Genomic DNA, 57671 nt, shown 5'->3' with positions numbered 1-57671 from the left:
CCACGTCCGGCCCCCTCCCTTGGGTCTAAGCGCCAGATATCGGTGCGCCGCGCGTCTCAGCTACGGAGCCGTTCGAGATATCAACAGGCGATCGGCATGACGAACACAGGCTAACCATCGGGGATTCCGTGGGCAATGGCCGGGGACCAGCCGGGCACCGGCGGGTGCGCCCTGGGCACCATGGGGGCATGCGACTGGACTTCCAGCTGGTGCTGCTGCGCCGCATGGCCGACCACAACCCGGACCTGGTCGAGGACGCCCGGAGCACGCTGGGCGCCTCGATCGCGGAGATGCGGGAGGCGAACAAGCGCTGGCAGGCGATGGCCCGCTCACCGCGGTCCCGCTCCGCCGCGGCACGGTACCGCTCGGTGCTCGGCCCGCCGGAGTGGGAGACCAAACGCACCGTCGGCGACCTGGAGTGCGCGGCCTGGCAGTGGCCGCTGCCCCTGTGGCCCACCCTCCGCTTCGAGGCCATGGTCGCCCCCGGCGGGACGGTCTGGAACGCATGGCTGGTCCGCGCCCCGGACGCGCCCGCCCCGAGACTGGAGACCTTCGAGGACCTCACCCCCTGGTCCTGCACGGTCGACGAGGCCGCCCGCGCCTTCGCCCCGGCCCGGCCCCTGGAGGGCACGGCGCCCACCCGCTGGGGCCTCGCCTTCAAGGTGCCCGACGGCCGTCAGGTGGTCGCCGAGTTCACCTGGGGCCTGCTCCAGCGCACCGCCGTCATCGACGAGCCGCGCTGAGGATCGCCGCCGCCACCGCGGCCACCGAACCGGGGTGCAGGAACAGGAACAGGTTCGGTTCGACCAGTTCCAGCTCCATCACCTGCGGCTGCCCGCCCTCGCCGTCGACCAGGTCCACCCGGGCGTAGAGCAGCTCGGGCGCCTCCGGTACGGCGGCCAGCGCGCGCTCGGCCACGGCGAGTTCGGCCGGGGCCGGGGTCCACGGCTCCAGATCCGGATGGGCGACCTTGGCGGCGTCGTACGCCGTGCCCGGCGTGAGCACGGCCCGCTTGCGGCTGGCGTGCAGCAGCCGCCCGCCGACGAACTGCAGCGCCCGCTCGCCGCTGACGTCGATGCCGGAGACGTACGGCTGGACCATCGCGGTCAGCCCCTCCTCGTGCATCCGGGCGAGATGCCGCAGGGCCGTCTCGTGCTCGGCGGGCGTGTAGCGGGCGGCGAACCGGGCGCCGGCGCCGAAGACGGGCTTGACGACGAAGTCGCGGTCGGCGGGGAGGGCGGGGCCGGCCGGGTCGCCGGGGGCGAGATACCGCGTCGGCACGACCGGCACCCCGGCCGCCGCGAGGTCGCCGAGATACCGCTTGTCGGTGTTCCACCGCACCACCTGCGCCGGGTTCGCGATCCGGGTCGCCGTCCCCACCTTTTCCACCCACGCCACGAACTCGTCGGCGCGCCAGGTGTAGTCCCAGGTGGAGCGGATGACGACCAGGTCGTACCCGCCCCACTCCGCCTCCGGGTCGTCCCACGGGCGGGCGACGGCCTCGGCCCCCGCCTCGGCCAGCGCCCGCAGCAGCACCGGCAGGTCCCGGTCCCTGCTCGGTTCCGCGCCGGGGTCGTAGGTGGCGAGGGCTATGCGAGGCACGGTGGAGCTCCCTTGGCTGACGGCGGCTGCGTTCCCCGGGCAGGCTAACGGGAACGCTGTTGACCTTCACCTTCGGTGAAGCCCCAGCATCGGTGGCGGACGTCGAGGAACGGGAGGGGGAGCAGGTATGGAGTGGCTGACCATCGGGGCCTTCGCGAAGGCCTGCCGGCTGTCGCCGAAGGCGCTGCGGCTGTACGACGGGCTGGACCTGCTGAAGCCGGCCCGGGTCGACCCGGAGACCGGCTACCGGTACTACGCCGACGCGCAGCTGGAACGCGCCCGGCTGGTGGCCTGGCTGCGGCGGCTCGGCATGCCGCTGGCGCGGATCCGCGAGGTGTGCGCGCTGCCCGCCGGCCAGGCCGCCCGGGAGGTGCGGGCGTACTGGGCCCGTATCGAGGCGGAGACCGCCGTACGGCGGGACCTGGCCGCGTTCCTCGTCGACCATCTGTCCGGAGAGTCGAGAAGGGACACGACGAAGATGCTGGAACTGCGTTATGCCGCCCATTCGGACCGGGGTCGGGTCCGGCCGTCCAACCAGGACACCGCGTACGCGGGGCACCGGCTGCTGGCCGTCGCCGACGGGTGCGGGCCGGCCGGGGCCTCGGCCAGTGCCGCCGCCGTGGCGGCGCTGCGGCCCCTGGAGGACGCGGAGCTTTCGGCGGGCAACGTGCTGAATCTCCTGGAGGACGCGGTGCGTTCGGCAGGCGAGGCCGTGCGGCGGGTGGCCCAGGGCAGTACGGAGGTCGGTACGACGCTCACCGCGCTGCTGTGGACCGGGTCCCGGCTGGCCCTCGTGCACATCGGGGACTCGCGGGCGTATCTGCTGCGCGACGGGGAGCTGTTCCGGATCACGCACGACCACAGTGTGGTGCAGACGCTGATCGACGAGGGCCGGCTGACGCCGGAGGAGGCCGAGAGCCATCCGCAGCGGATGCTGCTGGCGAAGGCCCTGCCGGGCGACAGCGCCGACACCCCGGACCTGAAGCTCCACGAGGTCCGGGCCGGCGACCGGTACCTGGTCTGCTCGGACGGGCTGACCAGGGCGGTCCGCGACGAGCGGATCACGGAGCTGCTGGGCCGGGGCGAGCCGGCGGACGCGGTACGGGCACTGACCGAGGCGGCCGACGCGGCGGGCGGCGCCGACAACGCGAGCGCGGCAGTGGCCGACGTCGTACCGCCCCCCGGCCCACCTGCCTCGGCCGGTTAGGCGGTATGGCCCCGTTCCGCTCCGCTCGGTAGAAAGTCCGTCATGACGCTGCACGGCACCGACGCCCACGCCGGTCTCCCCGGTCTTCCTCCGCTCGTCCGGCGGGCCCTCGGTGCCGCCCGGGCCCAGGCGTTTCCCTACTCCTGTCGGCCCGAGCAGGGGCGGCTGCTCCAGGTGCTGGCCGGTGGGGTCCAGGGGCGGATCGGGGAGACCGGGACCGGGGTGGGGGTCGGGCTCGCGTGGCTCGCCTCCGGGGCCCGGGCCGGGGTGCGGCTGTTCAGTGTGGAGCGGGAGGCGGAGCGGGCACGGGCGGCCGCCGGGGTGTTCCGCGACCGGCCCGAGGTCACGGTGGCGTGCGGGGACTGGCGGGACATCTCGGCGTACGGGCCGTTCGAGCTGCTCGTGCTCGACGGCGGCGGGCAGGGGAAGGTACCCGGGGACCCGGCCGCCGATGTCGAGCGGCTGCTGGTGCCCGGCGGAACCGTCGTCGTCGACGACTTCACCCCCTGCGACCAGTGGCCGCCCCGGTTCGGCGGGGGCGTCGACCGGGCGCGGTTGCGCTGGCTGGAGCATCCGGCGTTGCGGGCGCTGGAGGTGCGGCTCGCGTCCGATCTGTGCGCGGTCGTCGGGACGCTGCGGCCGTGACCGTACGGCACTGTGATCAAGGTCGTGGTGCGCGGTGCGAGTGAGGTGGTCTGGGAGGGCGGCGGCTGGTGTAGGAAGGGACTGTCGAGGTTCCGAAACGGTGAGGAGTCGTCGCGTGTCGTTTCTGTTTCCGGCCCTGGCGGACGGTCCGGGCGAGCGCAGCGGGGCGGGGGTCCCCCCGGACGAGGTCCGGGGAAGGGTCGCCCTGCGGTTCGGCGCGCGGTCGTTGACCTACGGGCAGCTCGCCGCCGCGGCCGGCGCCCTGGCCCTGCGGGTCGGGGACGCCGAGCGGGTCGCGGTGTGGGCGACCCCGGACCTGGAGACGGCCGTCGCCGTCGTCGGCACCCTGCTCGCCGGCCGGGCGGCCGTACCGCTCAACCCGAAGTCGGGCGACAGGGAACTCGCGCACATCCTCGCCGACAGCGCACCGGCCGCCGTGCTGGCCGCGCCCGGCGCCGAGCTCCCGGCCGGGCTCGCCGGCCTGCCGCGGATCGACGTCGACACGCAGGCCGCGGGCCCGCTGCCCGAGGACCGCTCCGCCGAGTCCGACCCGGCGCTCGTCGTCTACACCTCCGGCACCACCGGCCCGCCCAAGGGCGCCGTCATCCCGCGCCGGGCGCTGGCCGCGACGCTGGACGCGCTGGCCGACGCCTGGCAGTGGACCGGGGAGGACGTCCTCGTCCACGGCCTCCCGCTCTTCCACGTGCACGGGCTCGTGCTGGGCGTCCTCGGGCCGCTGCGGCGCGGCGGCGCCGTCCGGCACCTCGGGCGGTTCGACACCGCCGGGGTCGCCCGCGAGCTGAACGACGGCGCCACCATGTTCTTCGGCGTCCCGACCATGTACCACCGCATCGCCGAGGCGCTGCCCGGCGACGCGGACCTGGCGAAGGCGCTCGGCCGGGCCCGGCTGCTGGTCTCCGGCTCGGCGGCGCTGCCCGTCCACGACCACGAGCGGATCGCGGCGGCGACCGGACGGCGGGTCGTCGAGCGGTACGGCATGACGGAGACCCTGATGAACACCAGCGTGCGCGCGGACGGGCAGGCCCGGGCGGGGACCGTGGGCGTGCCGCTGCCGGGGGTGGAGCTGCGGCTGGTGGAGGAGGACGGGACGGCCATCGCGCGGTACGACGGGGAGACCGTCGGGGAGATCCAGGTGCGCGGCCCGAACCTGTTCACCGAGTACCTCAACCGGCCGGACGCCACCGCCGCCGCCTTCACCGCCGACGGCTGGTTCCGCACCGGTGACATGGCGGTGCGCGAGCCGGACGGCTACGTGCGGATCGTCGGGCGCAAGGCCACCGACCTGATCAAGAGCGGGGGCTACAAGATCGGCGCCGGGGAGATCGAGAACGCGCTGCTGGAACATCCGGGGGTGCGGGAGGCCGCCGTCACCGGGGAGCCGGACGCGGACCTGGGCGAGCGGATCGTCGCCTGGATCGTCCCGGCCGACCCGCAGTCGCCGCCGCCCGCCGAGGAGTTGGCGGACCATGTCGCCGGGCGGCTCGCCCCGCACAAGCGCCCCCGCGTCGTCCACTACCTGGACGCCCTCCCCCGCAACGACATGGGGAAGATCATGAAGCGGGCCCTCGGTGCCTGAGCCGACGCCCGAGCGGCTCTCCGCCCGCCAGGTCCTCGACCTCGTCACCGACCCCGGCACCTTCGCCGAACTCCCGCACCCGGCACGGCAGTCGCCGCCCGACGGCCCGCTCGCCTGGCAGGGGTACGAGGCCTCGCGCGCCCGCGCCGCCGGGCGCACCGGCGAGGAGGAGTCCGTCGTCGTCGGCACCGCGCGCGTCGAGGGCACGGCAGCCGTGCTGATCGCGTTCGAGTTCGGCTTCCTCGGCGGCTCGCTGGGCGAGCGGACCGGGGACCGGCTGGAGGCGGCCTACGTCCATGCCCGCGCGCACCGGCTCCCGGTCGTGCCGCTGGTCGCCACCGGCGGCAGCCGGATGCAGGAGGGCATGCTCGCCCTGTCCCAGCTCCAGCGCGTGGCCCGCCAGTCGGCGCTCACCCGGGAGGCGGGGCTGGCGCAGATCGCGGTCCTGCGCGACCCGACGACCGGCGGCGGCTGGGCCACCCTGGGCGCCGGCGCCGACGTGATCCTGGCCCTGCCCGGTGCCCAGGTCGGCTTCGCCGGCTCCCGGGTCCGCCCGCCGGACGCCGACCCGGCCGCGTACACGGCCGAGGCGCAGCTCGCGGCGGGGTCGGTGGACGCCGTGGTGCCCATGAGCGGGCTCAAGAGCCGGCTCGGGCTGTGGCTGCGGCTGCTGACCTCCCCGGCCGCGACCCCCGCCGACCCGCCGGCCGCCCTCGGCGGCACCGGCCTGCCCGCCACCGGCGGGGAGGCCGTCCGGCGCGCCCGGGCCCCGCAACGCCCCCGCGCCCAGGCCTACTTGGACGCCTACTTCACCCGCCGGGTCGCCCTCGTCGGCGACCGGTGCGGCGGTGCGGATCCGGACGGGATGCTGTGCGGGTTCGGCGAGCGGGACGGCCGTACCGTCGCCTTCGCCGCGCAGACCGGGACGGCGACCCGGCCCGCCGGGTACCGGACCGCCGCGCGCCTGATACGGCTCGCGGACCGGCTCGACATCCCCGTGCTGACCCTCGTCGACACCCCGGGCGCCGCCAATGACGCGGACGCGGAACGGCAGGGGGCGGGCGCGGCGATCGCGGAGCTGTTCGGGGAGGTGGCGGCGGCCCGGATGCCGATCACCACCCTCGTCATCGGGGAGGGCGGCTCGGGCGGGGCGCTGGCGCTGGCCGCGCCCGGCAACACCTGGGCCACCCCGGACAGCTACTTCTCCGTCATCGCCCCGGAACTGGCGGCGGCGATCCTGAAACGCCCGCCGGAGGAGGTCGAGCCCACCGCCGACCAGTTGCGCATCCGGCCCCAGGACCTGGTGGAGCTGGGAGTGGTCCGGGGCATCGTGGGCCGCTCCCCGGACGGCCTCGCCGCGCCCGCGCCGACCGGCTGACCCGGGCACCCCGCCGACGGGCTCCGGCCGCCACCGGACCATCCACCTGCCCTGCCGCCACTCCGCCCCTTCGTCCGGCCCGCCCGTCCCCCCTGCTCGCCCCTTCGTCCGGCCCGCCTGTCCCCCCTGCTCGCCCCTGCTCCCGGCCCTCCCGGTCCCTCTTGCCCACCCGCCCCTGCCCTGCGGGCCGCCGTCGGCCGCGTCGAAGCGGTGTCACCAGGCCGGTGGCGCAGAGGTGTTGGGCGGGTGCGGGCCGGGCGGGATTCCGTCGGGAGGGCGGGACAGGGGCCGTCGTCTTCGGTGACAATGGACGGGTTACGGGGTCGAGGACACGGGGGCGCCATGGCGAGGATGATGGAGTTCAAGACCGAGGACGGCGCTGTCGTCGTCGTGGAGTCGGCCGACGGCGGCCCCGGCAGCCGGCCGGTGTCCCGCGACGGCGGGGCGGGACCGGTCACGCAGGCCACCCGTTCCTTCGAGGGCGCCCTGGACGGGGTGCGGGCGGCGGCCCAGTCCGCGCTGCGGGTCTTCCGGGACGGGACCCTGCGACCGGACTCGGTGGAGCTGGAGTTCGGTGTGAAGCTGACGGCGGAGGCGGGCGCCGTGATCGCCAAGGGCGCGGCCGAGGGGCAGCTGGTGGTACGGCTGAGCTGGGCCTCCGGGGCTGCCGACGCGACATGAGCCGCGCTGCCTGGCACGCCCGGATCGAGTGCGGGGGCACGGTGGCCGGGGCCGGCTTCCTCGTCGGCCCCCGCACCGTGCTGACCTGCGCCCATGTCGTCCAGAACCGGGACCGGGCGGCGCTTACGGTCAGCTTTCCGAACCGCCGGGACCTCGGCGAGCTGACCGCCGCGGTGGCCGTGCACGGCGGCTGGGCGGGCGGCTGGACCGACCCCGGCGACCTCGCCGTCCTCGAATTGACCCGTGACGTGCCCCTGCAACCGGCCCGGTTCGCGCCGCCCGGATCCGAGCAGGGCGGCGCGGACCTGGAGGCGTACGGCTTCCCGGACGGGTACGAGGAGGGAGTGCTCGCCCGCTACCGTGCCGTGTCCCGGACGCTGATCGCCGACGAGTGGCTGCAGTTGGAGGCCGCCTCGGCGCACGGCCAGCCGATCGCGCAGGGCTTCAGCGGGGCGGCGGTGACCCTGGCGGACGGCCGGGTGGTCGGGATGGTCACGCAGGCCGCGGACCAGCCGGAGGTCCGGGTCGGGCGCATGCTGCCGACGGAGGTCATGGCCCGCTACTGGTACGACCTGGGCGCGCTGGTCCCGGCGCCCGCGACCGACACCCCGGCCGCTTCGGGGCGGCTGCACGCGCTGGTGCGGCGGGCCGAGGCCGCGGCCCTGGACTGCCGTCCCGAGCGGCTCTACCGGGACGCGGTGGGCCCCTTCGGCCCGGAGCCGCCCGCGGACGGGTTCGCCTCGCTGCGGGAGGCCGCGGCGTATGTGCAGTGGCAGGTGGACGACCCGGAGGCGGTGCCGAGGTTCGCCGACCGGCTGGCGGGGCTGCTGGATCCCCGGCCGCCGGCGCCCGCGCCGGACTCCGGCTGGGCTCCCATCGTGGTGGAGCTGGAGCACAGCGGCGAGGGCCGGGAGCAGGTCACGGTGCAGGTGTCGGCGTACCGGGAGGGGCAGCGCCGACGGGTGGCGGTGCAGCGGCTGCCGCGGGGCGAGGTACGGGCCTACGTCCAGCAGCGCGTGGACGACGCGTTCGCCCTGCTCGCACCCGACGCCGAGGCACTGCTCACCTTCGTGCTGCCCCGCGACTGGCTGAACGAACCGGTCGCGCACTGGGCGTGCGGCCCCGAGGACGCCACCCCGCTCGGCTGCGCACACCCGCTGGTCGTGGCCGACCTCTCCCGGCACCGCAGCGCGCGGTTGCGCCACCGGCTGGCCCACAAGTGGCGGGCGCTGGCGGGAAGTCCAGGCCCCACGGTGCTGCACCGGGTCGACTGCGGCAGCCCCGAGCGACCCCTCGGCCTGCGCAAACGGCTGCGGGACGAGGACGCCGGCCTGGCGGGTTTCGGCGCACCGCCCGACACCGCCCCGGACCGCTTCGAGGCCGGCCTGAACGTGCCGGTGCCCGTCCTGCTGTGGCCGCGCACCGGCTGCGCCACCACCGGCCATCCCGGCCCGTGCCCGGGAAGCGCCTTCCTGGACGCCCTGAGCCCGTACCTCGACGGCGTCCCGCCGGCCGAACTCCCCCGCCACATCTGGCGGTTGCGGGAGGAGGCCGCGGCCGACGCCGATCCCGACGGCCACTGGGCGCGGGACGTGCAGCTCCTGTGGGACGACCCGCGCTGCTACCCCGAACCGCCGGCCAGCCTGCACACTCCCGTCGCCTAGCCCGCCGCTTCCACTCACGGAGAAGGACCCCCATGCCCCTGTGGCCCGTCTACACCGGTACGAAGGAGCCGCACGACGGCATCACCGAGCTGCCCGCGCCGCCGCCCTGGCGCGCCTTCGACGGCGGCCCGGAACTGGCGACCCCGGCCGACACCGACGACACCTCGGCCACCTCCCCCGACCGCACCCACCGCGCCGCCACCTACCAGGCGACACCGCGCACGGTCCAGCTGGTCAACGCGGCCCTCTACCTGCGCCGTCCCCTCCTGGTCACCGGCCCGCCCGGTACCGGCAAGTCCTCGCTCGCCTACGCGGTGGCCCGGGAGCTGAGGCTGGGCCCGGTCCTGCGCTGGAACATCACCAGCCGCAGCACCCTCCACGACGGCCTCTACCAGTACGACCCGCTCTCCCGGCTCTACGCGGCCCGTCAGGCCGCCACCGCCCCCGGCCCCGGCCCCGGCCCCGGCGCCCCGATGCCCGAGTCCGGTATCGAGGACCACCTGCGCCTCGGCCCCCTCGGCACCGCCCTGCTGCCCTACGGCCGGCCCCGGGCCCTGCTCATCGACGAGATCGACAAGAGCGACCTCGACCTGCCGAACGACCTCCTCAACGTGCTGGAGGAGGGCCAGTACGAGATCCCGGAGCTGGTCCGCGCCGCCCGCCACGCCCCCACCGCCGAGGTGATGGTCGACGGCACCGACGAACGCGTCCCCGTGGAGCGCGGCCGGGTGCGCTGCCGGTCCTTCCCGTTCGTCGTCCTCACCAGCAACGGCGAACGCGAGTTCCCGCCGGCCTTCCTGCGCCGCTGTGTGACCCTCCGGCTCCGCCAGCCCGACGACCAGCAGCTCGCCGGCATCGTCCGCGCCCACCTCGGCGAGCCCGACGCCTACGCCCAGTCGCTGATCACCCGGTTCCTGTCCCGGGTCGGCGGCGGCGACCTCGCCACCGACCAGCTGCTCAACGCGATCTACCTGGCCCGGTCCTCCGACCTGGGCGCCGAGTCGCTGGACGAACTCGCGGAACAGCTGATGCCGTACCTCGGCGAGGCCGCCCGGACCGATGCCTTCTGACCGCTCCGCGCCCCTCGCCCGCCTCGCCGACGTCCTGGCGCGGGCGGGTGCCGGCGTGCGTCCGACGCCCCGGGAGCTGGCCGAACTGCTGTGGCTGGCAGGGCAGATGCGGCGGGAGGAGGAGCCGCCGGGCCCGTCGCGGGAGGTGGCCGGTCCAGTGCGGCCGCCGCGCCGGGAACCGGCCGCCCCGCCGCCCCCGCCCACCGGCGACCAGGCGGAGCCGCCACCGGCTCCCCCTGCCCAGGGGCCCGCTCGCACCCCGCTCCACCTGCCCGCTCCGGCCCCCTCCCCCGGCCCGCACACCTCCCTGCTCGCGCCCGCGCCGCCCATGCTGCGCCACCCGCTGGCCCTGCAACGCTCCCTGCGCCCGCTCAAACGCCGTACGGACGCGCCCGCCGGCCACCGTCTCGACGAACACGCCACCGCCGACCGCATCGCCCGCCTCGGCGCGGCCCCGCAGTGGTGGCTCCCGGTCCTGCACCCGGCCCAGGAGCGCTGGCTGCGTCTGAACCTGGTGTACGACGAGGGCCCGACCATGCCGGTCTGGCGCCCGCTGCTGCGCGAACTGCACACGGCGCTCGCCCAGTCGGGGGTGTTCCGGACGGTGGCGGTGTACCGGGCCGGTGCGGACGGTACGGTGCGCGGCGGTGCGGGTCTGCCCGCTGACGGACGCACCGTCACGCTCCTGGTCAGCGACTGCATGGGCCCGCAGTGGCGGCCGGGTGAGGCGCGCACGCGGTGGTACGGCACGCTGCGGCGGTGGGCGCGGCAGATGCCGCTGGCGGTGGTCCAGCCGCTGCCCGAACACCTGTGGCGGGACACGGCGTTGCCGGCCACGCCCGGTCTGCTGTCGTCCCCGTTCCCGGCGGCCCCGGCATCGGCGCTCACCTTCACGCCGTACGAGGAGGAGGTGCCCGAGGGGGCATCGGGGTCCTCGGGGGCCTCGGGAACGCCGGTCCTGCCGGTCCTGGAGGTCGGACCGCGGTGGCTGGCGAACTGGGCGGGGCTGGTGGCGTCGTCGGGCGGGGCCCGGTTCCCGGGCGCGGCGGCGCGGCTGGACGCCCCCGTACCGGAGGACGCGCGCACCGACCTGTCCCGGCTGGCCGCCGAGGACCTGGTCCTGCGTTTCCGGGCGAGCGCGTCCCCGGAGGCGTTCCGGCTGGCCGGTCATCTGGCGCTCGGGCGCCCCGATCTGCCGGTGATGCGGCTGGTGCAGCGGGCGGTGGAGCCGGAGCCGCGGCCGCAGCACCTGGCGGAGGTGATCCTGAGCGGGGTGCTGACGGCGGTGCCGGGGCCGCCGGGCTCGTACGCGTTCCGGCCGGGGACGCGGGAGCTGCTGCTGCGGAGCCTGCCGCGGGCGGCGCGCGGCAGCACGGGGGAACTGCTGGCCCGGGTGGGCGGGTTGATCGAGGAGCGGGCGGGGGCGGCACCCGGGGAGTTCCGGGCGGTGGCGCCGGGGGACGGCGGGGCTCCCGCGGCCGCCGGTAACTCCCCCGCCGGGGAGGGCGAGGCGTTCGCGACGGTGCGGGCGGAGAGTGTGCGGCAGCTGGCGGGGAGCGGTGGCGCCGGGACGGCCCCGTTTCCACGGCAGGTCGGCGGGCGGTACCGGCTGGTACGGAGGTTCCTGCCGAACGGGTCGATGTGGCTGGCGAAGGACACGGAGACGGGAGGGTCGGTGGTGCTGCGGCTGCACCGGCCGTTCGCCGACCCGGCACGGCGGCCCGCGTTCCTCCGCGACGCCGAGCGGCTGCGGGCGGCCGGGCACCGCAACCTCGTCGGGGTCAGCGACTTCGGCATCGAGGGTGAGAGGGCCTACCTCGTCATGGAGCACCTGGCCGGAACTCCTCTCAACGCCCTTGCCGCGCCGCATGGTTACCGGCTTCCCGGCCCTCTCCTGGTGTCGGTCGGGAGCCAGCTCGCACAGGCCGTGGGCGCCCTCCACGACGTGGGGCTCACCCACGGCGCTCTCACCATGTCCCAGGTCATGCTGCTGCCCGACGGCACCGTCAAGCTGGGCGGGTTCGCCGCGGGCCGGACATCGGGCGCGCCGGGGCGGGCGCAGGACCTGTCGGCGCTGTGCGAGGTGATGCTGCTCCTGGCCGCGGGTACCTCGCGTCTGACGCCGCCCTTCGCACCGGACGAGCTCCGTCACCTGCCGGAGTCGCTGCGCGAGCGGTACGCGCGGGCCCTCACGCTGCTCGTGTCCCCGTCCCCGTCGCGGGGGTCCGGCCTGGAACAGCTGGCCGACGGCGAGCTGCTGCTGCGCGCCCAGGAGGAGTACGACTGGCAGCGCTTCTACCACGTCCTCGGCCCGCTGACCACCGAACTCGCCGCCGGTACCTCGGACTTCGGTCCGGCGGAGAGAGCCGCGCTGGCCATGCTGCTGCTGCGGCACGGCCGCGAGGTGACCCGCGACGCCCTGCGGAGGGGGCTGTGGAGCCCTGGCGAGGAGCCGGCGGACGCGACGCGGGCGGTGGACCGGATCGCGTCCCGGCTGCGCGAGGCCCTGGGCCCCGGCGTCCTGGCCACGCTGCCCGACGGCTACGCACTGCACACCAGCGCCGACTACCTGGATCTTGTCCACTGCGAAGGCCTGGAGAGTGCGGCCACCTCGCTGGCCGCCCAGGGCAATCTCCGGGGCGCGCGGGCCCGTCTGGGCACGGCCCTGGGGCTGTGGCGCGGCGCGGGCCCCCTCGCGGACGTCCCCGGCCCCGCCGCCCGCACCGCGCGCTCCCGGCTCCAGCAGCTCCGGCTCGCCCTGCACCGCCAGGTCGCCGAACTCGACCTGGATCTCGGCGAGTACGAACGGGCCGCCCTGCAACTCACGGACCTGCTGCGGACGTACCCCTCCCGGGAGGACCTGCTCCGGCTGCTGCTGATCGCACTACAGCGTCTGGGCCGTACCGACGAGGCCCTGGACGTCTACGAGGAGTACGAGCTGGCCGGCGGCAGCGATCCCGAACTCCGCTCCATCGGGCACGAGTTGCGCGCGGAGCGCGACGAGCCGGGGGACGCGGCCGAGTACGAGCCGCCGGCACCGGAGGCCCGGTCGCACGACGAACCGGTGGGCTCCTTCCCCACCGAGGAGTCACTGCCGTCCGTTCTCGCGCTGGAGGAGGAGTCGGCCGAATCGCTCGAGACTCCGCTGCCGCAGAACGTGGTGCCGGAGAGTCTGTTCGCGGTGGCGGATCCGATCGGTGACTTCGCGGACGAGTACGACGACGGTGACGAGGGCTACGAGGGCGACCCCGACGACGGTTCCGAGGAGGCTCCCGGGGACGGCGAGGAGCCGCCGCCGACCTACCGGACCTTCGTCACGTACGAGTTGGCGGATCCGCCCCGGGACGCGGACTCCGTGGCGGCGCTCGGCCGGGCGGTCACCCGGCTGCTGGCGGCGGGCGGGCTGGACGCGGCCCAGTACGACCTGTCCGCGCGGGAAACCGGCTACTTCGTGGTGACGGCGCCGGACGTGTCGGTGCTCGCGCTGCTCTCCGCCACGTGGCTGCGGCTGCGGGACGAACTGGTGCTGCTGGGCGCCGACCGCAGATGGCTGGTGACGTTCTCGTGCCGCCACGCGGACGGCCGGGTCGAGGCACCGGATCCGGCCGCCGTCCGTCAGGCGCTGGACGCCTCGGGCGACCGGCGGGCCGTCGTCGCCGTGCCGCAGACACTGCGCGACGAGTGGGACGACGACCCGGGCTTCGCCGACCGGCTGTCGCCACTGCGACGCGGGTCCGCGGCGGGCTGGTACTGGCCCGCGCTGCTGCCGCGGGTGGCCCATGACCGCACCGTCGATCCGCCGGCGGTCTTCGGCCCCTGCCCGCTGCCCGCCGGGAACCTGTTCCCCAAGCCGTCGGGAGAGACCAGGACCGTCGTGTACCAGGGTCCTCGCCGCGAGGACCTCAGCCTCACCCGCGGTCCCGAGGCCACCGGCTACTACGAGGTGGATCTCACCGAGCGCCGGCTCGCGCTGGACGTGTCCGCCGGCACGTTCCGTGCGGTCGGCGAAGCACGGTGGCGCATCACCGACGTGCTCTGCGTACTGGCCCTCGGCATCCTGCAGACCGTGCCCGAGGCCGTCGAGAACGCCGTGCGGGGGCGGTTGCTCCTGCTGTCGGAGAACCGTCCGCGCACCCACCCGGACCAGGCCCGGGCCGAGCTGGGTGACGGGCCGGGAGAGAACACCCCGCGCGGCGTCGCCGTCCGCTGGGACCTGACCCTCACCACGACCCGCGACTCCTAGGGCCCGCTGCCGGAAGCCGCCCGTACCCGCCGTAACGGCGAAACCCCCCATTCAGCCGCGCCCCGCCCGGCCCCTCCCCGCAGGCGCGCCGCTCCGATCCCCCGGAGGATGCGAAACAGGCCGCCGACCGGCGGTGCCACCCCACACGGCCCGCGCACTCGGGAGGACCTGCCATGACCGTCAGTCTGGAGCAGTTGCGCCGCTGCCATTTCGCCGTCGATCTGGGGGCCTCCCGCACCCGGGTGTACGTGAAGGGCATGGGCCTGGTCGTCGACCAGCCTTCCGTCGTCGCCGAGAACACCCGTTCCGGAGCACTGATCGCCGTCGGCGAGTTCGCGGAGAGGATGACGGGCCGTACCCCCGACTACATCCGCGTCGTGCGCCCCGTCTCCGGCGGCACGGTCGTCGACATCGAGATGGCCCAGCGCATGCTGCGCCACCTGCTCGGCGACAAGATCCGCCGTTCGCTGCGCCGCAAGGCCCGGCTGCGGGGGGCGGCGTGCACCCCGCACGACGCCGACCCGCTGGCCCAGCGGGCGACCATCGAGACGCTGGTGGGACTGGGGGCGCGGCGGGTGGAGCTGGTCGACACGCTGATCGCGGCGGCGGTGGGATGCGGGCTGCCGGTCGAGCGGCCGGAAGCGAGCATGATCCTCGTCTGCGGGGCCGCCGCCACCCAGGTCGCCGTGCTGTCGCTGGGGTCGATCGTGTGCGCCGAGCGGCTGCCCGTCGGGGGCGAGGCCGTGGACCACGCGATCGTGCAGCACCTGCGGCACGAGCACGAGCTGATGCTGCCGAGCCAGGCCGTACGACCCCTGCAACTGGCCCTGGACGGAAACGGCCTCACCCCGCACGGCCCCGCCTCCACCGAGATCCACGGGCGGGACGTGGCCACCGGGCTCGCCCGCAGCGTGCGCGTCGACACCGCCGCCGTACGGGAAGCCATCCAGGCGCCCCTCATGTCGGTCCTGGACGGGATCGGCAAGGTGCTGCGGGACTGCCCGCCGGACCTGGTCGCCGACCTCGCCGACCGCGGGATCATGATGGTCGGCGGGTCGGCGCTGCTCCCCGGCTTCGACCAGCTGCTGCGGCAGGCCACCGGCATGCCGGTGCACATCGCGGAGCGGCCGGACGTGTGTGCCGTGCAGGGCGTCGGGGCGATGCTGGAGGGCCGGATCGAGCCGCTGGTCCTGGATCCGCTGGCCGCCTGACCCCGCCCCGCCCCCACCGGCCGGCACCGGCCGGCACCGGTGTGAGCCGATGCGCCCCCTGCGCTCCTTGTCGACCCTCGGTTAGGGTGGACTCACCGAAGGTGACGGGAGGGGACGTTCCGTGACAGCCGACATCACCGTGTTCGCCGAGAACCTCGCCGAGGCGGCAGCGGTCCCCCGCCTCGCCGTCACCCGGGTCGGCGTGACCGGACACCGGGCGATCCCCCCGTCCGTCCTGCCGTACGTGCGCTCCGCCCTGCGCGACCGGTTCAGCCGCACCGACGTGGAACTGGAGGCCCTCAGCTGCCTCGCCGCCGGCGCCGACCAGCTGTTCGCGGACATCGCCCTGGCCCACGGCGTCCCGCTGACGGCCGTGATCCCCGGCATGGACTACGAGGCCCACCTGGGCGACGAGGAGGCCCGGAGCACGTACCGCAGGCTCCTGAGGTCCTGTACGACCCGTGTGGACCTGCCCCGCCAGCCGACGCACGAGCAGGCCTACTTCGCCGCGGGCCGCTGGATCGTGGACCACTGCGACCACCTGGTCGCCGTATGGGACGGCCGTCCGGCGCGCGGCAAGGGCGGCACCGGCGACGTGGTGGCCTACGCGCGGCACAGCGGGGTACCGGTGACGGTGCTGTGGCAGGCGGGGGTGCGGCGGGCCTGACGTCCGGCCGCCGGTCCTGGCGGGGCCGTGCAGGGGCGTCAGGAGCCGAAGCGCACCAGCCACTCCGTGTGCGCCGGGGACATCAGCCGCTCCGTCTCCCCCACCGCCTCGGCCCAGCCCGCCTCCGTCACCGTCGTGGTCATGGCGATCCGGGCGGTCTCCAGATCCTGTTCGATGAGGGAGTGCGCGTACGTCAGCGGACCGTGCCGGCGTACCTCCTGCCAGGCGACGCCCGCCGCGGCGGCCGCGCTGAGCAGCCCCGCGAGGTCGGCGCCGCCGAGCAGGCCGACGGTCCGCAGCAGGGCGGCGGCGAGGGCGAACAGAGTCAGGGCCGCGGTGACGGAGGACCAGCGGGCGGCGGCGCGGTGCGCGCGGACGGCCCGGTTCTTGTACCAGACCGTCTGCTCCAGGAGCCGGTCGCGCAGGTAGAGGTCCCGGCGGGCCGCGAAGGACTTGGCCCGCTCCGCGCGCATCCGCGGGGTGATCTGGCCCTTGCCCCGTGCGCCGGGGTCGCTGCGGGAGTCCTCCCAGCCGCAGGTGCGCAGCTCGCGCAGGCGTTCTTCGAGGCGCTCGGCGAACACCGCGTCCGGATCGGCGACATGGGAGTGGAACGGGCCGCCGTGCACCATGTACTGCCAGGCCAGCGACTTCACCAGCTCGGCGGCCGCCCGGTGCGCCTGCCAGTGGGCGCGGCTGCGACGGCGCGAGGTGCTCAGGCCGAGGGCGATCGTCAGCCCGTACAGCACGGCGGCCAGCACCGTCATCACATGGCCTGACGCCTGCTCGGTGAGAACGGCGGCCGCGGTGGCCAGAAGCAGCAGGATCAGATGCGTGCGCACCGCCCGGAACGAGTCACTCTGATGGCGTAACGCCCAGTCGTCACTCACCTGGAACAACGGCGGCAGATCCCGCTCGCCCAGTGTGGTGCCCGGTACAGGAGTGGTAGCGGCCCCCATGAACGCCCCCCGAATTCACCGCACGCCCCCGAAGGCCTGAGCGCGCCCCCGACAAGATGGCCTAAGAAAACAATGAGCGGTGAACGCAGGCCCGGGCACAAGAGGTTCGCGGAGCATTCCTGGTATAGGGTCCGCACCATCGGGACCAGACACGGTTCCGCGCACCCGAACCGGAGCGACGAAACATCATGCCCAACGCGACGCACGCCCTCGCCCCCGCGCCGGCCCCCCGGCACACCCGCCTGGCGGACATCGACCCGTACGAGGCCTCCGCGTCGCGCGACGCGGGCCGCGTGATCGACGTCCCCGACCACCGTTCGCACCGGTCGGTCACGTTCAACTCCGCGGCCTGAGCAGAGGCGACGCCGCGCGAGACAGCACCCGGACGTGGGTGCGCGGGCGGCCGCACGCGCCGCTCGTACCCACGTCAGCGCGCTGATGACGCGTCAAGATTCCCCGCGGTAATACGGTTTGCGGCGCCCCGCGAGTGGGAAGCGTGCCACACTTCCTTCGGTGACGAGCCAGTCGCCCGACAGCCCACCTCTGAGACAGCTGGTCCTCAAGATCCACAGTAGGTGTGATCTGCTCTGTGACCACTGTTACGTGTACCAGCACGCCGACCAGAGCTGGCAGTCGCGCCCCACCTTCATCCGCCCTCAGACGGTGCGTTCCGTCGCCGCCCGGCTGGCCGACCACGTCGCCTCCCGGTCCCTTGAGTCCGTCTCGGTGATCCTGCACGGCGGCGAGCCGCTGCTGGTCGGCCCGGCCCGGCTGCGGGACATCTGCGCCGAGCTGACCCGCGCCCTCGCCCCGCTGACCGTGCTCGACCTGCGCATGCACACCAACGCGGTCACCCTGAACCGGCGCCACCTGGACGTCTGCCGGGAGTTCGGGGTCCGGGTCAGCGTGTCGCTCGACGGCGACCGCGCCGCCAACGACCGGCACCGGCTCGACCGCGGGGGCCGCAGCAGCTACGACCGGGTGGTCCGCGGCATCCGGCTGCTCCAGGAGCCCGAGTACCGCCACCTGTTCAGCGGAGTGCTGTGCACGGTGGACGTGGCGAACGACCCGGTCGCCGTGCACGACGCCCTCACCGAACTGGCCCCGCCGCGGATCGACTACCTGCTGCCGCACTCCACCTGGGACTCCCCGCCGCCCAACCCGGCAGGGACGGCCACCCCGTACGCCGACTGGCTGCTCGCGGTCTTCGACCGCTGGGAACAGCAGGGCCGCCCGATGCCGGTGCGGACCTTCGACTCGGTGCTCAGCACCCTGCGCGGCGGACCGCCCCTGACCGAGGCGCTGGGCCTGGCACCCAGCGACCTCGCCGTGATCGAGACGGACGGCACCTTCGAGCAGGCGGACTGGCTCAAGACCGCCTACGCGGGCGCTCCGGAGACCGGGTACGACGTCTTCCGGCACGGCTTCGCGGAGTTCGCCGCGCACCCCGGTGTCCAGGCCCGGCAGCGGGGTGTCGAGGGGGTCAGCGACACCTGCCGGCGCTGCCCGGTGGTGCGGTCCTGCGGCGGCGGGCTGTACGGGCACCGGTACAGCTCCGAGAACGGGTTCGACAACCCCAGTGTCTTCTGCGGTGATCTGCGCTCCCTGGTGGAGGGCATCGCCGACCGGGTGACCGACCGCTCGTTCTCGCCGGCGGTGCTGGGCTCGGCCCACCTCTCCTGGGCCCAGCTTGAGCTGGACCGGCTGCTGCTGCGCCGGGCGCGGGGGCAGCTGGCGTCCGAGCCGGACTGGGCGGACGCCTGGCGGCTGCTGCTGGCCCTGGACGCCCGCCCCGAGACCGCCCGGCATCTCGACGCGGTGCTCGCGCACCCGTACGTGCGCACCAGCCTCCAGCGCTCCCTGCGCGGCCCCGCCGACACGGCCCGGTTCATGTCCCTGGCCGCCGCCGCGGCCCTGCGGGCGGGGGCGGCGGCCACCCTGTCCTGGGACCAGCCCGGCACCCGGCTGCACCTGCCCACCTGGGGCACCTACCGCCTCAGGGCCGCAGGCCGCATCGAGGTCACCGTGGCCCCGGACGCCTTCCGGGTACGCGAAGGCGGCGAGTCCGACCCGGTGTGGGTGCGCCTCGACGAGGTCCCCGTCTCCGCGCGCTGGCGCCCCGTCGACCGGCTGCCGGTCCAGGACGGCCCGCTGGTCGACGACGCCGACCCCTACCGGGACTGCTACCCCTTCCCCGTCGCCCCGCCGCTGGAGTGCGGCGAGTTCGCCGAACGGATGGCCCGCGCCTACGAACTGCTGGCGAAGGACGCGCCGGACCGGCACCGTGACCCGGACGCCTTCCGCCCCACGGTCCTCACCCCGCTGGCGGCGGGCAGCGGTCTGGTGCTCGGTACTCACGGGTTCGGGGCGCTGGGGGTGGCGGTCGACGTGACGCCCGAGGAGTTCGCCCGGGAACTGACCCGTATCGGCCGCCGGGCCCGCCTGACCGCCCTGCGCGAGACGGCCGACCTGCACCGGCCGGGCAGCCCCGCCGGCGCCCTGCTGGACCGGGCGGACGACGGGCTGGGCCGGCGGGCGCGGGAGGAGGCGGCAGCCGCGCTCACGGCTCTCACCCTGCTGCCGGGGTCCGAACTGACCCCGACCGGGGCCGTGCTGGTGGCCCGCATGTGGTCGCAGTGGTCGAGTGTCCGCGAGGGATCATGACCGCGTGACGCGGTCGTTCGCGGTGGGCGGCGCGTTCCACCCCGCCGAGTGCCGCAACAGGCCCTCGGCCCGGCTGCCGCGCCGCGTGTCCGCCCCGGGGTGGGCGAGTGGGCCTCGCGGGCGGTCGTGCTCCGCGGGATGCGGGACGCGGCGGGGCACGTCAAGGGGCAGATGTCTGGATATCGCCGGGCTTTGGCCTGAAAGGAGTGAACCGGATACGGGGTCCGTCAGGCACATTGTTGAGTCCGGCGGAGGCGCGCACCGGCGACGGGGTCCGTCCAGCGGCTCGCCGACGCGCAGGGGGACGTGCGGACATGGGGGAACGGGTGCAGGATCGGGCTCCGGACAACCGGCCCTATTTCTTCCTGTCGTACGCCCACACCCCGCCATGGGGTCCGGACGGCGGCGACCCGGACCACTGGGTGCGGGTCCTGTACAACGACCTGTGCGGCCACATCATGGCCCTCACCGACCTGCCCGCGGGCTGCCCGGTCGGCTTCATGGACCGGGAGATGCGCTCCGGGGAGGGCTGGCCCGAGAAGCTGAGCGAGAACCTCGCCTCCTGCCGGGTGTTCGTGCCGCTGTTCTCGCCGCGCTACTTCTCCAGTGAGATGTGCGGCCGCGAGTGGTACGCGTTCCACGAGCGGATGCTGAACGCCAGGACCACCGGCACGGCCACCGCCTCGGCCATCGTGCCCGCCCTGTGGACGCGCGTCGACATGCGCGAACTGCCGGACTCGGTACGGCACATCCACGTCGAGAACACCTCGTCGGGCGGGCGGTACCTCAGCAACGGGATCTACGGGCTGATCAAGCTCAGCCGGCTGCGCGACGAGTACGACGAGACCGTGTTCGGCCTCGCCGAGCGCATCGTGCAGGCGGCCCGCGAGTCCGGGCTGCCGCCCGGCCGCCCACGGGACTACGAGAGCACCCCGAGCGCCTTCAAACCGCGCGGCACCGGACCCCGGCACATCCGGCTGACCGTGGCCGCCCCCACCGAGGACTCCGTCCCGGAGCACCGCGACGCCCGGCCGTACGGCGACGACGCGCTGGACTGGAATCCGTACCACACCGAGTCGACGCGCGCGCTGTCCGCACACGCCGAGGAACTGATCCGCTCGCTGGACTACCGGGTGACCGTCGCCGCCTTCGACGACGAGCACCCCGTCGAGGAACCGAACGGATCCGGGGAGCGGCAGCCCGGCATCCTGCTCGTGGACCAGTGGGCACTGAGCGACGAGGAACGCCGCAGCAGGCTGAAGACGTTCGACGCGTACGCCCGCCCGTGGGTGAGCGCGATCGTGCCGCGCTGCCGGGCGGACCTGCAGAACCACGGGGAGCAGGGGCGGCGGCTCGCCGAGGAGCTGGAGCGGGTGATGCCGACGATCCTGGAGCGGGCCCGGCGCAGCGACACCCGGATCGCCGTCAACGGCGTACCCACGCTCAAGTCCTTCACCAGGGTGCTGCCCGAGGTGGTCGCCTACACGACCCGGCAGTTCCTGAAGAACGCGGAGGTCCGACTGCCGCCGGGCCCGCACGTCCCCAGGCCCCGCCTGGCGGACCCCTACCCGTCGTCCGGCCCGGACACGGGAGACGACCCCGGAGGAGAGGCATGACGGCCGCACGCGACGGACGCATCATCACCTTCTACTCGTACAAGGGCGGCACCGGACGGACGATGGCGCTCGCCAACACCGCGTGGATCCTCGCGGCCAACGGCAAACGCGTACTCGCAGTGGACTGGGACCTGGAGGCTCCCGGGCTGGATCGTTTCTTCCACCCGTTCCTGGACCCCAACGTGCTCGCCGCCACCGGGGGCGTCCTCAACATCCTCCAGGACTACGCCTGGGCGGCGACGGACGGCATCACCCGCACGGGCCCCTGGCACCTGGAGTTCGCGGACGTCGAGCAGCACGCCGTCTCGCTCTCCCCCGAACGGCAGGGGCTCGGCTTCGAGAAGGGCGGCTCGCTCGACTTCCTCTCCGCCGGAAAGCAGTTCCGCGCCTACTCGGGCACGGCGTCCTCCCTGGAGTGGGACAACTTCTACGACCGTCTCGGCGGCGGCATGTTCCTGGAGGCTCTGCGCGACAGCATGAAGCGGTCGTACGACTACGTCCTGATCGACTCGCGCACCGGGCGGTCGGACACCGCGGACATCTGCACCCTCCAGATGCCCGACCTCCTCGTCGACTGCTTCACCTTCAGCGACCAGGCCCTGGACGGCGCGGCCGACGTGGCGTACAGCGTCGGTGACGAGAGCCGCAAGCGGCGGATCCGGGTGCTGCCGGTGCCGATGCGCGTCGACGACGGCGAGAAGGACAAGGTCGAGGCGGGCCGCGCGGTGGCCCGGTCGAAGTTCGCCGGAATGCCGAAGGGGCCGGGCGGGGAGCGGCTGAGCGCCGACGAGATCACCGCCTACTGGGGCAGCGTCGAAATACCGTACAAGCCCTATTACGCGTACGAGGAGACGCTCGCCGTCGTCGGTGACAAGAAGGGCGACCCGAAGTCGCTGCTGGCCGCGTTCGAGCGGCTCACCGCGTTCGTGACCGACAACGAGGTCACCTCGCTGCCGCCGATCCCCGATCCGGCGCGGCTGCGCTGCCGGGACGCGTTCATCCGGCGGCGGCCGCAGACCTCCGCGGTGCGGGTGGAGATCGCCTACGCGGCGGAGAACCGGATGTGGGCCGACTGGGCCGAGTCGCTGCTGAAGCGGGCGGGGTGCGCCGTCGTCCTGCACGACCTGGCCGCCGGACCGCTCGGCGGTCCCGCTCCCGGCACCCGCGCCCTGGTGCTGTGGTCCAGGGCGCTGTACGACTCCCGGCACACCGAGGACCTGCCGGGCCCGGCGGCCGGCGGCGACCCGCTCCCGGGATCACTGATACCGGTGCGGGTCGACGAGGTCCAGCCACCGGAGTCGTACCAGCACCAGGCCGACCTGGTCGACCTGCACGGACTCGACGAACCCGGCTGCGAGGCGGCGCTGCTCGGCGCGCTCGAACTGCCCGCGCAACTGCCCAAGGGCGGACCGGCGGCACCCCGGTTCCCCGGCCATGTGCCGGACCACTGGAACGTGCCGCAACGCAACAGCACCTTCACCGGCCGGGGTTACATCCTCGAAAAGGTGCGCGAGCAGCTGCGCAGCGGCATGACCGCGGTACTGCCGCAGCACCAGGCGCTGTTCGGGATGGGCGGGGTCGGCAAGACGCAGATCGCGCTGGAGTACGTGCACCGGTTCGGCGCCGACTACGACCTGGTGTGGTGGGTGCCGTCCGAGAACGTCGACAACGTGGTGGCCTCGCTCGCCGAACTCGGCTCCCGCATCGGCGCGCCCGGCGGTGAGGACATGGCGCTGGCCAGCAAGGAAACCGTGCGCATGCTCTCCCGGGGCAACCCCACCAAGCGGTGGATCCTCGTCTTCGACAACGCCGACGACCCGGAGGACCTGGCCGGTTACATGCCCACCACCGGCGGCGGCCACATCCTGGTCACCTCGCGCAACCAGGCGTGGTCGGACAAGGGACAGACGCTCCAGGTCGACGTCTTCCAGCGGCAGGAGAGCAAGGAACACCTGTCCCGGCGCGCCCCGGGCCTCACCTCCGCGGAGGCCGACCAGGTCGCGGAGGCCGTGGGCGACCTGCCGCTCGCGGTGGAGCAGGCCGGTGCCTGGCTGGCCGAGACCGCCATGCCCACGGCCGAGTACCTGCGCCGCCTCACCGAGGAGACCGCGGCGGTGATGGGGCTCAACCAGCCCTCCGACTACCCCGAGACGGTGGCCGCCACCTGGAACATCTCCATCGAGCGGCTGAAGGAACGCTCGCCCGCCTCGGTCCGGCTGCTCCAGCTGTGCGCGTTCCTCGCCGCCGAGCCGATCTCCTCGGAACTGCTCTACGACAGCGACGAGATGCTCTCCGCCCTCCGCCTGACGGAGAGCATGCTGATCGGCCAGCTGGTGCGGGAGATCGGCAAGCTCGCGCTCGCCAAGGTCGACCAGATCAACCGCTCGATCCAGGTGCACCGCCTGGTGCAGGCGGTGATCCGCTCCCAGATGACGGAAGAGGAGCGGCGCAAGGCCCGGCACACGGTGCACGAGATCCTCCGAGGCGCCCGTCCCAAGGGCGACGAACCCACCGACAACCGGGAGAACTGGGCGCAGTTCGACATCATCTGGCCGCACCTGACCGCCTCCGACGTCCGCAACTGCACCGAGGCGGAGCCGCGCCGGCTGCTCATCGACCGCGTCCGCTACCTGTGGAAGCGCGGCGAGTTCCCGCGGGCGCAGCGCCTCGCCGAGGAACTCCTCGACCACTGGAGGGAACCGCTCGGCGAGGACGACGAGCAGTACCTGTACCTGCGCTGCCAGCTCGCCAACGTGCTGCGTTCCCAGGGGCTGTACGTCGAGGCGCGGGAGATGGACGACGACGTGCTGCGGCGGCAGCGCCGGCTGCTCGGCGACCGGCACCCGCACACGTTCATCACCACCTCCGGCCTCTCCAGCGACCTCGCGGCACTCGGCGAGTACACCAGGGCGGTGGAGCTGGCGAAGGAGGCGCACGAGGGCTTCAGCGACCTGTTCTACGAGGCCCACCCGCGCACCCTGAACGCGGCCAACAACCTCGCCCTGGCGCTGCGCATGGTCGGCAGGTACCGGGACGCCCTGCTGATCGACGAGGTCACCCTCGCCCGCCGGACGCAGGTGCACGGCACCGATCACATCTACACGCTGTCGTCCGCGGAGAACCTCGGCCGCGACCTGCGCGAGGTCGGCGAGTACCAGGCGTCGGTGGCCATGCTGTCGCGGGCGTACGAGCAGCACAAGCGGGTGCTCGGCGAGGAGTTCCCGGGCACGTTGCGGTGCGCGAAGTCGCTCGCGGTGTCGCTGCGCCGGGCGGGCAAGCTGGAGGACGCGCGGCTGCTGACGTCGGAGACGCTGAAGCAGTACCGCGCCCAGTACACCGCGCCCACCCCGGACTCGCTCGCCTGCGAACTCAACCTCGCCGCCGACCTGTTCGCGGCCGAGGACCCCGAGGGCGCGCGTGACGTCGCCCAGAAGGTGCTCACCGAGTACGTGAAGAAGCCGGGCGAGGCCCACCCCTACACGCAGACCGCGATGAACAACCTCGCGGTCTTCCACTGGGGCTGCGGTGACAGGGAGAAGGCCGAGGAGGTGTTCCAGAAGGTGCTGGAGCGCATGACCGAGGTACTGGGCGCCCACCACCCGCACACCCAGTTCTGCTCCGCCAACTACGCCATCGTGCTCGCCCAGACCGGCCGGCTGGAGGAGGCCTGGGAGCGGGAGCGGCTCAGCATCGACGCGCTGCGCGCGGACCTCGGCGCCGACCATCCCGAGGCCCTGGCCGTCGTCAGCAACGGCGCCCTCACCCTGAGCGCCCTCGGCCGCGTGGACGAGGCCCGCACGCTGCGCGAGGAAGCCGTCGGCAGGCTGCAGGGGCTGCGCGAGAAACTCGGCGAGAACAACGGCATCACCCGCTTCGCCCTGGACGAACGGCGAGTGTACCGGGACCTGGAGCCGCTGGCCGTGTGAGCCTCGTGCGGCCGGGGCGGACGGCCCGTCGGCCGCGCGCGGTCATCCTCGGGGTGTCCCCGCCAGCAGCCAGTCCAGTACGTCGGGCAGGGCGCGCAGCGAGGCGAAGTGCGCCGCCTTCGGCTCCAGGACCGCCTTGGCGCGCGGGATGCGCGCGGCCAGCCAGGAGAAGTGGGAGGCGGGCGAGAACACGTCCTTGGCGCCGTGCCACAGCAGCACCGGCACCCCGATGTGCGCCGGATCGAAGCCCCACGGGCTGGTCAGCGCGAACGCGTCGTCGATCCAGCCGTACGGCGAGGTGCGCAGCGCCTCGTGGTAGGTGCGCAGCAGCATGGACCGGATGCTGGTGTCGGAGACGATCAGCCGGTCCTCCTCGGTCAGGTCCGCGCGCAGGTCCTCCAGCAGCCGCGCCGGGTTGCTGCGGATGACGGCCGAGCGCGGGATGATCCGGGCCGCGTACCGCTCCGGGTCGGTGAAGGCGGTGTGGAACTCCAGGACGTTGAACGGTGCCATCCCGGCGAACCAGTCGAGCCCCTCGGCGTCCCGTGGCGCGAGCCCCACCAGGGCGGCCGCCCGGGTCACCCGGCCCGGCAGCAGCGCCGCGCAGGCGAGGGCGTGCGGTCCGCCGCCGGAGCGGCCGGCCACCGCGAACCGGCCCAGTCCGAGGGCGTCCGCGACGGCCGCCACGTCCTCGACGACGTCCACGACCCGCCGTCCGGGGCGGCGGTCCGAGCCCCCGTACCCCGGCCGGTCGAAGCTGATGAGCCGGGCGCCCTGCTGGTACAGGAACATCGGCCGGGGCCGCGGCCCCACCCGGCTGCCGGGCATCCCGTGCAGCAGGAAGACCGGCCGCCCTTTCGGATCTCCGGACACCTCCACCCGCAGCCGCCGCCCACCCGTCGTCCGCACCAGATCAGGCACCGCCGTGTCCCCCTCCCGCGGCGCCGGCGGGGCCGCGTTGCCGGGCCATTGCCCGCAGAGCCGGACGGTGAAACGAACGTGCAGGTCAACCGGCTTGAAAACGGCCCGGCTTGGGGGCGGCACCGGGCAAGTGCGCGCCGGGTCGGCGCCCGTCGTCCGCGACACGGACCAGCGTAAGGAGACCCGCGCGTACGACGGCTCTGCGTCACGCTGAGGAAGCCCTCACCGGCCAAGATCATTTCGCGGCGGCTGTCGGGCTCACCGGGCCGGGAAGGTGTTTCGATCGAAACGAAGCGAAACGCCCGCTCGACTCGGTTCGGCCGACCCGAAGCCGGCGCCTGACAGGCATGGCCAACATGCCTGACACTCCTCGGACATCTGTCAGGCACGTCCCTGAACAGGGCACTTGCCTCACACATGCCTGACGCTGTTTTGGGCAGGGTGAAGGGGAGGTCGCTCGATCGAGTGTCGTTGGCGGATCGGCGCCGAGACAGGGGCCCGACCGGGATACTTGAAGCGGTGACCACGGCAGCAGAGTGATGAGCGCATGTGGGTCTCGGCGTGGGCTTGACCGGCGCGGCTGTCGGCGTCGCGGTGCTGTACTGGCTGTGGGTTCGCATCGGCTGCCGCTGCCGGGCACGGGATGACTCCGCCGACGCGGAACACCTGGGCCGGGCTACCGGTCAGTTCTCAGGTCCTCGAAGTGAGCGCTGCGATCGGGCGCAGGGTTGAAACCGTGCCAGATAGGCGAGGGTCGAGCCGCTCCTGGTGCTCAGATGCAGGCCGGACGCGTCGGCGAGACGGTGCAGAGGGCCGAAGGGGATCCAGTGCCGGTCGAAGAACTCGCCCACGACCAGCCGTCCTGCGGGGGTGAGCACCCGTACTGCCTCATCGAGCACCCGTTGTGGTTCCGGGATCTCGCCCAGTGCGGTCACCAGATACATGGCGTCGAAGGTGTCGTCGTCGAAGGGCAGCTCGCGGGCATCCGCATGGGTGGGCACGATGTTGGGTACTGCGCGCTGCCCCGCGCGGCGCATCACGTGGCGGAGCATCTCGGGTTGGATGTCGAGGATGTCGAGCTGCCCGTGGGGCCCGAGTTGCGGTGCGATGTGCAGCGACTGCAGTCCGGTGCCGGGCCCCACTTCGAGGATCCGCTCGCCCGGGCTCGGAGTGAGCACCGCGTCGAGCCGGGCGGATGTGAGGAACGGCAACGGCAGGTCCAGCAGACTGCGTTGGGCGTAGGGGTACGGCGCCTTGTCGCCGAACCACCAGGCGCCTGCGGCGGCAGCGGCACTGAGGGCGCAGGCCCAGCGCAGGCGCGGTGCGGTCAGGACAGCAGAGCCCATGGTGTTCTCCAGTTCCGTGGTATCCGTGGTTGCAGCCCGGGGCGGTGTGGCGGGTTTCACGGGGTGCGGGGCAGCGCTCGAACCGCCAGGCGGACGCATACCGCTGCGAGCGGAAGTTCTGCGAACAACGCCATGACCAGCGCCGCGCGCAGTTCGCTCCCGCTGGCCGCGGTCATCGTGTCGAACCAGGCGTCGACGGTGAGCAGGGCGGCCGTCGCGGCGGCGGCCGGTGCCAGTCGCCGATCCCCGCGGGTGGCCAGCAGACCTGTGGTGATCAGGCCGACCGCCTCCAGCGCGTCCAGACCCACCCAGGCGGCGGACCAGTGCGAGGCACGGAAGGTGGTCGGCAGGCTGGTGGCCAACACGACGAGCCACGGCAGCAGCGCCACCCCGCAGCCGGCCAGGACAAGACCCCGCCGTCGGCCTGGAAGGCGGTCCGGACGACGGCGCTGCGGGCTGGGGAGCGATCCTGTGCGCGGGCCGTGCGGCCTGCGTATGCCGCGCTCGGCGTCCGGCTCCGGGAACAGTTCGATGATTTCCTGCACGTCCTTCAGCCTGAGCCGCACAGCGATCACAGTCAGTAACGCCGGGTGCCGTTCTCAGGGTGGTGCCAGCTTCACCACCGATCCGGATGCACGGTGCATGGCATAGCCTTCACCTGGCGTTTTACCGTCGAGCCATGACGATTCCCCGGGCGCTGCGGCGCCGAGTTGTCCGGGTCCGGCGGGACACCGGTTTCTTGGCGACCGGGATTCCGCTGCACCTTGCGCTGGTGCCGTTGTGGAGCTGGATGGCGAGTGTCCCGAAGTCGGGGGCGTGGCCGGTGCTCCCGCTCCCGTTTGTGCTGATCTTGCTCGGTGTGCTTGTGCTCACCGCCGTGCAGCGACGCCGTTACCGGGTGCTGCTGGGAGTGGAGATCATCCGGCTGCCGGCCGCGCGCGAGCAAGGGTGGCTGAGGCGCGCTCTGCGGTGGCTGTCCGTGGCCCAGACCTGGCGGCAGGCCGGATACCACCTGCTTGTCGGTCCGCTCCTGGCCGGGGTGGAGCTGGGGGTGCTCGCTGCGTGGGTCGCGGGCCTTGCCGGCGTCACCGTCAACGGGTGGGCCTGGATGTTGCCGGTGCAGGTTCGCCTGGACCATGTCGACTACGCGACCCAAGCGGTGTACTACACCGCGGCCGGCGTGCTGCTGCTGTGCGCCGCATCCTGGCTGACCGGGCCGGTGACCCGCGCCGAGACCCGGATCGCGCTCGCGCTGCTCGGGACCAGCCGCTCCCAGCAGCTTCAGCAGCGTGTCGAGCACCTGTCCGAGAGCCGCACCGACCTGATCGACGCCGTCGATACCGAACGCCGCCGCATCGAACGCGACCTGCACGACGGCACCCAGCAGCGCCTGGTCTCCCTCGCGGTCAACCTGGGCCTGGCCAAGGCCACCCTCACCAACCTGCCGGAGGAGGCCCGCACCGTGATCGACGAGGCGCACCGCGAGGCGAAGGAGGCCATCGCCGAACTCAACGACCTGGTGCGCGGCCTGCACCCGGCCGTCCTCGAAGACCGCGGGCTGGACGCGGCGCTGTCCGGGCTGGCCGCCCGGGTACCGATCCCGGTACGGCTGCGAGTCGACCTCGAGGAGCGAGCGGCGCCCACCGTGGAGTCGGTCGCCTACTTCGTGGTCTCCGAGGCGCTCACCAACGTCACCAAGCACGCCCGCGCCACCCGCGTGGACGTCACTGTCAAACAGATCGGGAGAATGTTGCGCGTGAACATCACCGACGACGGGACCGGCGGCGCCGACACCTCCACCGGCAGCGGACTGAGCGGGCTGGCCAAACGGGTCGGTTCCGTCGACGGCGCCTTCCACATCAGCAGCCCGGTCGGGGGCCCGACCACCATCGCCGTGGAGCTGCCATGCGAGCCGTGATCGCCGAGGACTCACTGCTGCTGCGCGTCGGGCTCGTCAAGGTCCTGGAAATGGCCGGCTTCGAGATCGCCGCCGAAGTCGGCGACGCCGAAGCCCTGCTTGCGGCCGTCGAGGAACACCGGCCCGGGCTGGCCCTGGTCGATGTCCGCATGCCACCCGGCTTCACCGACGAAGGCGTGCGCGCCGCGCTGGTGATCCGTAGGCAATGGCCGCAGACCGCGGTGGTACTGCTCTCGCAGTACGTCGAGGAGCGGTATGCGGCCGACCTGCTGACGGCCAACACCAGCGGCGTCGGCTACCTGCTCAAGCAACGCGTCGCCGACGTGGAGGAGTTCGTGGCCTCCGTTCGGCGGGTTGCAGCCGGGGGCACGGCACTGGATCCACAGGTGGTCGCCCAGCTGCTCGTGCGCCGTCGCAGTGACCCGCTCGATCGGCTGACGCCACGCGAACGGGAGGTACTCGCCCTGATGGCCGAGGGACGCTCCAACACCGGGATCGCCGAGGCCCTGGTCGTCAGCGACAGCGCAGTGGCCAAGCACATCAACAACATCCTCGCCAAACTCGACCTGCCCGCAGCCGACGCCGACCACCGGCGCGTTCTCGCCGTCCTGAGATTCCTCGGCGCTTCCCCGACCTGACCGGCCCGCCGCCCGCACCCCTACCGCCGTTGTGGGGCACGGAGCGCCACCCGCCTTCCATCATCCTAGGAATCCAAGGGTTTCCAAGCCTTGTTAGGGGCATCCGGGGTGGCTAACCTGACGGCATGACAGACACCGCGACCACCAACCGCTGCTACTGCGGCTGCCAGACCGCCATCGGCTACGGACGCACCTTCGCCGCCGGTCATGACAAGATCGCCGAAGCCGCCTACCTCGCCGTCCACCACAACGGCTCCGTCGCCGAACTCCTCAAGAGCCAGGGCTACGGCCCCGACAACCCCGTCACCGACGCAGCCGTCGAAGCGGGCGCCTGGAAGAAGTGCGACCACTGCGACTACAAGGGCGCCCCTGAAAGCATCCGCAACCACATGGCCAAGGTGCAGAAGGCTGAGAACACCCAGCGAGAGTCCCTGGAGAAGTCCGTTCGCGCGCTCGGCGGAACCTGGGACCCGAGCCGCGGAATGCAGACCCTGCGAGACGCCGGTTACCACCCCTCTGAGAAGTACATCCGAGAGGTGTACCGACGACTGACGGACAGTGGCCTGCTGGAGAAGGTGGATGAGCACCGGGCCATCTACTTCGTCATCGAGAAGTAGGACCGTCAAGCGATCACCGTTCATCCGCGTTCCCGCGCATCAGGTGATGCTGGTGGGGAGGCTCCGGACGGGGCTGCGCCGGGTGTTGTCGTCGGTGCGCCGGTCCAGCCCGGTGCGGAGTTCGTGGATGACCTGGGCACAGACGGCGACGCGCTCGCGAAGCCGGCCGTTGTCCTCCCGCAGGGCTTGGGCGGCGGCTTCGGCGTCGACGGGGCGGGCGTGCAGATGCTGGAACGCGGGTGGGATGCCGTTCGCTTCGGACTTTCGGCGGACGAATTCTTCTTTGAGGTCGACGTGCTTGTGCGTGAGGACCCAGCGCTCGACGCCTGCCTCGGCGGCGAGTTGCGGCGTGGCGAGCGCCCCGGTGGACCGGGTTGGACGGCCGTCGAGGAGCCGTTGGATCGCTGCGGTGACGGCGTCGCGTTCGTCGTCGTGGCCAGTGGCCGTCGTGGGGTTTCTCCGGTCGGGTCGTGGGCGGTGACGATGCGTTCCAGGCGGTCGAGTTCGTGCTGTTCGCGGGCGTGTCGGAAGGAGGGAGCCGGCGGGTCGTCGACGAGCGGTCGTAGCCGCTCGATCTGGACGAGGACGTGTTCGATGTCGCGATCGGTCCGCGCGATGTTGACGCAGTTCGGGCGGCTGTCGGCGTACACCGGAATGTGCACAGGGTGGTGCAGCCGAAGATGCACCGTCTGAGGGAGACTCCGCCCGTCGTGCGATGTCGGCAGGGTGTCCGGTTCTACGCGGCCGGTGCCGCAAGGCGGAAGCCCACGCCGATCGCTTCCAGATCCGGCTCATAGGCGCCGTGCCGACGGGCGCAGCGGGCCAGGTCCCGGTCGTGGCGGAAGGCGCCGCCTCGGGTGATGTGCCGGTCGAAGGCCCAGTCTTCGGTGGTCGGCACCTCGGCGGGCGCGCCAGGGTAGGGGGCGTAGAGGGTAGAGGTCCACTCGTCGGCGTTGCCCGCCATGTCCAGCACACCGAAGGGACTGGCTCCGTCGGGGAACGAGCCGACCGGCATGGTGGTGCCGATGCCGAGGTCCACCAGATTGGCCAGACCGGTTCGGTACTCCTCGCCCCACGGGAACTCCCGGCCGTCGTCGCCCCGCGCGGCGCGCTCCCACTCGTCTTCCGTGGGCAGCCGCACATCGAGGCCGAGCCGTTCTCCGAGCCACCGGCAGTAGGCCGTCGCCGCCTTCCAGGCGACCCCGACCACCGGGTGGTCTGCCGGCCTCTGCGGGACCGGTCGGCCGGTGGCCGCCGCGAAGCGTGTCCACTGGCCGACCGTGACCGGGGTGCGGGCGATCCGAAACGCCGGGACGTCGATTTCCGTGCGCGGGGCTTCCTTCATGTACCACTCCACCGGCACTCCGGTGTCCGCATAGCGGCGGGCCACTGCCGCAACTTCGTCGACCGGCGTACCCCGACGCAGCAACCCGGCCGGGATGTCGACCCAGTTCACCTGCTCCACCCGCATGGATCCTCCTTGGCTCAAGTGGGCAACCCAAATGATCACCTTGGTGGTCGGGGCGCGCGTCGGCCGATGGACCCATGTCACCAGCGACCTTGGGACCAGGACATGGGGCCACAGTCCGACCGGGTCACGTGCGCGGGCATGGCGCGCGGTGCACGTTCCCGTGTACAGGGTTGAGCACCTTCATGCGTACGCCGACAGCGGCAGTCGTCGAGGTCGGGGTTGGCGAGCATGGTGTTGGCGTGCCGCTTGGTGCGCGGGACTCGGCCGGCGAAGCGAGCGGCGGCCTGGATGCGGTGCCGGTAGGTCTCGGCCGCTGGCCTGCTCGCCTTCACGGAGGCGCTGGTGTGCGTCGGCGAGGGTGTCCAGCCGGGCCGGCCAGTCTTCGAAGGCGAGGTCGTCGGGGAAGCCCGAGGCGTGGTTCCCGGCGTGGCCGAGGGTCGTCTGGACCCGGAGGTGTCCGTATCGGATGGCGGCGGCAACCAGGCCCCGTGGCCGGCGGACGATGAACCAGGCCAGGGTGCGGCGCAGGCGAGCGGAGTAGATGACCGGGTGGACCGGGTCGGGCGGGATGTGATCGCTGCGGCCGTGCTTGGCGCAGTAGGTCTCGACCCAGGCCAGGAATTCGGCGATGTCGTGGTTGATTCGGGTCTCCGACCGGGAGCCGCCGACGCGGCTGCGCAGGATGGTCGCGCCGTCGCGGCCGTCGGTGAACAACGTCGCCGGGAACAGCCAGGTGCTCGTGTGCGGCCGTTCCAGGACGGCGACGGCGGTGGCGACGGCCTCGGTGAGGACCCACGGATCGGCCCGGATCTCGCCCTCGGGCATCTTGTCGCCGGCAGCGTCGCGGACACCTTTCCAGTGTCTGCCGCGCGGGAGGACCAGGTCGTGGGCGTGGTCTCGTTCGACGCAGCCACGTTCAAGGCTGAGGGCTACTGGTGGGAGACAGGCCCGGCCCGCCGCATCAAGGAATCCCAGCCAGACGGCTCGCGAAGGCGTACTTCCTCCGCGTGCCAGCGCTCGCGTTGCGTACCCGCGCCGAGGCGCAGAACCCGTTGACCTCCGGCACCGACCAACCATCGGCCCGCAGCAGCACCGGCTGTCCCATCTGCGTACCGTGCGCGTGCGCCCACTCTGCCGGCGTCGGCAGGCTTGCCAGCACCGGATCGGCGGCGTACCACGACACCTCCCGCCGCGGGTCGCACCAATGCACCTGCCACCGCGCCAACGGACCGGCTTCCACCTCAAGTTCATCGATCATCAACGAATGAACACACAGCCACTCACAGTCACTGAAATCCCAGCAACAGTTGCTTGTGGCCAGAGACCGCCGGCGCACCCGTGCTCCGTGCCGCGCTCCGGGTCTCCCAGGGCCGGTTGTGAAAGTGGCGTCGTCGCCCGAAGGGCGGCCGCGCGGCGTCCGGTGCGTGCTCTCGGCGTGCCGGGCGTCGCGCGGCAGACGGCACTTTGGCAGCAGGCCCTAGTACGGCAGGATGCGCCCGGAGGGCGTCCTGCGGTCGATCTCCTGCCCGCGGGGAGCGGGCCGACGAACAACGCGCACGCGAATCCGACCGTCCATGACGCCCTCCTGTGGCCGAGCCCTGACCGGTAGCTGCTGTCCGGTAGGAGGGCTCTGCCCCGCACGTGGCGCATCCAAGCCTGGTGCGGGGCAGCAAAGTTGACGGGGCCTCCCGAGCAACGTCCGCCGCGGCCCGCTCGTCCGGCCGTTTCTCAGGCGTCCGGGCCGGCGGCAAGCCAGCGGGCGACGTCGCGCGGGTCGGCCGCCGTGCCGGTCATGCGGAGTTCGCGGTGCACCGCGCGGGGCAGCTCGGGGCGGCGCAGCAGCGGGCGGGCGGCGAGGGCGAGGACCAGGCCGGTCCACGCGTCGGCGTCCTCGGGATCGCACGCCAGCAGGCGGGCGTAGGCCTCGGAGGCGGCGGGGTCCCCGGCGACCAGGGCGCGGTCGGCGGCGGACGGGGCGGGCCAGTCGCTGTCGGACGCTACGGCGAGGCCCTGCCGGATCAGTCCGGCACGGGCCTGGGACCACGGCGCGGCGAGATCGGGGACGACGGTGGACCCGGCGATGGGCCCGGCGGCCGCGGCACCGGCGGTGAAGGCCCGGGCCAGGGCGCGGACGTCGTCCGGGGCGGGGGTCAGATGCCGGACCCGCCAGCCGGTGCGGTGGTCGGTGGCCACGAATTCGGCCAGGGCGACGATGTCCGGCCGGATCCGGCCGTCGGACCACCAGGCCGGCAGGCGCGCGGCCATGCCCCGCAGGAAACGGCGGCCGTGCGCGGTCAGGGCGGGATCGGCGCGCAGGGCATGGATCGCCTCCTGGGTCTGCCGCCTGCGCAGGGCGAACTCGAACTGCGCCAGCGGGCGCCGGTCCGGCGGGGCGTGGTCCAGGTACCTGCACCAGAAGTCGGTGATGCCCAGGAACGCGTAGGCGCCCTGGAGCAGGCCGCTCAGCGGCCGCGGGTCGTTGCGCCAGGGGGCGTAGTGCCGTTCCGTCCCGCTGTCCCGCTCCAGCGTCAGCAGGTGGAGCAGGGCGCCCAGTTTGGTGTGCTGGAACTCGTGGACCAGGGTGACCGCGAAACTGACCGGGTCCGGGGGCAGCGAGGAGAGCAGGCCGCCGAAGGCGTCGCCGGAGGAGGCGCTGAGGACCGCCCAGGCCGGTGCCCCGCGCACCTCGGCGATGGTGCGCAGCCCCTCGGCCATGGCGGCGGCCATGCCCGGGTCGCTGCCCGTGAGCAGATTCAGCGCGCCGCCGAACCCCTCCCGCCAGCGGGCCAGTTCGTCCTTGTCGAGGCGCCTCGGGGGCAGCGGTTCGCTCAGGTCCCGGTAGGGGTCGATGTCGTCCAGCCAGACGGTCACCGGCCGGCCCGCCGCGTCCGCCCGCAGGCTGCGCAGGCCCTGCCACCCGGGGGCGTCACCGTCGGGGGTCCCGGGCGGCTCGGGCGGACCCACGCCGGTGCCGTACGGGTCCACCTGCAGCCGCCCCGCCGCCACGACCACCTCCGCCGTCCCCCACCGCGGGCGGTCCGGCAGGCGGGCCAGCCCGAGCGCCGGGAACATCGCGGCGCCGTCCCGCAGCGGCACGGTGGTGCGCAGCGGCAGCCCCGCGCGCAGCGCGGCGACCGCGCACACCGCGTGCAGATGGCCGAGGTCGGTCCACAGCGGCCCGTCGCCCCAGGCCCGGTGCCTGAGCCGGCGCAGGCTGTGCCCCAGCCAGATGCCGACCTGTGGGTGCAGCAGCAACTCCCCGAAGCCCTCCGGGGCGCGCTGCTGAGCCGCCGTCAGGATGTCCCACGCGGTGTCGACGGGCGGCAGCGGACCGAGCGCGCCCGGGGTCGCGGCGATGGTGTCGAGCAGGGCCCTCAGCAGCAGCAGCCGCCTGCTGTACTCGGTGGTCCACAGGAAACGAACCGCCTCCGGACCGCCCCGGCCCGCCGCCAGATCGTCGAAGTACGCCGAGGGAATCACGTGGGTAGCGGCACGGGCGGACGCGGAGCCTCCGTCCTCCTGCACGTGTCTCCTTCCGTAGGGACCGTCAGTCAGCCCGTCCAGGTGGTCCGTCACCGAAGTTGATCCGTAGCCGCTCGACCTGGCGCAGCAGGCGGTCCAGTGCACGCGCGTAGACGTCCGGATGTCGCGACCGAAGGTCGAGGAGCGCGGTATCGCTCAGATCGGGCAGTTCGGATCGCACCGAGTCCGCGGACGTGTTCATGTGCCGTCCCCCTGAGAACGTCCTCCCGTTGGTTTCATGATGACGCATGGACCAGGTGCCGGGAAGGCCGTGATCAGGCCGGTCAACCTGCTGACCCGGGCGAGGGCGGCAGCCGGCGGGCCGCCCAGTCCTTCAGCTCGCCCTGTGCCAGCGAGCCCGGGTCGAGCGCCCCGAGCGCCTCGACGAGGGCGGCCAGGCCTCCCGGGTGCAGACGGCAGGTGCGCACGATGCTGATGATGTCGGCCCGGGCCGCGCCCAGCCTCGGGATGGCACCGGCCAGGTCGACGGGCAGCATGCCGATGACGAGTTGCCGCTGGTCGCGGTCGGCCAGCGCGGGCCAGCCGGCCAGCAGGGCGACGAGTTCGGCCAGGGCCGCGTCCGGCACCGGTTCCTCCCGGCGCCGGGTGGCGGGGAAGTCGTAATGGCGTACGTCGCCGGCCCCGGACCGGTACCACAGCGAGGTGGGCCGCTGTCCCCCCTCGGTGAAGCGTCCGATCACGGCCCGGGCGACCGCGTTCATGTCGGGTGGCCAGTTCTCGTCGTCCGAGGCCTCCAGCGTGGCCAGTACGGCCTGGGAGAACGCCCCGGTCCGCTGCACCGGGTCGTTGACCGCGCGCTGCCCCGGTCCCGAGGCCAGCAGCACGAACTGCTCCCGGCCCGGCAACCGGTCGCCGTGGGAAGGGAGTTCGCCGGGGAGGGAGCGCGCGAAGCCCAGGTCCTCGACGAAGGTCTGGCAGGAGTCCACCAGCCAGATCTGGCGCCGGAAGCCGGGCAGGGCGTCGGTGGTGAGGGTGGTCAGCCAGGCATCCAGGTCGAGGTTGCGTTTGTCGTCGGCCGTGGCGTCGGCGTAGAAGAGCCTGCGGTGCCCCTGCGGGTCGGTGACCCCGTGGCCGCCCCAGACGACGAACAGCAGGTCGCCCTCCAGCGCGGGCAGCCGGCGGGTCAGCACCTCCTGCACCGCCTCCCGCCCGGCGGGACGGGCGGTCACGTCCGTCCCGGGTCCGCCCGTCCCGGGCAGGGCGTCCAGCAGCAGGGAGATGTGGGCCGCGGGCACTCCTCGGCGGCGCAGCCAGGCAGTGAAGCGGCGGGCGTCGGCGGCCGGACCCGGCAGGTCCCAGGACGGGCCGGCGGCGTAGCGTTCCACGCCGACGACGACGGCGTACGTCCGGTCCGGGCGGGCGGCGGCGGTCACGGCAGTTCCTCGGCCAGGACGCGGTACAGCTCGGGGTTGCTCCAGTAGGCGCTGTGGGAGAGCGGGAAGGGCTGGCGGCTGTCGAGGGCGATGTCCTGGACCCGGCCGGGGAAGACGCCGGCGCCCAGGTAACTGAGCAGGTCCCGCCGGTCGTACACGTTGAGCCAGCGCGGGACGTGGGCGGGCAGCGGGCTGCCGGGCTCCAGGCTGGGCAGCGCCCCCAGCTCGTACAGGAACGGGGCCTGCGAGCCGACGGTCACCAGCAGCGCGACCTGCGGCAGCGGCCGCAGCACCAGCAGGTCCAGCGCGGCTATGCCGCCGAGGCTGTGGGCGAGCAGCACGACCGGCGGCTTCGCCGCCGCCACGGCCGCCGCGACCGCCTCGCGGATCGGGCCGCCGCGGGCCAGGTAGAGCAGCACGTCCCCGGCGGCCGGATGGGCCGCGTCGGTGAGCGCCGAACGCCGTCTGACCGCCTGGGCGGAGGCCAGGCCGAGGGCCAGCCGTCCCGTCAGCCGCTTGATCCGCCGGGTCACCGGGCCGCGGTGTGTGCCGGGCCCGTCCCCGGTCGCGGAGAGGGCGGGGAGCAGGGCGGCGATCCGGGCGACCGCCTCGTCGCGGGCGGTGCCGTCGAGGGCCGGCGCCGGTTCCTGCCGCCCGGTCCGGCGGCGCACCGCCTCGGCCACGAAGGCGCGGGCCAGTTCGGCCGGGCCGGCGCCCTCGGCCGGGGCGCGCAGGAAGCGGCGGCAGTCGTCGGTGGTCAGTACGGCGGCCACGGCGGCGGCGAAGTCCTCCGAAAGGCCCGCCGCGTCCAGCAGCCCGCGCAGCCGGTCGTCCTGGGCCAGCGCCGGGGCCGCCGCGGAGAGGGCCTCGCCCGGCGGCCGGGTGCCCGGTGCGGACTCGGTTCTCCCGGTGGTCTCCGCGGTGAGCAGGCGCAGTTCGAGGAGCGGGTCCAGATAAAGCAGTCCCCAGAATTCGACGTCCTCGTCGAGGTCCCCCTCCGGCGCACCGGGGGCGCCCGCACGCGGTAATTCACGCCCCGTCCCGTACCCCGGCACGGAAATACCGTTCGAATGCAGTACCGATCCGGCGCTTCCCCCCCAATAGCAGGAAGATATCCGGACTTCGGGCCGTAACGGCCGTAATCCTTGCCGTACGGCTTCCATGGTTCCGCTGAATCCCGGCTCGCGCACGCCGGTTCCGTGTACGAATAAGACCGTCGTCACCGCCGACCCCCCACCCTCGAACGGCATATTCCGAGCGCGGCAAGAATAGGTCAATTGCCCCGGCACCGGCTACACTACGTATGAACAACGCTACAGGGTGCGGCACTTGCCGAAGGGGGATGCCGGTGAGCATCGACTCCACTGTCACTCACGTCGTCGCAGCTCTCGCGGTGGTGATCGCAGCCTCCTCCGCCCTGGGCGCGGCGGCCCGCAGACTTCGCCAGCCCTCGGTCATCGGGCAGTTATTCGCCGGCATCGCCCTGGGTCCCAGCCTGCTCGGCCTGGCCCCCGGCGGGGTGTACGAAACCCTGTTCCCGGACCAGATCAAGCCAATTCTGACTTCGGTGGCGCAAGTCGCGCTGGTGCTCTTCCTCTTCGCGGTCGGTTATGAACTCGACCTCGGCCAGCTGCGCAATCGCGGCACGGTGACCGCCGTCTCGCTGAGCGGGTTCGCGATTCCCATGCTGATCGGGGCCGGCATCGTGCTGCTGTATCCCGGAGGTTTCCGTTCCGCGAACGGCGGGCATCCGGTCGACGCGACATTCATCCTCTACATGGCCGTCGCCCTGTCCATCACGGCGGTGCCCGTGCTGGCCAGCATCATCAGGGACCAGGGGCTGGCCGGCACCAGGCCCGCCACGATCGCCATGGCGGCCGCCGGTGTCATCGACGCACTGAGCTGGCCGGTGCTGGCGATCGCACTGATCGGCGGCGAGAACGGCTCGGTGGGCGCCTGGACCGAGAAGGTGGCCCTGCTGGCGGCGTACGTACTGGCGATGTTCCTCGTCGTACGGCCGGTGCTGAAGTGGTGGATGAACCGGCCCGGCGCCCTGATGACCAATCATGTCCCCGTCGCCGCCGCCCTGGCGCTGGCCTCGTCCTGGGCGACCAGCGCGCTCGGACTCCACGTGATCTTCGGTGCGCTGCTGGCCGGTATCGTCATGCCCCGCCAGCCCGACGGCGCTCCCGACAGCCATGTGCTGCGCCCGCTCCAGGAGACCGGCGGCCTGCTGCTGCCGGTGTTCTTCACGATCTCCGGGATGTCGGTCCAGCTCACCGGGCTGCACGCCTCCGACCTGGTGCTCCTGCTGGTGATATGCGCCGCCGCGGTGGTCGGCAAGGTGGCCGCCGGCTGTCTGTCGGCCCGGGGCGTCGCCCGGCTGCCCTGGCGTGACTCGCTGCTGATCGGTGTGCTGCTCAACACCCGGGGGCTCACCGAACTCATCGTGCTCAACGTGGGGTTGCAGGCCGGGGTGATCGGCTCCCGGCTGTATGCGCTGCTGGTCGTGATGGCGCTCCTCACCACGGCCGCCGCCGGGCCGCTGACCGGGCCGCTGGGCCGCCCGGCCGCCCCCGCGCCGGAACCCGCCGACAGCGGCTCCGACAAGCAGCGGGAACCCGGCACCTGGCCCGGACCGGACCCCGGACAGGCCTCGGCCGTCGACCCCGAACCGACCCCGCAGCCGTAGCACCGGTGCCGGACCGAGCCGTCGGCCGGGCCCCGGCCGGGCCGGCATAGGCCGGGCCGGGGGCCTCGCCTAGAAGGGCACCGGGGCGATGTCGGCCTCGGCCCGCCGGCTGCTGGCCGCGGCGACGGTCGCCGGGTGGCTCTCGCCGAGCGTCCGGCGGAACCGGGTCAGGGTGTCGGTGTGCAGCACCGTGGCCTCGTCCACGCGGTCCAGCGCGCGCAGGTCCAGAGCGACGTTGTTGGCGCAGGCCAGGGTGGTCGGATGGTCCTTCCCGAAGGTGCGGGTGAGGATCTCCAGGGACTTCTGGTCCAGGTCCAGAGCCTCCTCGTGGCGCGCTTCGGCGCTGTGGTGGTTGGCCATGCCGAGGGCCGTCGTGACCGTGAGGATGTGCTCGTCGCCGAGCGACTCGCGCAGGCCCCGCAGCGCGACGCCGACGTGTTCACCGGCCGCGTCGGAATCGCCCAGCTGACGCAGGGTGATGGCCAGGTTCGTGCGGGCCGACAGGGTGTAGGGGTGGACGCTGCCCAGTTTGGCCGTGTAGCGCCCGACCGTCGCTTCGCCCAGTTCCCTGGACCGCGTCAACTGGCCGTCCTGCCGGAGGTCGACGACCAGGTTGGCCGCACAGGCGATCGAGTCCGGATGGTCGGCGCCGTAGCGGCTCTCGAACTTCGACAGCGCCAGTTCGCCGAGCTGCACCGCCCCGTCGTGGTCCCCGGCACGCCGACGGCACACCGCGAGAACACGGGCACAGCTCACCGTCGAGGGGTTGTCCTCGCCGTAGGTCGCGACGTAACGGGCGTAGACGTCCTCCTGGTGGATGACGGCGCCCGAGTAGTCGCCGGTCTCACGGATGTCGATGGAGAGGTTGCTGAGGGTGTTCAGGGTGTCGAGGTGGTTCTCGCCGAGCGCGAGGGCACGCAGCCGGGCCGTCTCGGTGTCGTAGTCGCGGGCCTCTTTGTACAGGCCCATCAACCGCAGCCCGACGCCCAGGCTGTGGGCCGCGCGCAGGGTGGCGGGGTCGTCGTCGCCGAAGGCCCGCAGGCAGCGGTCGTAGACCGAACGGTTGATCTCCAGCGCCTGCGCCATCTCCGCCCTCAGGCGCAACCCGCTGGTCAGCTGGATGAGGGCGTCCAGGGTGCCCTCGTCGTCATCGCCGGCGACCCGGATGTAGGTGTCCGCGGTGCGCTGCATCATGGCGGCGGCTTCCTCGTACTCTCCGACCATGCGCAGGAGATAGGCCAGCCACTTCGCCATTTCCAGCGTCTGCTGGTCCTCCCCGCCGAACTTCGCGGTCCACACCTCCAGCGCCTCGCGTGCCATGGAGACCGCGCCGTCGTGGTCGCCCCAGTAGTAGAGGAACTCCACGACGCCACGGATCAGGCTGCGCACCCAGGGCGAGTCGCACTCCACGGCCCGCGACACCGCGATGTGCGGCAGCAGTTGCTGGTAGCGCGGCCACAGTTCCCGGGAGCCGGGGCTGTTGGGGTTGGCGTCGGCGAGGAGCAGGTGCGCGCCGTGCCGCATGTCCGCCTGCTGCTGCGGGGACATGCGGTTGACCAGGACCGCCTGGACCAGACGGTGCAGCTGGACGGTGTCGTGCCGGTGCTCGATGCGGGCCAGGGCGTAGACGTTGATCTCCCGGATGGCCCGGCCCAGCCTGATCGGGTGGCGCAGGGCCTCGTCGAGCTCGGGGGCGATGGTGCTCCGCGAGTTGTTGAAGAGGGAGCGCGAGATCGGCTCGGGCGCGAAGAACGAGCAGACCTGGAGGAGTTGGAGCGCCGCGGGGTTGCGCTGTTCGAGCTGGCGCAGCGAGACGTCCCAGGCGGCCGCCACCGACATGGGGTAGTCCGGCGAGGGGACCAGTTCGAGCATCAGCTCGGCGATCTTCTCCCGGATCAGCCCCAGGTACTCGGAGACGGCCATGCCGGTGACGGCCTGCCAGGCCGCGGCCTGCTCGATGGCGAGCGGCAGGTCGCCCAGCTCCTCGGCGAGCAGGTCGGCGTCGGAGTCGGACAGGTCGCGGGCCCGGCGGCGCAGCAGCGCCTTGCTCTCCTCCCGCGTGAAGACGTCCACGGAGAGGGTCCTGGCCACCCGGTCCCACTCCTGGTTCCGGGACGTGATGAGGATCTTGCCGGTGCCGCCGGTCGGGAAGTAGGGGCGTACGGCCTCGACGTTCTCGGCGTTGTCGAACACCAGGAGCCAGCGGTCGAAGGGCTCGCCCCGGCGCAGGGCCTCGCGGACCGCCGGAACCGCCCGGTTGGCTTCCGTGCCCACGTTCAGGCCGAGCCGGTGGGCGAGTTCGGTGAGCGCGGTCAGGATCATCGTCGGCTGTTCGGACGGGATCCACCAGATCACGTCGTATTCGGACGCGTGCCGGTAGACGTATTCGATGGCGATCTGGGATTTCCCGACCCCGCCCATGCCGTGCAGGGTGTGGGGCAGCACGGCCGAGGTGTCGCCCGTCAGCAACTGCTGATGCACCTGGGTGAGGAGTTCCTCGCGGCCGGTGAAATTGGGGTTGTTCGGTGGCACACTGCCCCAGACCACCGGCACGGTGGCGCGCTGCGGAGCCGCCTGACGCGACTGCGGCGCGGCCGGCCCCGGCACCGCCCTGCCGGGTGACGAGAGGTCGGCGCCCGGCTGCCCGTCGGGGCTCGGAGCGGGAATCTCCCGAACGGGAGTCGCGCTCGCGGAATCTCCCGCCGCGTGCTGGTGCTCACTGGCAGTGGTGTCGGTCATGTCCAGGCCGCCCAAATCTGATTTTTCATGTTTATTACGGACATCTCGAACATCGTGGCCCATTGGCCGCGAATTCTCAGTGATCGACGCACCGGGCGGGGCCCCTTCCAGAGCCGCGCTGACCCGGCGGGCCCGCCTCAGATAGGGCCCCGACAAGGCGCGCAGCACAGCCAGTTCGACACGCATGAACGGAGCGCTCTCCGCCGTCGCCTGTGGCACCGGTTCGTCCTCCGGGGCGAGCAGCGCACCCTGTAGCCCGCGGGCCGCCTCGACGCGGTCGCCGTAGAACTCGGACACGGAGTTCACCACCCGGGCCGTGTCCGCGCGCATCGCGCCCGCCAGCAGCGCCTCGCGCGCCCCGTCGACGAACTCCAGCGGCCCGGGCGCGGTGACGCCGTGCGGCTCGGGGTGCGCGGGCTGCTCCAGCAGGCCGCTCAGAAAGAGCTCGGCCAGATGGGCCGGCCGCGCCTCGGGCACCAGCCTGCGCTGCACGTCCCGCACCAGCCGGGGTTCCAGGACCGCGGCGGCCAGATGGGTGGCCAGCCGGAAGGCGGTGGGGGTGCAATGGCTGCGGAAGCGCCGGATGCGCTCCTGCACCGAGGGCGCCGGGACGCCGAACGGCTGCTGGGCGGCGTGCTCCCCGGACTCCCGGGACTCGTCGAACTCGTCGGGACCGTCGGGCTCGTCGGGCTCGTCGGGCGCGCCGAGCAGCAGCACCGGGGCCTCCACCCAGTCGGGCTCCGCACCGGCCACCAGAGCGGCCCAGCGACCCAGCCACCGCGCGTCCAGTTCGAGGACCGGGACCGCCGCCGTCCAGGCGGCGGGCGGCGGGTCGAACGGGTCGCGCCACTCGGCCGGGAGGTCCACGGCCAGTTCGGTGGTGCGGGCCCCCGCGCGGGGGCCGCGCAGCCGCGCCGGGCGGGGCACCAGCGCGGTGCGGTGCCAGTCCCGCTGGGACAGCAGATGCACCACCGCCACCGGCCCGGCCGCCGCCCAGAGCTCCAGCGCCCGCCGACCGGCCCCGGTGCGCCACAGCGGTCCCAGGCCGTCGGTGAGGACCAGGATGATCCGGCGGCCGGCGCGGTCCACCAACTCGCCGGGGACACCGAGGACATCGCGCGCCGGGTACGGCCCGCGCAGCACCGCCTCCGGCCCCCGCGGGGTCTCGCGCAGGCCGAGCCGGCGCACCCGTACGTCACGGAAGGCGCCCAGCCGCTCCGCCACCGCCGTGAACTCGGCGACCGTCCGCTCCCAGATCACCATCGTCGGATGGTCGTCCACCACCAGCACCAGATCGAAGCGGCGCTCGTAGGCCGACCGGGTGTAGGGCACCCACAGGCCGTCCTCGGCGGCGCGTTCCGCGGTGGTCTCCTCGTCCAGTTCGACCTCGAACGCCGAGGGCACCAGCTGCTTCAGCACCCGCAGCGCGCGGGTGATCCCCGCCGCGTCCCGCAGATCCGGCCGCGTGCCGAGCGGCTCCACCGGTCCGGCCGACCCGGCCGACCCGACCGGCCCGACCGGCCCGACCGGCTCGACGGGCTCGACGGGCTCGACCGGCTCAAGGAGCTCGACCGACTCGATCACGTCGGCCCGGGTCTGCCGGTCCGGCCGCTCCGCCCCGGCGTGCGGGAACGGCAGGAGCAGCACCTCGCCGGTGTCACCCGCGCCATCGGACAGCTCGGGGCCCACCGCGTCCGCGGCTGCCTCGCCCGTCGTTCCGGTGCCGGCCTCCCCTGTCGGACGACCGCCGGTCCCACCGGTCCCACCGGTCCCGCCTGTCCGGCCTGCCCCGCCCGTCCCGTCGCTCCCGCCCGTCCCACCGGACACCGGTGGTCCGCCGGAGGGTTCGGGCAGCCCGGAGAGCCCCGACAGCCCGGTCGGCCGGGGCTGCGGCGGGCGGTGCGACGCCGGCAGGCGCGCCGCCAGCGTCTGGTACGCGTGCAGCCAGAGGCCCTCCGCCACTTCGAAGGCCTCCGGACGGGCACGCGAGTCATCACCCATCAGGGCGCCCCCGACAGCTCACGCCACAGGGCCTCCAGCAGCTCGCCCCAGGACTCCTCGTCCTCCCGGACCCCGGCGGTCCGCAGGAACACCGCGTTGAGCAACTGGTCGGTCGCCAGTCCGCCGTTCTGGCGGCTGCGCTCCACGAACGCCCGGATCATGTCGTCATGCCGGCCCTCCTGGTCCCGGAAGTGCGCGGCGATCATGGCGGCCAGCTGGTCCTCGCGCGGCGGGGAGACGTCCAGCCGGACGCAGCGGCGCAGGAAGGCCGGCGGGAACTGCCGTTCCCCGTTGCTGGTGATGACGACGAACGGGAAGGCCCGGCACCGGACGCGGCCGTCCGTCACCGTGACCGTGGTGTCCGGGTCGTCGGTGAACACCCGTGCCTGGCCCTCGTGATGGCGGGCGCGGACCAGTTCCGGGATGTCGTACGAGCCGTTCTCCAGCACATGGAGGAGGTCGCTGGGCAGGTCGATGTCGCCCTTGTCCAGCTCGTCGATGAGCAGGACCCGGGGCAGCTCGTACGGGAGCAGGGCGGTGCCCAGCGGGCCCAGCCGTACGAAGTCCCCGATCCGTGCCCCGGTGCCGCCCTCCGGTGCCGCCTCGGCGCCGCCGTCGGCGAGGGCTGCCGGGCCCCGCCCGAGGGAGGCCTGGGCGCGGCCGATGGCGTCGTACTCGTACAGTCCCGAGCGCAGGGTGCTGCGCGAGGTGATCCCCCAGTGCAGGACGCGTCCCAGGCCCAGTTCGCGGGCGACCAGATAGGCCAGCGTGGACTTCCCGATGCCGGGACGGCCGGTCACCAGCAGCGGCCTGCGCAGCAGCAGCGCCGTGTTGATCATGTCGATGTCGTGCGGGTTCTGCCGGGAGGTGGTGCGGCCCGCGCTGCCGAGCCGGCGGTCGGTCTCGGCGCTCTCGGCCGGTACGGGCGGCAGCACCGGACCGCCGTCGAAGGCCCGCCAGCCGGGCGGCGGCGGCAGCACGTCGGCGAGACGGATGTCGGGCAGCGGCTGCCCGGTGCCCCGGTAGATCCACCAACTGCGGCTGACCGGCCCGCCGTTGTGGCTGTTCTCCACCGGGTGCTGCACGCGGCTCATGAGGTCCCCTCGTCGTTGTGTCCGCCGCGCACGCTGACGGGATCCGACGCCGGGTATTCGGACCAGTCCACCATCCGGTTCGGATCGTCGAGGAGCACCGCGAGGTGACGTCCCGCGTGCGCCTCCCGTCGCGGCGCGGCAGCGGTGGCCGCCTCGCTGCGCAACTGCCGTACCCGCTGCGGCAGTTCGGCGGCCGTTCCCTTCAGTAGTTTGTCGACCCTTTTCCTGAAGTCGCCCGGGGGCGTGGGCCGGCGGTCCCAGACGGCCAGCGGCACGCCGGCCCGCAGGGCGGCTTCGAGCGTGGCCTGGCGGCCCTCGGGTTCGGGCAGCGGCGGCGCGGTGAGCGCGACGGACACCAGCCGGTCGTCGGCGGCGAGCGTGCTGTTCCAGCGCACCGGGTCGTGGCCGCGTTCACCCGTGGTGTCCCAGTGGCAGACGATCCGGGGGGCCGCCATCAGCTGCTGCCAGCGGTTGCGCCAGCGCCGGTGGTACCGCCGGGCCCGCATCCGCTCCAGGCTCCGCAGCGCCACCGGGTAGTCCAGGCACAGGGCGGTGGCCGAGGACGAGTGCGAGGCCGTCGGCAGCCACTCCATGGGGTTGTTCAGCAACTGCACGGGCAGCACGAACTCAAGGACCGGCCTGCCGGGGCGCTCGCCCCAGTCCTCCTCGACGCTGCCGACCAACTGCTCGACCGCGGCCTCGACTTCGTCCAGGGCCACGATCTGGTCCTCTCCTCGCTCCGGCCGCCACGAGCCCGGACGCCGCTGGCGCCAGTGGGACAGCAGGTACTCGTCCGAGCTGATCCCGTGCTTGCTCAACTGGACAACGAGACAGGCGGGAGCCGGTTCCGCCACCCCCTGGGTGAGCTGTGAGCGGAAGATCTCAAGGGGCTTCACCAGGTCAAGTCGCTTGCTCTGGTCGTCGTTCCAGCCGCGCAGGTCGTCGATGACCTGCCGGTCGACGCCGGACGCCGCGCCCGCCGCGATCGCGTGCTCCACCAGGGCCAGCACGGGAAGCAGGCCGTCGGGGCGGGCATTGGCCCCGGCGAGGAAGTCGAAGGCCTCCTGGAGGGTGGCGACCGGGCGGGCCGGGAGCGGAAGGTCACCGGCCGCCGCGTGCAGCAGGCCCTGCGGATCGGGGTGCGGGAAGCGGCCGAGCAGCGAGCGGGCTCTGCGGAACTCGGCTTCGGGCAGTACCGCCAGAACCGGCGAGGCGGCGACGAGCTCCGTGATCCTCAGCACGGGAAGGGAACCGGGGTCGTACACCTGGAGGGTGTCCACCAGCACGGAGAGCCCGGTGGGCCGTTGCCAACAGGCCCGGGCTATCTCCATGATGTCGTGCCGCTTCCGGTCGTGTCGCCGGAGGTTGGCTAACTCGGGTAACCGGCCCGCCAGCATGTCGATCAAGAGATCGCGCCCTCCCGGTGCATCGAGTCCCGACACCGCGCACATCTGCTCTACCAGCTCATGCTCGAAACCCGCCGCATGACCGCCGTTTCCGCCACTCAACAAGCGTCCCCCCGTCATGGCTCCTGTGCCCCTCAACTCCCTCCCGTCGCAGGGTAGTCCGGGCACCGCAGCCCTGAGTCCAGGGTATGGCCAGGCGTTACCCGTGACCACCCCGAAGCGCTCAGTCACAGGCATCCGCCAGGCGGTCGGCCGGGCGGGCCGCCGCCGTACGGCTGCCGCTTCGCGGCCGGGCGGGGGCACGGCCTAAGGTCGTCCGGTGACGAACAGCAGCGCGACCCGTTCCCACGACCTCGACGGCATACGTCCGGCCCCGCACACCGGCCCGCACACCGGCTCGCTCACCGGCCCGCGGTCGGGCCCGCACTCCGGTGTCCGGGAACGCCTGGTCCCGCCCTTCCCCGAACCCGCCACCCGCCTGTGGCGGCTGCTGGGCCTCGGCCCGGACCGGGCACGGCGCCTCGCGAAGGCGACGGAGTGGCTGGGCCCGCTGCTCGTCACCGCCCTGGCCGGCGCCCTGCGCTTCTGGCGTCTCGGCCGGCCGCGGGACCTCGTCTTCGACGAGACGTACTACGCCAAGGACGCCTGGGCACTGCTGCATCTCGGGTACGAGGGCACCTGGCCGGACCGCAAGATCGCCGACCCCCAGATCCTGGCGCACCCCCAGGTGATCTCGCTCTCCGACACCGGCTCCTTCGTCGCGCACCCGCCCACGGGCAAGTGGGTGATCGCCGTCGGCGAGTGGGTGTTCGGCCTCGACCCCGTCGGCTGGCGTTTCATGACGGCGGTCCTCGGCACCCTGTCGGTGTTCATGCTGTGCCGCATCGGCCGCCGCCTGTTCCGTTCGACGTTCCTGGGCTGCCTGGCCGGGGCGCTGATGGCGATCGACGGCCTGCACCTGGTGATGAGCCGCACCGCGCTGCTCGACCTCGTCGTCATGTTCTTCGTGCTGGCGGCGTTCGGCTGCCTGCTGATCGACCGGGACCGGGCCCGGGCCCGGCTCGCGGCGGCCCTGCCGGCCGACGCGGAGGGCCGGGTGCGCCCGGACGCGGACACCGGTGACCGGGCCCCGACGGGCCGGCGGCCCTGGCGCCTCGCGGCCGGTGTGCTCCTGGGCCTCGCGGCCTCGACCAAGTGGAACGGTCTGTACGTCCTGGTCTTCTTCGTGGTCCTGACGCTGCTGTGGGACGTCGGCGCCCGTCGCGTCGCCGGCGCCCGTCACCCGTACCGGGCGGTCCTGCGCCGGGACCTCGGCCGGTCGGTCCTCTCCCTCGTCCCGACCGCGCTCCTGACGTATCTGCTGACCTGGACCGGCTGGTTCCTGTCCGACGACGGCTGGGGCCGGCACTGGGCGGACGGCCGGGGCGGCACCTGGTCGTGGATACCGGCCCCGCTGCGCAGCTTCTGGCACTACGAGTACCTGGTGTACCAGTTCAACGTGGGCCTGCACACGCCGCACAAGTACCAGTCGAACCCGTGGAGCTGGCTGGTCCTCGGCCGTCCCGTGCTGTTCGCCTACAACTCCCCCGAGCCCGGCCAGGACGGCTGCTCCATGACGGGTTCCTGCTCCCGCACGGTCCTCGCCCTGGGCACCCCGCTGCTGTGGTGGTCGGCCTGCCTCGCGCTGGCCTACCTGCTGTACCGGTGGGCCATGCGCCGGGACTGGCGGGCGGGCGCGATCCTGTGCGGGGTGGCGGCCGGTTACCTCCCCTGGTTCCTCTACCAGGACCGTACGGTGTTCTCCTTCTACGCCGTGGTCTTCGTGCCGTACCTGTGCCTGGCCGTGGCCATGATGATCGCAGCGGTGCTCGGTCCGCCGGGCGCCACGGAGCGGCGGCGGCTGCGGGGCGCGGTGGCCGCCGGGGTGCTGGTGCTCCTCATCGCCTGGAACTTCGTCTACTTCTTCCCCGTCTACACCGGGCAGACGATCCCCTACAGCGGCTGGCAGGCCAGGATGTGGCTCGACACCTGGATCTGAGGCTCAGCCGCCTCTCGGGTTCAGCTCGGTGCGACGGGCGGCCGGTCAGCGGTGTGCCGAGGCCGTGGGGCTGGGCGCAGGTCCCTCCGCGCGCAGCGAGCGGTGGTCGTGGCCGGAAGCGGGGCGAGGAGTGGGCGTGCCCGCCGCCGAGGTGGCCGGCGTCCTGGCGTGGTGGCGGGGCACGACGTCCTGGGGGAAGGTCAGCTGGTCGTTCATCCACGTCAGGGCGGCGGGCATCTCCCGTACCCAGGTGGGGAAGTTGTGGCTGCCGTTCTCGGGGAGGATGGAGACGACCCGCATGGGCGCCTTGACGGCCTTGATGAAGGCCTCGGTCTGCTGGTAGCCCTTCTCGCCGTGCTTGCTGTTGGCGACCAGGACCGAGACCTGGGGCGCGGGCAGGTGCTTCAGCCGCCACATCAGGTCGTGGCCGTCGATCCGGGCCTGGCGGCCGGGTCCGCCGCCGAACAGGTTGCCGGTGGTGGGGTCGTCCTTGACCCGGTAGTCGGGCGACAGGGCGGCGGCCGTGGTGTAGGCGCCGGGGTCGCGCATCGTGAGCTGGAGGGCGCAACTGCCGCCCGAGGAGTACCCCATGACGCCCCAGGCGCTCGCGTCGTGACCGGCCCGGTAGACGGACTTGATCGCGTCCGGGAGGTCCTTGGCCAGGAACGTCTCGGTCTGCGGTCCGCCGGGGACGTCCACGCACTCGGTGTCGCGGGGCGGGGCGATGGTGGGCCGGATCATCACCATGATCGTCGGCTGCATCCGGCCCTTGCGCTGGAGTTCGCCCGCGGTCTGCGAGACCCGCAGGTGCTGGGCGAGGTTGTAGATGCTGCCCGGGTAGCCGCTGAGCGCGACGATCACCGGGAAGCGCATGCGGTGGTACGCCTTCTGGAAGTACTGCGGCGGCAGATAGACGAAGGCCGGGTCGACCACGCCGGTGCGCCGGCCGATGATCTTCACCGACTCCACCCGGCCGACGGCCGCGGCGGGCCCCTCGGGCAGCCCGCTGACCCGGCTCAACTGCTGGTCACCCGCGGGCTGCACGAGCGACGCCCCGTGCACACTGCTTATGCCGTTCACCGAGCCGCCGCCGTTCCCGCCGGCCGCCTGCGTCACGCCGACCGGAGCGGTGTCGACGTTGCCGAGCAGTTCGTTCCAGGAGCCGAAGAACTGGTACGACGAGTTCACCGCGCACGCGAACGCCGCGACGATCGTCACCTGCGTCACCCCGATGGCCCCGAGCCGCCCCAGCACAGGCCACAGCCCCGGCCTGGCGAACCGCGGCCACAGCCAGACCAGGAGCGCCACACACAGGGCGGCCAGCGCCGCGAGCGCGTATACCGTCGTACGACTGGTCAAACCCATGTCACTCAGTCCCTGTTTTCCCTGCCCGTGATTCGTTGCTTCCGCACAGGAGGAGGGCGGAAGAGCCTTCCGCGTTCCGTAACGAGGGATTCAGGAAGAAGACATGACCTGTTACGCCATGTCGGGCGGGGGGAGCGCGGCCGGGAGGTGACGGACGCCACCCTCCGCGGCCCGTACACCGGCAGCGGCCAGAAGATCGCGCTGCTGGATTTCGACGGCTTCCAGCGGTCCGGCAACCCGGCGGACGGCCCCCGGCGCGGGGGCCGTCGTGCTCACCTGACGTCGACGAAGTCGCCGGCCGCGGTCGCCGGGCCGGTGGTGCCGGTGCCTGCGAAGACGTACCGGAAGTAGCCGTCTGTCTTGGCCGTGGTGGTGGTCCTCAGCGCTCCGGCGCTGCCGCTGGTGACCGTCTTCAGGGTGGTGTAGGTGCTGCTGCCCTTCTTGCGGAACTGCAACCTGACCGCCTGCCCCTGGTAGCCGGTGTAGCTGCCGCTGTCCCAGTTCGCGCGGGTGAGTCTGCCGGTGACGGTGACGGTCCGGCCCTTCTTCACCGGTTCGGGCGAGGCGTTCACCGTCACCTTGGCCAGCCGCTTGACCCGGGCCGTGCCCGCGGCGTCGATCTCCGTCCAGTCGTCGGTACGGTCCTGGGCCCCGGCGAGCACCTTCCAGGTACCGGCGAGGCCGTTGTGGTCGAGGTCCCGCGCGGCGTCCACGGCGATGCTCACCGTGCAGGCGGAGGTGGTGGGGTCGGTGGGCGACACCGTGCAGGTACCCGTCGGCGGGTACAGCGGCAGGGCGCCGTCGGCGTCGTCGGTGTTCGGGCCGTGCCACAGGTAGGCCCAGGACGCGGCGACGCCGTCCGGGTCCGTCGCCGTCCAGGTGATGGTGACGGTCTTCTTGGTGGTCAGGCCGAGGACGATGTCCTTGCCGCCGTTGACGACGACGTTCGAGAACACCGTGTCACTGGGCGCGGCCCGGTCGGCCGCCTGGGCGGCTGTCGGGAGCACCGACGTGGCAAGGGCGAAAAGGCCGGTGGCAAGGGACACGGCGGTGACGGCCGGGCGGATGCGCATGGAATCCCCCTTAGGGATGGACGGCTCGCCGCCTGCGGGCGGCAAGCCCTGATGCTGTGTCACACCCGCTAGACATGTGGGGGACGGTCACGGTTGCCCCCGTGTTCCGACCATGTTCAGGGGGCGGTCAGGCGCCACTACCGCCGCGCCACTACCGCCGCGCCGTGCCGCACCGCACCGCGCCGCGCCGCGCCGGGGATCAGGATCTGCGTAGGACCCGGTTGCCCCCCCGCCACAGGGTGGCCCGTCTGCGGGGCTGTTCGGCGAGCGGGACGAGGCGGGGGCGCCGGTGTCCCGATCCGGGGCGGCGAGGGGATCCGGACATCGGGGCGGCCGCTGCCGGCACGTCCCGCGCCGGGAGTTTCCTGCGACTCGCAGAGGGGGAACACAGATGGGGCGGTGGACGCTTCTGCGGGGTCCGGCCCTCGCCGTGGCAGCGGTCCTGCCCCGGTACGGGCCGACGGCGGCGCGCGCGGCTCAGTCCGGGCCACCGCGGCCGCGGTCTGCGGGCACCCCGAGCGAACGGCCCACGCCGCGGCGGGGATCGACGGGGGACCCGACGGTCGGGGCACGGTGCGCACTCGGTCTCGCGACGAGGCCGAGCCGGCCCACGGCGATCGCGGCGGACGGCTCGTTCGGGCCCGTGACGGAGAGGCGGGTGCACGCTGCCGAGTGAGGAACCGTCGCCACCGGCGCCAAGGACGGCGCCCACTTCGTCCTGCCCGCGCGCGTCTACGACACCGACGCGCAGAACGTGACGTTCCCGATCGACTGCCGACCTTTTCCGATGTTCCGAAAGGACGACGATGACCTCCTCCTTCCGTCCCATCGACCGCCGCACCATGCTGCGCGGCACGCTGGCCGCCGGCGCCGGCGTCGCCTTCGGCCAGCTGCTGTTCGCCGGCACCGCGCAGGCCTATGCGTGGTCGCGCACCCTGGAACAGGGCGCCACCGGCGCCGACGTGACCGAGCTGCAGATCCGGATCGCGGGCTGGGCGGCGGACAGCGCCGGCCAGAGCCGGGTGAGCGTCGACGGCGACTTCGGCCCCGGGACGGCGGCTGCCGTACGCCGCTTCCAGACCGCGTACGGCCTCACCGCCGACGCCAGCGTCGGACCCAGCACCCAGGCGAAGCTCAACGCGCTGGAGCAGTCGGACGGCTCCACGCTCCACTTCGACTGGAGCGAGTTCGTGAACCAGTCGGACGGCACCTTCGACGGCGGCAAGCTGAGCGCGGCGCAGGTGAAGGAGAACGTCCGCCGCTGCATGTACAAGCTGGAGGCGCTGCGCAAGAAGCTGGGCGACCAGCCGATCACGGTCAACTCCGGCTTCCGCAGCATCGCGCACAACGCCGAGATCGGCGGGGCCAGCGACAGCATGCACCTGTACGGCACCGCGGCCGACCTCGACGTGCCCGGGGTGGCCAACAAGACCGTCTACCAGAAGGCGGAGACCTGCGGGTTCTCCGGGCTGGAGACGTACACCGCCGACCACCAGCACGTCGACAGCCGGGCCGACCTCGGCCGGGCCTGGTGGTGGGAGGACGGCACCGTCTGACGCCGCTCCCGGGCGAGCAGGAGCACGTGACAAGACGTCAAAACACCCGGCCACCTCGCGCGCGGCCTACTTGCACTCGCCCCGTCCGGCCGGGGCGGTTCCCGTCGTCAGCGCCTCGCACGCCGCCTGCCAGGCGTACGGGTCGGGCTGGAGCTGGGTGCGCAGGTAGGCCGCGGTGAGGTGCCCGAGGGCCGCGACGCGCTCGGGGTTCTCGTCGGTGGTTTCGTCGGCGTCGTATCCCGATATCCCGCCGAGCAGGTGCTCGGCGCCGAACAGGGTGAGCAGGGTCTTGGGTGCCGGGGCGAGGTGGTAGGGGTCCGCGTGCCAGTCGGGGCCGATGTCGGTGAAGTGCGTGGAGTCGTCCTTGTCGCCGGCGACGACCAGGGTGGGCGTGGTCATCGTGGAGAAGTCGGTGGTGTGGAAGAACGGCACCTGCCCGGCCATCCAGCCATTGAGGACGTCGCCTCCCCTGCCGGGTGCGGCCAGCAGCACGCCCGCCCTGATCCGGGGCTCGCTCAGGTCCACTTCCGTCCCGGTGCCGGGGTCGGTGATCCGCGCGCCCAGCAGGAGGCTCGCGGTGTGGCCGCCGAGGGAGTGCCCGGCGACGGCGATCCTGTCGTGATCGAGGCGCCCGGCGAGCTGCGGCACGGTGTTCTCGATCTCGTCGAGCCGGTCGAGTATGTGACTCATGTCCTCGGCGCGGGAGCGCCAGAAGAAAGGGGCGCCGGGGGCGCCGGCGAGTTGTCGGCTCAGGGTCCGGGAGCTGAGGTGGGTCGGCTGGACGACGGCGAACCCGGCGGCCGCCCAGAGGCTGGCGAGGGGGGCGTACCCGTTCAGCGAGGAGAGGTTGTTGGACCCGCCGTGCCCGTGCGAGAGCAGGACGACAGGCAGGCCGGTCCCGGTCGCGGGCACGGAGACACGGACCTGGAGATCCACGGGTCGTCCGGGCACGGACAGGGTCACCGGGTTGTACGACAGGACGGGAGCGGATGCGCCGAAGGCGGCAGCAGTGCCGGCGATGTCGGCGGATTCGGTGGATGAACTCATGGTGAGCAATTCCCTTCTACGTCCGGCCGCGACCGAGCGAAACGGAACACTGTCCCGATTACTATCCGGAACAACGTCCCGTTTGTCAAGCGATGCCGGACCGGCCCCGCGGGAGCGACCACCCGAGGGCGGGGCGGTGCGCCGCGTCGGCGGCGGATCTGCGCGCCGGGCTCCGTCGGGAATAACCTGAGGAAGGGTGCAACCGGGACGAAACGGGCCTCCCGATGCATTCCCTTCACCGAGGGGGACGTAAAGAGGGAGGCGAACAGCCATGCCCTGGAATCTGAGCGGCACGTATCTGGAGAGCTGCAACTGCGACGTGGTGTGCCCCTGCACCACCTCGGGCCTCACCGCACCGGCCGACCACGAGCGCTGCCAGGTGACCTTCGCGTTCCACGTGGACAGCGGGAACGTGGACGGCGTGAACGTCTCCGACCGCAACGTCGCCGTCTTCGTCGACGCGCCCCGGGTGATGGCCGAAGGCGACTGGCAGGTGGCGCTGTACCTGGACGCCTCGGCCGACGACGACCAGGCGGAGGCGCTGGGCAGGGTCTTCTCCGGTCAGGCCGGCGGGCCGATGGCGGCGCTCGCTCCGCTCATCGGCGACGTCCTCGGCGTGGAGCGCGTCCGCATCGACTACCGCGACGACGGCCGCCGTCACACCGCACGGGCGGGCGACGCCATCGACATCGAGATCGAGGACCAGGTCGCCCCGCAGTTCGGCGAGGACGGTCCGGTCATGGGCCTGACCGGCATGTTCCACCCGGTGAACAGCACGCTGGCCATCGCCAGGTCCACCCGGGCGACGGGCGCGGGCGTGTACGGCCGGTCCTGGGACTTCTCCGGCGGCAACGGACACTCGGCGCCCTTCACGTGGTCCGCGTGACCGGTCGGCCGGTCGCCCTCCGCCGCGGGACGGGCCCCGCCGGGCTGCTGCTGGTCGCGGCGGCGGCCGCCTGGGTCTGGATGGTGACGCACTGGGGCGGCACCCGGGCGATGCCGGGCACGATGGGCCTGGGCCTGCCCGCGTTCCTGGCCGTGTGGACGCTGATGACGGCCGCGATGATGCTGCCCGCCACGGCGTCCGTCGCGGCGCTGTACGCCCGCACCATCACCGTGCGCAGGGTGCCGCACATGGTCGTTTTCACGGTCGCCTACCTGCTGGTCTGGGCCGCGGCCGGGCTGCCCGCGTACGGGCTGGCCGCCGGCCTGGGCCGGGTGGCGGGCCTGCCTGCCGCGACGGGGACCGCGGTGGCCGCGGCCGTCTTCGCGGTCAGCGGCGTCTACCAGCTCACGCCCCTCAAAGACCGGTGCCTGGCCAGGTGCCGCTCGCCGATCGGGGTCACGCTGCGCTACGCCTCGTACCCGAGGCCCACGCGTGATCTGCGGGCCGGAGCCCACCACGGGGGCTTCTGCCTGGGCTGCTGCTGGTCGCTGATGGTGCTGCTGGCGGCGTTCGGTGTGATGAACTTGTGGGCCATGCTGGTCCTGACCACCGTGATCACCGCCGAGAAGCTGGCGCCGGCCGGCCGCCTGGTGGCCCGTGCCGTGGGAATCGCCTCGATCGCCCTGGCCGGCGCCGTCTTCTGGGTCCCGGCCCTGGCTCCGGGCCTCACCGGCGGCGCCGCGCCCGGGATGTGAGCGCGGTGGCCCGGCCGGCGCGCGGCCCGGATTCGCCGCGGCGAGCGGGTACGACGTCGCCCGTGCCCCGGCGACGAACGTCTCGACGCCCTCGGCGGGCACGGCGACCCGGCCGCATATGCCGACGGCGGTCCGGGCGCCGTCCTGGGGAGTGTTCAGCGAATTCGTGGTGGTTGTTCGTCCTTCGTGCCCGGTCAGGCGGTGTACTGGTGGGCGGGGTAGGTGAGATAGCCCGCGTCGCCGCCCTGGTAGTACGTGGCCGGGTCGGCGGGCGCGATGGGCAGGCCGGTACGGAGCCGTTCCACCAGGTCGGGGTTGGCGATGAAGGCGCGGCCGAAGCTGATCAGATCCGCGCCGAGGCCGAGCCAGTGGTCGGCTGCGGCCCGGTCGGCGTGCTTCGGGCCCATCGGGAGCACCGGGTTCATGACCAGGCTGCCCGGCCAGGCGCGGCGCAGCCCGACCAGCACTTCTTCCTCGGCGGTCGCCTCCAGGTGCACGTAGGCGAGGTCGAAGCGGGCGAGTTCGGCGAGCAGGGCCGCGTACAGCTCGGGTATGTCGGTCTCCTCGACGCCCCAGAAGGTGCCGCCGGGAGACAGCCTGATCGCGGTGCGGGCGGCGCCCACGGCATCCACCGTGGCGGCGACCGCCTCGACGGCGAAGCGGATGCGGTGGGCGATCGGGCCGCCGTAGGAGTCGGTGCGCAGGTTGGCGTTGGACGACAGGAACTGGGAGATCAGGTAGCCGTTCGCGCCGTGCAGTTCGACCCCGTCGAAGCCGGCGTCGACGGCGCGCCGGGCGGCCGCGGCATACGAGCGGACTTCCCCGGGAATCTCGGAGAGCTCCAGGGCGCGGGGAACCGGCGCGGGCCGCGGCCCGGCCGGGGTGAACACCTCGCCCACGGCGGCGACCGCCGACGGGCCGACCGGCCGCAGGCCCGTGGTCTCGGGGTGCGAGACCCGGCCGCCGTGCATGATCTGGGCGAAGACACGCCCGCCGTTGACGTGCACGGCGTCGGTCACGGGGCGCCAGGAGGCCACCTGCTCGTCGGTGTACAGGCCCGGCGTGCCGGGGTTGGACTGCCCGACCAGGCTGGGCTGCACCCCCTCGGTGACGATCAGTCCGGCGGTGGCCCGCTGGGCGTAGTAGACCGCCATGGACGGGGTGGCGAGGCCCCCGGCCGCGGCCCGGACCCGGGTCATCGGGGCCATCACAACCCGGTTGGGCAACTCCAGACCGCCGAGGCGGTAGCGGTCGAACAGCGTGGTCTTGCCGGTCTTGCCGGTCATGCCGGAACTCCTTCGTACGGGTCGAAGGCCCACGAGCGGCGGGCCCGACGGGTACGCTAGAACCTGACATCAATGTGAGGGTCAAGTCCTGGGGCGGGGACACCGCCGGGAGGGTCAGATGCGGATCGGCGAACTCGCGGCGCGGACCGGGGCCAGTGTCCGCTCGCTGCGTTACTACGAGGAGCAGGGGCTGCTCACCAGCACCCGCAGCGCCGGCGGTCAGCGGCACTTCACGGAGGCCGACACCGAGCGGGTGGACTTCATCCAGCGCCTGTACGCGGCCGGACTGTCCAGCCGCACCATCCTGGAACTGATGCCCTGCCGCGACTCGCCCAGCGACGAGACCTCCGACGCCGCGCTGGAGCGCATGGCCAAGGAGCGCGACCTGCTCTCCGCCCACATCGAGGACCTGCTGAACACCCGCGACGCGCTCGACGGCCTGATCGTCGCGGCCCGGACCCACCGCGACGCCCGCCGGACCGCGGCATGAGGAGTCCCTGACCGGTCTTCGTCTGACGTGCTCCCTGGCCTGAAGTCCAGGCAACGCCATTCCGGTGAATCGATGCGAACTGATCGGCGGATTACCCCACTCCGACCGATTCTGGCCGGCGGCCGACTCCTGTCACTGGCCAACGCCGCCCGGCGACCCGGCCTCATGTGCAAGTTCTCAGCCACTGCAATGGCATGGTGCACGTCTCCTCGACGAACCGGCGCATCGAGCGTTCGAACATGCCGACGTGGCGGGTGAGTTGGGCCATGGTGAGCGGCTGCGCGAGGCG

General features: G+C 73.1%; 46 protein-coding genes (2 of these 46 cut by a window edge). 25 read left to right on the top strand and 21 right to left on the bottom strand.

Features of this window, described 5'->3' with window-relative positions; genetic code table 11:
• Window positions 1-4: the start of an IclR family transcriptional regulator gene (locus AB0P24_RS07585; protein ID WP_365791283.1), read on the bottom strand. 770 nt of this gene lie to the left of the window's left edge; only the first 4 of its 774 coding nucleotides appear in the window; its start codon is at window positions 2-4; its stop codon lies off the left edge, out of view.
• A gap of 184 nt (window positions 5-188) precedes the next feature.
• Between AB0P24_RS07585 and AB0P24_RS07580 the strand changes: the two genes are divergently transcribed.
• Entirely contained in the window at window positions 189-743 is a 555-nt protein-coding gene (locus AB0P24_RS07580; protein WP_365791282.1) for a hypothetical protein, read from the top strand.
• Here the strand turns inward: AB0P24_RS07580 and AB0P24_RS07575 are convergent.
• Complete coding sequence (locus tag AB0P24_RS07575) at window positions 724-1602, bottom strand: hypothetical protein (protein WP_365791281.1); 879 nt, start codon at window positions 1600-1602, stop codon at window positions 724-726. The two genes, AB0P24_RS07580 and AB0P24_RS07575, sit on opposite strands and share 20 nt — an antisense overlap.
• Before the next feature lie 127 nt (window positions 1603-1729).
• On the opposite strand from AB0P24_RS07575, the gene AB0P24_RS07570 reads away from it, so the two are divergent.
• From AB0P24_RS07570 to AB0P24_RS07525, 10 genes are all read left to right on the top strand, one after another.
• Window positions 1730-2809 carry a MerR family transcriptional regulator gene (locus AB0P24_RS07570; RefSeq protein ID WP_365791280.1) on the top strand — a complete coding sequence of 360 codons (1080 nt, stop codon included), beginning with the start codon at window positions 1730-1732 and terminating at the stop codon, window positions 2807-2809.
• A gap of 42 nt (window positions 2810-2851) precedes the next feature.
• Complete coding sequence (locus tag AB0P24_RS07565) at window positions 2852-3454, top strand: class I SAM-dependent methyltransferase (RefSeq protein ID WP_365791279.1); 603 nt, start codon at window positions 2852-2854, stop codon at window positions 3452-3454.
• 115 nt (window positions 3455-3569) lie between these two features.
• On the top strand, window positions 3570-5051 hold the full coding sequence (locus AB0P24_RS07560; protein ID WP_365791278.1) for an acyl-CoA synthetase: 1482 nt from the start codon (window positions 3570-3572) through the stop codon (window positions 5049-5051).
• Window positions 5044-6429, top strand: coding sequence for a carboxyl transferase domain-containing protein (locus AB0P24_RS07555; RefSeq protein WP_365791277.1), 1386 nt, complete (start codon window positions 5044-5046; stop codon window positions 6427-6429). Before AB0P24_RS07560 ends, AB0P24_RS07555 begins: the two co-directional genes overlap by 8 nt.
• 342 nt (window positions 6430-6771) lie before the next feature.
• Window positions 6772-7110 (top strand): CU044_2847 family protein, encoded by a 339-nt coding sequence (locus tag AB0P24_RS07550; RefSeq protein WP_365791276.1) that lies wholly within the window; start codon window positions 6772-6774, stop codon window positions 7108-7110.
• On the top strand, window positions 7107-8774 hold the full coding sequence (locus AB0P24_RS07545) for a trypsin-like peptidase domain-containing protein (RefSeq protein ID WP_365791275.1): 1668 nt from the start codon (window positions 7107-7109) through the stop codon (window positions 8772-8774). Before AB0P24_RS07550 ends, AB0P24_RS07545 begins: the two co-directional genes overlap by 4 nt.
• Window positions 8775-8806: 32 nt before the next feature.
• Entirely contained in the window at window positions 8807-9844 is a 1038-nt protein-coding gene (locus tag AB0P24_RS07540) for a MoxR family ATPase (protein ID WP_365791274.1), read from the top strand.
• Window positions 9834-14087 carry an SAV_2336 N-terminal domain-related protein gene (locus tag AB0P24_RS07535; RefSeq protein WP_365791273.1) on the top strand — a complete coding sequence of 1418 codons (4254 nt, stop codon included), beginning with the start codon at window positions 9834-9836 and terminating at the stop codon, window positions 14085-14087. Before AB0P24_RS07540 ends, AB0P24_RS07535 begins: the two co-directional genes overlap by 11 nt.
• Before the next feature lie 173 nt (window positions 14088-14260).
• Window positions 14261-15298 (top strand): rod shape-determining protein, encoded by a 1038-nt coding sequence (locus AB0P24_RS07530; RefSeq protein ID WP_365791272.1) that lies wholly within the window; start codon window positions 14261-14263, stop codon window positions 15296-15298.
• Between the two features lie 139 nt (window positions 15299-15437).
• Window positions 15438-15965, top strand: coding sequence for a hypothetical protein (locus tag AB0P24_RS07525; protein WP_365791347.1), 528 nt, complete (start codon window positions 15438-15440; stop codon window positions 15963-15965).
• Between the two features lie 38 nt (window positions 15966-16003).
• Here the strand turns inward: AB0P24_RS07525 and AB0P24_RS07520 are convergent, their stop codons facing one another.
• On the bottom strand, window positions 16004-16921 hold the full coding sequence (locus tag AB0P24_RS07520; RefSeq protein ID WP_365791271.1) for a DUF4231 domain-containing protein: 918 nt from the start codon (window positions 16919-16921) through the stop codon (window positions 16004-16006).
• Window positions 16922-17109: 188 nt separating this feature from the next.
• On the opposite strand from AB0P24_RS07520, the gene AB0P24_RS07515 reads away from it, so the two are divergent.
• The 4 genes from AB0P24_RS07515 (at window position 17110) to fxsT (AB0P24_RS07500) (ending at window position 25127) form a co-directional block, all read left to right on the top strand.
• Window positions 17110-17274, top strand: coding sequence for a hypothetical protein (locus AB0P24_RS07515; protein WP_365791270.1), 165 nt, complete (start codon window positions 17110-17112; stop codon window positions 17272-17274).
• Window positions 17275-17434: 160 nt separating this feature from the next.
• Window positions 17435-19585, top strand: a complete 2151-nt coding sequence (fxsB, locus tag AB0P24_RS07510; RefSeq protein WP_365791269.1) for a radical SAM/SPASM protein FxsB, inactivated metallohydrolase extension form — start codon at window positions 17435-17437, stop codon at window positions 19583-19585.
• 326 nt (window positions 19586-19911) lie between these two features.
• Window positions 19912-21201 carry a TIR-like protein FxsC gene (locus AB0P24_RS07505; protein ID WP_365791268.1) on the top strand — a complete coding sequence of 430 codons (1290 nt, stop codon included), beginning with the start codon at window positions 19912-19914 and terminating at the stop codon, window positions 21199-21201.
• A complete protein-coding gene (gene fxsT / locus AB0P24_RS07500) occupies window positions 21198-25127 on the top strand; it encodes an FxSxx-COOH system tetratricopeptide repeat protein (protein ID WP_365791267.1) in 3930 nt (1309 codons plus the stop codon). Before AB0P24_RS07505 ends, fxsT (AB0P24_RS07500) begins: the two co-directional genes overlap by 4 nt.
• Before the next feature lie 42 nt (window positions 25128-25169).
• On the opposite strand, the gene AB0P24_RS07495 is transcribed toward fxsT (AB0P24_RS07500), so the two are convergent.
• The 3 genes from AB0P24_RS07495 to AB0P24_RS07485 all read right to left on the bottom strand — a co-directional run bounded on the left by AB0P24_RS07495 (window position 25170) and on the right by AB0P24_RS07485 (window position 27939).
• Entirely contained in the window at window positions 25170-26048 is an 879-nt protein-coding gene (locus tag AB0P24_RS07495; RefSeq protein ID WP_365791266.1) for an alpha/beta hydrolase, read from the bottom strand.
• A gap of 683 nt (window positions 26049-26731) precedes the next feature.
• On the bottom strand, window positions 26732-27394 hold the full coding sequence (locus AB0P24_RS07490; protein ID WP_365791265.1) for a methyltransferase domain-containing protein: 663 nt from the start codon (window positions 27392-27394) through the stop codon (window positions 26732-26734).
• Between the two features lie 56 nt (window positions 27395-27450).
• Window positions 27451-27939, bottom strand: coding sequence for a hypothetical protein (locus AB0P24_RS07485; RefSeq protein ID WP_359410435.1), 489 nt, complete (start codon window positions 27937-27939; stop codon window positions 27451-27453).
• Between the two features lie 134 nt (window positions 27940-28073).
• On the opposite strand from AB0P24_RS07485, the gene AB0P24_RS07480 reads away from it, so the two are divergent.
• The 4 genes from AB0P24_RS07480 (at window position 28074) to AB0P24_RS07465 (ending at window position 31260) form a co-directional block, all read left to right on the top strand.
• A complete protein-coding gene (locus tag AB0P24_RS07480) occupies window positions 28074-29312 on the top strand; it encodes a sensor histidine kinase (protein ID WP_365791264.1) in 1239 nt (412 codons plus the stop codon).
• Window positions 29300-29950 (top strand): response regulator transcription factor, encoded by a 651-nt coding sequence (locus AB0P24_RS07475; RefSeq protein ID WP_365791263.1) that lies wholly within the window; start codon window positions 29300-29302, stop codon window positions 29948-29950. Before AB0P24_RS07480 ends, AB0P24_RS07475 begins: the two co-directional genes overlap by 13 nt.
• Window positions 29951-30075: 125 nt before the next feature.
• On the top strand, window positions 30076-30567 hold the full coding sequence (locus tag AB0P24_RS07470) for a hypothetical protein (protein WP_365791262.1): 492 nt from the start codon (window positions 30076-30078) through the stop codon (window positions 30565-30567).
• 123 nt (window positions 30568-30690) lie between these two features.
• A complete protein-coding gene (locus AB0P24_RS07465; RefSeq protein ID WP_365791261.1) occupies window positions 30691-31260 on the top strand; it encodes a hypothetical protein in 570 nt (189 codons plus the stop codon).
• Window positions 31261-31303: 43 nt separating this feature from the next.
• Here the strand turns inward: AB0P24_RS07465 and AB0P24_RS07460 are convergent, their stop codons facing one another.
• The 7 genes from AB0P24_RS07460 to AB0P24_RS07430 all read right to left on the bottom strand — a co-directional run bounded on the left by AB0P24_RS07460 (window position 31304) and on the right by AB0P24_RS07430 (window position 38009).
• Window positions 31304-32038, bottom strand: coding sequence for a formylglycine-generating enzyme family protein (locus AB0P24_RS07460; RefSeq protein WP_365791260.1), 735 nt, complete (start codon window positions 32036-32038; stop codon window positions 31304-31306).
• 180 nt (window positions 32039-32218) lie between these two features.
• On the bottom strand, window positions 32219-32863 hold the full coding sequence (locus tag AB0P24_RS07455; RefSeq protein WP_365791259.1) for a hypothetical protein: 645 nt from the start codon (window positions 32861-32863) through the stop codon (window positions 32219-32221).
• 136 nt (window positions 32864-32999) lie between these two features.
• The gene (locus AB0P24_RS07450) at window positions 33000-33296 is read right to left on the bottom strand and encodes a hypothetical protein (RefSeq protein ID WP_365791258.1); all 297 of its coding nucleotides are present in this window, start codon (window positions 33294-33296) and stop codon (window positions 33000-33002) included.
• A 470-nt stretch (window positions 33297-33766) separates the two neighbouring features.
• Entirely contained in the window at window positions 33767-35563 is a 1797-nt protein-coding gene (locus AB0P24_RS07445; protein WP_365791257.1) for an HEXXH motif domain-containing protein, read from the bottom strand.
• A 22-nt stretch (window positions 35564-35585) separates the two neighbouring features.
• Complete coding sequence (locus AB0P24_RS07440) at window positions 35586-35762, bottom strand: hypothetical protein (RefSeq protein WP_234536734.1); 177 nt, start codon at window positions 35760-35762, stop codon at window positions 35586-35588.
• Between the two features lie 82 nt (window positions 35763-35844).
• Window positions 35845-36954, bottom strand: coding sequence for a caspase family protein (locus AB0P24_RS07435; RefSeq protein WP_365791256.1), 1110 nt, complete (start codon window positions 36952-36954; stop codon window positions 35845-35847).
• Window positions 36951-38009, bottom strand: coding sequence for a hypothetical protein (locus tag AB0P24_RS07430; RefSeq protein WP_365791255.1), 1059 nt, complete (start codon window positions 38007-38009; stop codon window positions 36951-36953). Before AB0P24_RS07430 ends, AB0P24_RS07435 begins: the two co-directional genes overlap by 4 nt.
• A 293-nt stretch (window positions 38010-38302) precedes the next feature.
• Here AB0P24_RS07430 and AB0P24_RS07425 point away from each other — a divergent pair, with 293 nt between their 5' ends.
• On the top strand, window positions 38303-39646 hold the full coding sequence (locus AB0P24_RS07425; protein ID WP_365791254.1) for a cation:proton antiporter: 1344 nt from the start codon (window positions 38303-38305) through the stop codon (window positions 39644-39646).
• 69 nt (window positions 39647-39715) lie between these two features.
• Here AB0P24_RS07425 and fxsT (AB0P24_RS07420) read toward each other — a convergent pair whose 3' ends face one another.
• From fxsT (AB0P24_RS07420) to AB0P24_RS07410, 3 genes are read right to left on the bottom strand one after another with little or no spacing between them, the layout of a single operon-like run.
• Window positions 39716-44386, bottom strand: a complete 4671-nt coding sequence (fxsT, locus tag AB0P24_RS07420) for an FxSxx-COOH system tetratricopeptide repeat protein (protein WP_365791253.1) — start codon at window positions 44384-44386, stop codon at window positions 39716-39718.
• Window positions 44386-45480 carry a MoxR family ATPase gene (locus AB0P24_RS07415; RefSeq protein WP_365791252.1) on the bottom strand — a complete coding sequence of 365 codons (1095 nt, stop codon included), beginning with the start codon at window positions 45478-45480 and terminating at the stop codon, window positions 44386-44388. Before AB0P24_RS07415 ends, fxsT (AB0P24_RS07420) begins: the two co-directional genes overlap by 1 nt.
• Window positions 45477-46931, bottom strand: coding sequence for a hypothetical protein (locus AB0P24_RS07410; RefSeq protein WP_365791346.1), 1455 nt, complete (start codon window positions 46929-46931; stop codon window positions 45477-45479). The genes AB0P24_RS07415 and AB0P24_RS07410 overlap by 4 nt, the downstream gene beginning before the upstream one ends.
• A gap of 316 nt (window positions 46932-47247) precedes the next feature.
• On the opposite strand from AB0P24_RS07410, the gene AB0P24_RS07405 reads away from it, so the two are divergent.
• Window positions 47248-48924 carry a phospholipid carrier-dependent glycosyltransferase gene (locus AB0P24_RS07405; RefSeq protein WP_365791345.1) on the top strand — a complete coding sequence of 559 codons (1677 nt, stop codon included), beginning with the start codon at window positions 47248-47250 and terminating at the stop codon, window positions 48922-48924.
• Between the two features lie 45 nt (window positions 48925-48969).
• On the opposite strand, the gene AB0P24_RS07400 is transcribed toward AB0P24_RS07405, so the two are convergent.
• Together AB0P24_RS07400 and AB0P24_RS07395 are read right to left on the bottom strand one after the other, a co-directional pair.
• Window positions 48970-50289 carry an alpha/beta hydrolase-fold protein gene (locus AB0P24_RS07400; protein WP_365791251.1) on the bottom strand — a complete coding sequence of 440 codons (1320 nt, stop codon included), beginning with the start codon at window positions 50287-50289 and terminating at the stop codon, window positions 48970-48972.
• A 272-nt stretch (window positions 50290-50561) separates the two neighbouring features.
• Complete coding sequence (locus AB0P24_RS07395) at window positions 50562-51362, bottom strand: hypothetical protein (protein ID WP_365791250.1); 801 nt, start codon at window positions 51360-51362, stop codon at window positions 50562-50564.
• 806 nt (window positions 51363-52168) lie between these two features.
• On the opposite strand from AB0P24_RS07395, the gene AB0P24_RS07390 reads away from it, so the two are divergent.
• Entirely contained in the window at window positions 52169-52918 is a 750-nt protein-coding gene (locus AB0P24_RS07390; RefSeq protein WP_365791249.1) for a D-Ala-D-Ala carboxypeptidase family metallohydrolase, read from the top strand.
• A gap of 66 nt (window positions 52919-52984) precedes the next feature.
• Here the strand turns inward: AB0P24_RS07390 and AB0P24_RS07385 are convergent, their stop codons facing one another.
• The gene (locus tag AB0P24_RS07385; RefSeq protein WP_365791248.1) at window positions 52985-53965 is read right to left on the bottom strand and encodes a chlorophyllase; all 981 of its coding nucleotides are present in this window, start codon (window positions 53963-53965) and stop codon (window positions 52985-52987) included.
• 271 nt (window positions 53966-54236) lie between these two features.
• Here AB0P24_RS07385 and AB0P24_RS07380 point away from each other — a divergent pair, with 271 nt between their 5' ends.
• Window positions 54237-54851, top strand: a complete 615-nt coding sequence (locus tag AB0P24_RS07380) for a DUF1326 domain-containing protein (protein WP_365791247.1) — start codon at window positions 54237-54239, stop codon at window positions 54849-54851.
• Window positions 54848-55606 carry a DUF2182 domain-containing protein gene (locus AB0P24_RS07375; protein WP_365791246.1) on the top strand — a complete coding sequence of 253 codons (759 nt, stop codon included), beginning with the start codon at window positions 54848-54850 and terminating at the stop codon, window positions 55604-55606. The genes AB0P24_RS07380 and AB0P24_RS07375 overlap by 4 nt, the downstream gene beginning before the upstream one ends.
• 194 nt (window positions 55607-55800) lie before the next feature.
• Here AB0P24_RS07375 and AB0P24_RS07370 read toward each other — a convergent pair whose 3' ends face one another.
• Window positions 55801-56892: an alkene reductase gene (locus AB0P24_RS07370; protein WP_365791245.1), complete on the bottom strand. Its 1092-nt coding sequence runs from the start codon at window positions 56890-56892 to the stop codon at window positions 55801-55803.
• A 118-nt stretch (window positions 56893-57010) separates the two neighbouring features.
• Between AB0P24_RS07370 and AB0P24_RS07365 the strand changes: the two genes are divergently transcribed.
• A complete protein-coding gene (locus AB0P24_RS07365; RefSeq protein ID WP_365791244.1) occupies window positions 57011-57382 on the top strand; it encodes a MerR family transcriptional regulator in 372 nt (123 codons plus the stop codon).
• A gap of 163 nt (window positions 57383-57545) precedes the next feature.
• Here AB0P24_RS07365 and AB0P24_RS07360 read toward each other — a convergent pair whose 3' ends face one another.
• A protein-coding gene (locus AB0P24_RS07360; protein ID WP_365791243.1) for a hypothetical protein crosses the window boundary here: on the bottom strand, window positions 57546-57671 show its 3' portion. 66 nt of this gene lie beyond the right edge of the window; only the last 126 of its 192 coding nucleotides appear in the window; its start codon lies off the right edge, out of view; it ends in the stop codon at window positions 57546-57548.

This window comes from Streptomyces sp. NPDC086519 (assembly GCF_040686075.1).
Taxonomy (GTDB): Bacteria; Actinomycetota; Actinomycetes; order Streptomycetales; family Streptomycetaceae; genus Streptomyces; species Streptomyces shenzhenensis.
Note: the sequence above shows the minus strand (reverse complement) of the source record. Positions and strands in the feature narration are given on the sequence as shown.

Excerpts from the sequence above, each read along its gene's own strand:
- AB0P24_RS07460 (WP_365791260.1), bottom strand. The coding sequence starts at position 32,038 with ATGCGGGTGGAGCAGGTGAACTGGGTCGACATCCCGGCCGGGTTGCTG.
- AB0P24_RS07470 (WP_365791262.1), top strand. The coding sequence starts at position 30,076 with ATGACAGACACCGCGACCACCAACCGCTGCTACTGCGGCTGCCAGACC.
- AB0P24_RS07515 (WP_365791270.1), top strand. The coding sequence starts at position 17,110 with ATGCCCAACGCGACGCACGCCCTCGCCCCCGCGCCGGCCCCCCGGCAC.
- AB0P24_RS07450 (WP_365791258.1), bottom strand. The coding sequence starts at position 33,296 with ATGATCGATGAACTTGAGGTGGAAGCCGGTCCGTTGGCGCGGTGGCAG.
- AB0P24_RS07480 (WP_365791264.1), top strand. The coding sequence starts at position 28,074 with ATGACGATTCCCCGGGCGCTGCGGCGCCGAGTTGTCCGGGTCCGGCGG.
- AB0P24_RS07535 (WP_365791273.1), top strand. The coding sequence starts at position 9,834 with ATGCCTTCTGACCGCTCCGCGCCCCTCGCCCGCCTCGCCGACGTCCTG.
- AB0P24_RS07400 (WP_365791251.1), bottom strand. The coding sequence starts at position 50,289 with ATGGGTTTGACCAGTCGTACGACGGTATACGCGCTCGCGGCGCTGGCC.
- AB0P24_RS07550 (WP_365791276.1), top strand. The coding sequence starts at position 6,772 with ATGGCGAGGATGATGGAGTTCAAGACCGAGGACGGCGCTGTCGTCGTC.
- AB0P24_RS07390 (WP_365791249.1), top strand. The coding sequence starts at position 52,169 with ATGACCTCCTCCTTCCGTCCCATCGACCGCCGCACCATGCTGCGCGGC.
- AB0P24_RS07475 (WP_365791263.1), top strand. The coding sequence starts at position 29,300 with ATGCGAGCCGTGATCGCCGAGGACTCACTGCTGCTGCGCGTCGGGCTC.
- AB0P24_RS07380 (WP_365791247.1), top strand. The coding sequence starts at position 54,237 with ATGCCCTGGAATCTGAGCGGCACGTATCTGGAGAGCTGCAACTGCGAC.
- AB0P24_RS07395 (WP_365791250.1), bottom strand. The coding sequence starts at position 51,362 with ATGCGCATCCGCCCGGCCGTCACCGCCGTGTCCCTTGCCACCGGCCTT.
- AB0P24_RS07455 (WP_365791259.1), bottom strand. The coding sequence starts at position 32,863 with ATGCCCGAGGGCGAGATCCGGGCCGATCCGTGGGTCCTCACCGAGGCC.
- AB0P24_RS07365 (WP_365791244.1), top strand. The coding sequence starts at position 57,011 with ATGCGGATCGGCGAACTCGCGGCGCGGACCGGGGCCAGTGTCCGCTCG.
- fxsT (WP_365791253.1), bottom strand. The coding sequence starts at position 44,386 with ATGGGTGATGACTCGCGTGCCCGTCCGGAGGCCTTCGAAGTGGCGGAG.
- AB0P24_RS07440 (WP_234536734.1), bottom strand. The coding sequence starts at position 35,762 with ATGAACACGTCCGCGGACTCGGTGCGATCCGAACTGCCCGATCTGAGC.
- AB0P24_RS07540 (WP_365791274.1), top strand. The coding sequence starts at position 8,807 with ATGCCCCTGTGGCCCGTCTACACCGGTACGAAGGAGCCGCACGACGGC.
- AB0P24_RS07385 (WP_365791248.1), bottom strand. The coding sequence starts at position 53,965 with ATGAGTTCATCCACCGAATCCGCCGACATCGCCGGCACTGCTGCCGCC.
- AB0P24_RS07570 (WP_365791280.1), top strand. The coding sequence starts at position 1,730 with ATGGAGTGGCTGACCATCGGGGCCTTCGCGAAGGCCTGCCGGCTGTCG.
- fxsT (WP_365791267.1), top strand. The coding sequence starts at position 21,198 with ATGACGGCCGCACGCGACGGACGCATCATCACCTTCTACTCGTACAAG.
- AB0P24_RS07490 (WP_365791265.1), bottom strand. The coding sequence starts at position 27,394 with ATGGGCTCTGCTGTCCTGACCGCACCGCGCCTGCGCTGGGCCTGCGCC.
- AB0P24_RS07370 (WP_365791245.1), bottom strand. The coding sequence starts at position 56,892 with ATGACCGGCAAGACCGGCAAGACCACGCTGTTCGACCGCTACCGCCTC.
- AB0P24_RS07565 (WP_365791279.1), top strand. The coding sequence starts at position 2,852 with ATGACGCTGCACGGCACCGACGCCCACGCCGGTCTCCCCGGTCTTCCT.
- AB0P24_RS07530 (WP_365791272.1), top strand. The coding sequence starts at position 14,261 with ATGACCGTCAGTCTGGAGCAGTTGCGCCGCTGCCATTTCGCCGTCGAT.
- AB0P24_RS07580 (WP_365791282.1), top strand. The coding sequence starts at position 189 with ATGCGACTGGACTTCCAGCTGGTGCTGCTGCGCCGCATGGCCGACCAC.
- AB0P24_RS07415 (WP_365791252.1), bottom strand. The coding sequence starts at position 45,480 with ATGAGCCGCGTGCAGCACCCGGTGGAGAACAGCCACAACGGCGGGCCG.
- AB0P24_RS07410 (WP_365791346.1), bottom strand. The coding sequence starts at position 46,931 with ATGTGCGCGGTGTCGGGACTCGATGCACCGGGAGGGCGCGATCTCTTG.
- AB0P24_RS07545 (WP_365791275.1), top strand. The coding sequence starts at position 7,107 with ATGAGCCGCGCTGCCTGGCACGCCCGGATCGAGTGCGGGGGCACGGTG.
- AB0P24_RS07520 (WP_365791271.1), bottom strand. The coding sequence starts at position 16,921 with ATGGGGGCCGCTACCACTCCTGTACCGGGCACCACACTGGGCGAGCGG.